The 57,671-nt window shown below is 51.7% G+C and carries 50 protein-coding genes and 1 pseudogene (2 of these 51 running past the window's edge); 30 read left to right on the forward strand and 21 right to left on the reverse strand.

The genetic code is table 11. From position 1 onward, the window contains the following. The 7 genes from AC6I8K_RS19525 to AC6I8K_RS19555 form a co-directional block, all read left to right on the forward strand. Positions 1–5,491: the end of a hemagglutinin repeat-containing protein gene (locus AC6I8K_RS19525; RefSeq protein WP_497827346.1), read on the forward strand. Its footprint begins 5,786 nt before the window's first position; 5,491 of the gene's 11,277 nt are visible here — the last part of the coding sequence; its start codon lies beyond the left edge, outside the window; it ends in the stop codon at positions 5,489–5,491. Beyond that, on the forward strand, positions 5,488–5,856 hold the full coding sequence (locus AC6I8K_RS19530; RefSeq protein ID WP_497827347.1) for a DUF596 domain-containing protein: 369 nt from the start codon (positions 5,488–5,490) through the stop codon (positions 5,854–5,856). Before AC6I8K_RS19525 ends, AC6I8K_RS19530 begins: the two co-directional genes overlap by 4 nt. Positions 5,857–6,052: 196 nt before the next feature. Next, entirely contained in the window at positions 6,053–6,370 is a 318-nt protein-coding gene (locus AC6I8K_RS19535) for a hypothetical protein (RefSeq protein ID WP_483818052.1), read from the forward strand. A 176-nt stretch (positions 6,371–6,546) separates the two neighbouring features. Continuing rightward, the gene (locus AC6I8K_RS19540; RefSeq protein ID WP_497827348.1) at positions 6,547–6,999 is read left to right on the forward strand and encodes a GNAT family N-acetyltransferase; all 453 of its coding nucleotides are present in this window, start codon (positions 6,547–6,549) and stop codon (positions 6,997–6,999) included. 62 nt (positions 7,000–7,061) lie between these two features. Continuing rightward, on the forward strand, positions 7,062–7,655 hold the full coding sequence (locus tag AC6I8K_RS19545; RefSeq protein WP_497827349.1) for an NAD(P)H-dependent oxidoreductase: 594 nt from the start codon (positions 7,062–7,064) through the stop codon (positions 7,653–7,655). Beyond that, a complete protein-coding gene (locus AC6I8K_RS19550; RefSeq protein ID WP_497827350.1) occupies positions 7,652–8,227 on the forward strand; it encodes a TetR/AcrR family transcriptional regulator in 576 nt (191 codons plus the stop codon). Before AC6I8K_RS19545 ends, AC6I8K_RS19550 begins: the two co-directional genes overlap by 4 nt. A 28-nt stretch (positions 8,228–8,255) precedes the next feature. After that, positions 8,256–8,804, forward strand: coding sequence for a pyridoxamine 5'-phosphate oxidase family protein (locus tag AC6I8K_RS19555; protein ID WP_497827351.1), 549 nt, complete (start codon positions 8,256–8,258; stop codon positions 8,802–8,804). Here the strand turns inward: AC6I8K_RS19555 and AC6I8K_RS19560 are convergent, their stop codons facing one another. Further along, positions 8,805–10,271 carry an MFS transporter gene (locus tag AC6I8K_RS19560; protein ID WP_497827352.1) on the reverse strand — a complete coding sequence of 489 codons (1,467 nt, stop codon included), beginning with the start codon at positions 10,269–10,271 and terminating at the stop codon, positions 8,805–8,807. 116 nt (positions 10,272–10,387) lie between these two features. Between AC6I8K_RS19560 and AC6I8K_RS19565 the strand changes: the two genes are divergently transcribed. After that, entirely contained in the window at positions 10,388–11,407 is a 1,020-nt protein-coding gene (locus AC6I8K_RS19565) for a helix-turn-helix domain-containing protein (RefSeq protein WP_497827353.1), read from the forward strand. Here AC6I8K_RS19565 and AC6I8K_RS19570 read toward each other — a convergent pair. Beyond that, positions 11,400–12,212, reverse strand: coding sequence for an OBAP family protein (locus AC6I8K_RS19570; RefSeq protein WP_064740226.1), 813 nt, complete (start codon positions 12,210–12,212; stop codon positions 11,400–11,402). The two genes, AC6I8K_RS19565 and AC6I8K_RS19570, sit on opposite strands and share 8 nt — an antisense overlap. A gap of 278 nt (positions 12,213–12,490) precedes the next feature. On the opposite strand from AC6I8K_RS19570, the pseudogene AC6I8K_RS19575 reads away from it, so the two are divergent. Next, positions 12,491–13,575 (forward strand): annotated as a pseudogene (locus tag AC6I8K_RS19575) (aldo/keto reductase). 87 nt (positions 13,576–13,662) lie between these two features. Here the strand turns inward: AC6I8K_RS19575 and uraH are convergent. Beyond that, complete coding sequence (gene uraH / locus AC6I8K_RS19580; RefSeq protein ID WP_483818522.1) at positions 13,663–14,085, reverse strand: hydroxyisourate hydrolase; 423 nt, start codon at positions 14,083–14,085, stop codon at positions 13,663–13,665. Between the two features lie 659 nt (positions 14,086–14,744). Further along, positions 14,745–14,948: a con-10 family general stress protein gene (locus AC6I8K_RS19585; RefSeq protein WP_064740224.1), complete on the reverse strand. Its 204-nt coding sequence runs from the start codon at positions 14,946–14,948 to the stop codon at positions 14,745–14,747. Between the two features lie 451 nt (positions 14,949–15,399). Between AC6I8K_RS19585 and AC6I8K_RS19590 the strand changes: the two genes are divergently transcribed. Both AC6I8K_RS19590 and AC6I8K_RS19595 read left to right on the forward strand, forming a co-directional pair. Further along, positions 15,400–15,894 (forward strand): DUF892 family protein, encoded by a 495-nt coding sequence (locus AC6I8K_RS19590; protein ID WP_497827354.1) that lies wholly within the window; start codon positions 15,400–15,402, stop codon positions 15,892–15,894. Between the two features lie 429 nt (positions 15,895–16,323). Further along, on the forward strand, positions 16,324–17,889 hold the full coding sequence (locus tag AC6I8K_RS19595) for a methyl-accepting chemotaxis protein (protein WP_064740222.1): 1,566 nt from the start codon (positions 16,324–16,326) through the stop codon (positions 17,887–17,889). Positions 17,890–17,932: 43 nt separating this feature from the next. Here AC6I8K_RS19595 and map read toward each other — a convergent pair whose 3' ends face one another. After that, positions 17,933–18,715 (reverse strand): type I methionyl aminopeptidase, encoded by a 783-nt coding sequence (gene map / locus AC6I8K_RS19600; RefSeq protein ID WP_064740221.1) that lies wholly within the window; start codon positions 18,713–18,715, stop codon positions 17,933–17,935. After that, positions 18,715–18,957, reverse strand: a complete 243-nt coding sequence (locus AC6I8K_RS19605; RefSeq protein ID WP_497827355.1) for a ParD-like family protein — start codon at positions 18,955–18,957, stop codon at positions 18,715–18,717. The genes map and AC6I8K_RS19605 overlap by 1 nt, the downstream gene beginning before the upstream one ends. A 77-nt stretch (positions 18,958–19,034) precedes the next feature. Here AC6I8K_RS19605 and AC6I8K_RS19610 point away from each other — a divergent pair, with 77 nt between their 5' ends. Next, complete coding sequence (locus tag AC6I8K_RS19610; RefSeq protein WP_497827356.1) at positions 19,035–19,328, forward strand: hypothetical protein; 294 nt, start codon at positions 19,035–19,037, stop codon at positions 19,326–19,328. Between the two features lie 41 nt (positions 19,329–19,369). On the opposite strand, the gene AC6I8K_RS19615 is transcribed toward AC6I8K_RS19610, so the two are convergent. Further along, entirely contained in the window at positions 19,370–19,555 is a 186-nt protein-coding gene (locus tag AC6I8K_RS19615; RefSeq protein WP_073991688.1) for a con-10 family general stress protein, read from the reverse strand. A 243-nt stretch (positions 19,556–19,798) separates the two neighbouring features. Between AC6I8K_RS19615 and AC6I8K_RS19620 the strand changes: the two genes are divergently transcribed. The 4 genes from AC6I8K_RS19620 to AC6I8K_RS19635 all read left to right on the forward strand — a co-directional run bounded on the left by AC6I8K_RS19620 (position 19,799) and on the right by AC6I8K_RS19635 (position 25,508). After that, complete coding sequence (locus AC6I8K_RS19620) at positions 19,799–21,247, forward strand: sugar porter family MFS transporter (protein ID WP_497827357.1); 1,449 nt, start codon at positions 19,799–19,801, stop codon at positions 21,245–21,247. Between the two features lie 64 nt (positions 21,248–21,311). Then, a complete protein-coding gene (locus AC6I8K_RS19625; RefSeq protein WP_064740217.1) occupies positions 21,312–22,016 on the forward strand; it encodes a YoaK family protein in 705 nt (234 codons plus the stop codon). A gap of 213 nt (positions 22,017–22,229) precedes the next feature. Continuing rightward, positions 22,230–24,098, forward strand: coding sequence for a PTS beta-glucoside transporter subunit IIABC (gene bglF, locus AC6I8K_RS19630; RefSeq protein ID WP_483818038.1), 1,869 nt, complete (start codon positions 22,230–22,232; stop codon positions 24,096–24,098). A 15-nt stretch (positions 24,099–24,113) separates the two neighbouring features. Next, complete coding sequence (locus AC6I8K_RS19635) at positions 24,114–25,508, forward strand: glycoside hydrolase family 1 protein (RefSeq protein WP_483818037.1); 1,395 nt, start codon at positions 24,114–24,116, stop codon at positions 25,506–25,508. A 73-nt stretch (positions 25,509–25,581) separates the two neighbouring features. Here the strand turns inward: AC6I8K_RS19635 and licT are convergent, their stop codons facing one another. Further along, on the reverse strand, positions 25,582–26,445 hold the full coding sequence (gene licT, locus AC6I8K_RS19640) for a BglG family transcription antiterminator LicT (protein ID WP_497827358.1): 864 nt from the start codon (positions 26,443–26,445) through the stop codon (positions 25,582–25,584). Between the two features lie 306 nt (positions 26,446–26,751). Between licT and fliD the strand changes: the two genes are divergently transcribed. After that, positions 26,752–28,164 carry a flagellar filament capping protein FliD gene (fliD, locus tag AC6I8K_RS19645; RefSeq protein ID WP_483818035.1) on the forward strand — a complete coding sequence of 471 codons (1,413 nt, stop codon included), beginning with the start codon at positions 26,752–26,754 and terminating at the stop codon, positions 28,162–28,164. Between the two features lie 48 nt (positions 28,165–28,212). On the opposite strand, the gene yajD is transcribed toward fliD, so the two are convergent. Further along, entirely contained in the window at positions 28,213–28,560 is a 348-nt protein-coding gene (yajD, locus tag AC6I8K_RS19650; protein ID WP_034460453.1) for an HNH nuclease YajD, read from the reverse strand. 173 nt (positions 28,561–28,733) lie between these two features. Here yajD and AC6I8K_RS19655 point away from each other — a divergent pair, with 173 nt between their 5' ends. Further along, a complete protein-coding gene (locus tag AC6I8K_RS19655; protein WP_497827359.1) occupies positions 28,734–29,321 on the forward strand; it encodes a glucosyltransferase domain-containing protein in 588 nt (195 codons plus the stop codon). Positions 29,322–29,348: 27 nt separating this feature from the next. After that, a complete protein-coding gene (locus tag AC6I8K_RS19660) occupies positions 29,349–30,239 on the forward strand; it encodes a hypothetical protein (protein ID WP_497827360.1) in 891 nt (296 codons plus the stop codon). 75 nt (positions 30,240–30,314) lie between these two features. On the opposite strand, the gene AC6I8K_RS19665 is transcribed toward AC6I8K_RS19660, so the two are convergent. Next, positions 30,315–31,346: a methionine synthase gene (locus AC6I8K_RS19665; RefSeq protein WP_483818033.1), complete on the reverse strand. Its 1,032-nt coding sequence runs from the start codon at positions 31,344–31,346 to the stop codon at positions 30,315–30,317. A 29-nt stretch (positions 31,347–31,375) separates the two neighbouring features. Then, entirely contained in the window at positions 31,376–32,359 is a 984-nt protein-coding gene (locus AC6I8K_RS19670; RefSeq protein WP_483818032.1) for a DUF1852 domain-containing protein, read from the reverse strand. Positions 32,360–32,740: 381 nt separating this feature from the next. Between AC6I8K_RS19670 and AC6I8K_RS19675 the strand changes: the two genes are divergently transcribed. The 7 genes from AC6I8K_RS19675 (at position 32,741) to AC6I8K_RS19705 (ending at position 39,574) form a co-directional block, all read left to right on the forward strand. Next, the gene (locus AC6I8K_RS19675; RefSeq protein WP_483818521.1) at positions 32,741–33,553 is read left to right on the forward strand and encodes a helix-turn-helix transcriptional regulator; all 813 of its coding nucleotides are present in this window, start codon (positions 32,741–32,743) and stop codon (positions 33,551–33,553) included. A 119-nt stretch (positions 33,554–33,672) separates the two neighbouring features. Next, positions 33,673–35,067, forward strand: coding sequence for an NAD-dependent succinate-semialdehyde dehydrogenase (locus AC6I8K_RS19680; protein ID WP_497827661.1), 1,395 nt, complete (start codon positions 33,673–33,675; stop codon positions 35,065–35,067). A 275-nt stretch (positions 35,068–35,342) separates the two neighbouring features. Next, the gene (locus AC6I8K_RS19685; protein ID WP_483818031.1) at positions 35,343–36,023 is read left to right on the forward strand and encodes a type 1 glutamine amidotransferase domain-containing protein; all 681 of its coding nucleotides are present in this window, start codon (positions 35,343–35,345) and stop codon (positions 36,021–36,023) included. Between the two features lie 35 nt (positions 36,024–36,058). Continuing rightward, positions 36,059–36,814, forward strand: a complete 756-nt coding sequence (locus AC6I8K_RS19690; protein WP_497827361.1) for an alpha/beta fold hydrolase — start codon at positions 36,059–36,061, stop codon at positions 36,812–36,814. A gap of 179 nt (positions 36,815–36,993) precedes the next feature. Next, complete coding sequence (locus tag AC6I8K_RS19695) at positions 36,994–38,124, forward strand: alkene reductase (RefSeq protein WP_064740207.1); 1,131 nt, start codon at positions 36,994–36,996, stop codon at positions 38,122–38,124. Between the two features lie 19 nt (positions 38,125–38,143). After that, positions 38,144–38,884, forward strand: coding sequence for an SDR family oxidoreductase (locus tag AC6I8K_RS19700; RefSeq protein WP_497827362.1), 741 nt, complete (start codon positions 38,144–38,146; stop codon positions 38,882–38,884). 150 nt (positions 38,885–39,034) lie between these two features. Then, the gene (locus AC6I8K_RS19705; RefSeq protein ID WP_483818027.1) at positions 39,035–39,574 is read left to right on the forward strand and encodes a DUF2058 domain-containing protein; all 540 of its coding nucleotides are present in this window, start codon (positions 39,035–39,037) and stop codon (positions 39,572–39,574) included. 47 nt (positions 39,575–39,621) lie between these two features. Here AC6I8K_RS19705 and AC6I8K_RS19710 read toward each other — a convergent pair whose 3' ends face one another. Continuing rightward, the gene (locus tag AC6I8K_RS19710) at positions 39,622–40,320 is read right to left on the reverse strand and encodes an RluA family pseudouridine synthase (RefSeq protein WP_497827363.1); all 699 of its coding nucleotides are present in this window, start codon (positions 40,318–40,320) and stop codon (positions 39,622–39,624) included. A gap of 190 nt (positions 40,321–40,510) precedes the next feature. On the opposite strand from AC6I8K_RS19710, the gene AC6I8K_RS19715 reads away from it, so the two are divergent. Further along, positions 40,511–40,993: a cold-shock protein gene (locus tag AC6I8K_RS19715; RefSeq protein ID WP_497827364.1), complete on the forward strand. Its 483-nt coding sequence runs from the start codon at positions 40,511–40,513 to the stop codon at positions 40,991–40,993. A gap of 56 nt (positions 40,994–41,049) precedes the next feature. Here the strand turns inward: AC6I8K_RS19715 and AC6I8K_RS19720 are convergent, their stop codons facing one another. The 5 genes from AC6I8K_RS19720 to proP form a co-directional block, all read right to left on the reverse strand. Then, entirely contained in the window at positions 41,050–42,693 is a 1,644-nt protein-coding gene (locus tag AC6I8K_RS19720; protein ID WP_497827365.1) for a methyl-accepting chemotaxis protein, read from the reverse strand. Positions 42,694–42,932: 239 nt separating this feature from the next. Beyond that, complete coding sequence (glgX, locus tag AC6I8K_RS19725) at positions 42,933–45,005, reverse strand: glycogen debranching protein GlgX (RefSeq protein ID WP_064740202.1); 2,073 nt, start codon at positions 45,003–45,005, stop codon at positions 42,933–42,935. A gap of 35 nt (positions 45,006–45,040) precedes the next feature. Further along, positions 45,041–47,527, reverse strand: coding sequence for a malto-oligosyltrehalose synthase (treY, locus tag AC6I8K_RS19730; protein WP_497827366.1), 2,487 nt, complete (start codon positions 47,525–47,527; stop codon positions 45,041–45,043). After that, positions 47,524–49,308, reverse strand: coding sequence for a malto-oligosyltrehalose trehalohydrolase (treZ, locus tag AC6I8K_RS19735; RefSeq protein ID WP_483818023.1), 1,785 nt, complete (start codon positions 49,306–49,308; stop codon positions 47,524–47,526). Before treZ ends, treY begins: the two co-directional genes overlap by 4 nt. Before the next feature lie 294 nt (positions 49,309–49,602). Continuing rightward, entirely contained in the window at positions 49,603–51,042 is a 1,440-nt protein-coding gene (gene proP, locus AC6I8K_RS19740; protein WP_064740199.1) for a glycine betaine/L-proline transporter ProP, read from the reverse strand. A gap of 339 nt (positions 51,043–51,381) precedes the next feature. On the opposite strand from proP, the gene AC6I8K_RS19745 reads away from it, so the two are divergent. The 3 genes from AC6I8K_RS19745 (at position 51,382) to AC6I8K_RS19755 (ending at position 54,206) form a co-directional block, all read left to right on the forward strand. Then, a complete protein-coding gene (locus AC6I8K_RS19745; protein ID WP_483818022.1) occupies positions 51,382–52,083 on the forward strand; it encodes a response regulator in 702 nt (233 codons plus the stop codon). Then, positions 52,080–53,348 (forward strand): sensor histidine kinase, encoded by a 1,269-nt coding sequence (locus AC6I8K_RS19750; RefSeq protein WP_497827367.1) that lies wholly within the window; start codon positions 52,080–52,082, stop codon positions 53,346–53,348. The genes AC6I8K_RS19745 and AC6I8K_RS19750 overlap by 4 nt, the downstream gene beginning before the upstream one ends. A gap of 78 nt (positions 53,349–53,426) precedes the next feature. Further along, entirely contained in the window at positions 53,427–54,206 is a 780-nt protein-coding gene (locus AC6I8K_RS19755; RefSeq protein WP_497827368.1) for a MipA/OmpV family protein, read from the forward strand. A 1-nt stretch (position 54,207) separates the two neighbouring features. On the opposite strand, the gene AC6I8K_RS19760 is transcribed toward AC6I8K_RS19755, so the two are convergent. From AC6I8K_RS19760 to AC6I8K_RS19775, 4 genes are all read right to left on the reverse strand, one after another. After that, the gene (locus tag AC6I8K_RS19760) at positions 54,208–55,098 is read right to left on the reverse strand and encodes an oxidoreductase (protein WP_497827369.1); all 891 of its coding nucleotides are present in this window, start codon (positions 55,096–55,098) and stop codon (positions 54,208–54,210) included. Positions 55,099–55,360: 262 nt separating this feature from the next. After that, positions 55,361–56,140 (reverse strand): SDR family oxidoreductase, encoded by a 780-nt coding sequence (locus tag AC6I8K_RS19765; RefSeq protein WP_497827370.1) that lies wholly within the window; start codon positions 56,138–56,140, stop codon positions 55,361–55,363. A gap of 10 nt (positions 56,141–56,150) precedes the next feature. Next, positions 56,151–57,230 carry a M24 family metallopeptidase gene (locus AC6I8K_RS19770; protein WP_497827371.1) on the reverse strand — a complete coding sequence of 360 codons (1,080 nt, stop codon included), beginning with the start codon at positions 57,228–57,230 and terminating at the stop codon, positions 56,151–56,153. Next, a protein-coding gene (locus AC6I8K_RS19775) for a GMC family oxidoreductase (protein ID WP_497827372.1) crosses the window boundary here: on the reverse strand, positions 57,223–57,671 show its end. 1,195 nt of this gene lie beyond the right edge of the window; only the last 449 of its 1,644 coding nucleotides appear in the window; its start codon lies off the right edge, out of view — the gene reads right to left on this strand; the stop codon is at positions 57,223–57,225. The genes AC6I8K_RS19770 and AC6I8K_RS19775 overlap by 8 nt, the downstream gene beginning before the upstream one ends.

Raw genomic sequence — 57,671 nt, forward strand, 5'->3', positions numbered from 1 at the left:
ACAAGGAAGCACTATACGCGGTGTAATTCAGTCCAATGGAAATCTTCAAACAAATTTTACAAACATTCTTAACAACAGTGATTCATCTGATGTACGTGGCACGATTACGCCATTGCTCAAGAACCCACGCATTGACTTATTATCGACGCAATCCGTTAGCAAAGGTTTAGAAAGCCTTGCATTAATTGACGCAGGTAGTGTCGTACCCGGTAGTCCATCATGGACTGATCAGCTTACAGACGCATTACAAGCGGTAAATGGCGGTAACTCTCTATATACTCAGAGCCAAAAAGCAACAGGGTTACAAAGTCTGGCTGGAATCGGTGAAAAATTTAAAGAAATACAAGTTACTAAAAAGTTAGAGGATAGCCCCTATAGCACCATTGCTCAGAAAGAGAATTTAACTAACAGAACGTCAGTTGATATTCAGGCCTATCCGATACCTCAGAGCACTAATGGATATTTCAACGTCTCTGCTGATCCTAAAAGCCCCTATCTCATTGTTGTAAACCCTAAATTAGCCGGACTAGGGGAACTCGATAAGGGGATTTTCAGTGAGTTGAATCAACTACTCGGTAAACAGCCCCAACAAAGTCCATTAGAGACGTCTCCAATATATACTGACAAACAAACTTTTCTGGGGTCAACATATCTTCTGGACAGACTGGGTATGAAACCTGAGTCTGACTACCGATTGCTGGGAGATGCTGCTTTCGATACCCGCTATGTCAGTAATGCCGTACTGAGTCAGACCGGTAAGCAATATATTGACGGGCTGGGTTCAGATCTCGAACAAATGACATATCTGATGGATAATGCCGCAGAGGCAGGGCAGTCCCTCGGTCTGAAAGCGGGCGTTTCACTCAGCGCGGAGCAGATAGGCTCACTTCATAAAAGCATTCTCTGGTGGGAAGCCGCTACTGTTAATGGTGAAACGGTTCTGGTACCTAAACTCTATCTTGTGGCATCAGACACTGAAGTAAACAATGGAAGCGTGATTGCCGGTAATACCGTAAGCATCGTGGGCCAAAACATTGAAAATAATTCAAGTACATTATCAGCCACCAATAAATTGTATGTTAGTAGCAAAACTAAAATCGGTAACCAAAACAGTTCATTAATTAAGTCAGGCGGAGAATTGAATCTGAGTGCTTTGGGCGATATAAATAATATCGGCTCATCCATTTCAGGGAAAAAAGTTACTCTCGAAAGCATTGAGGGAAATGTCAATAACATCACTCTGATGAAAGATATTGATTACAGTTCTCAATTCGTGTTATCCCGCTTCACTGAGCAGGAAGAACGAGCAAATATTTACTCGAGTGGCGATCTACTTATAAACGCCGGAAACAACATCAATATCAAGGGAGCTTCAGTTCGCGCTGATGAGAACGCGTCACTCAATGCCGCGAAAAACTTGAATATTATGGCAAACCACAATATGGCTGTCTTGAAAGACAGCTGGCAAAATTTCAGCCTGAAATCTGGCTCAGGTAGCAATGTGGATGTTTCAGGAGAAATCCATTTACAGGCTGGGAAAGATCTCACGATAGAAGCCAGTACTCTCAGTGCAGAACAAGATGCTACGCTCATCGCAGGTGGTAATGTCAACCTGCTTTCCGGCCAGGAGGAAACTCATACAAGCCGCACATCACGAAATTCATATTCAACGGGTACCCGTCAGGACACGCTAAGTAGCAGTAACAATCTGAATGTTTTTGCAGGTAATGACATCACAAGCCAGGCAGCTATTCTGGCTGCCGGAAAAAATATAACTCTCAGCGCAGGCCGCGATATAGATCTTAATGCAAATTCGCAAAGTGAAGGCACTGAAAGCCATTACAGAAGACAGACTGTTATCAGTGATACGGTACGCCAAAGCGGTACGACGCTTTCAGCAGGAGAGAACATCAGCTTAAACGCAAAACGAGATATCAACATTGTTGCTGGTGATGTAAGCGCTAAACGCGATATTGCCCTTAATGCTGGAGCTGACGTCAACCTGACAACTGCAGGGGAATCTGATTATTTCTACAAGGAGCAAACAAAAACACGTTACGATCATCTGAGCCGGATTAAAACGAAAACGATTCAGGAGGACAGCGCCACCAATGAAAAAGGGACTTTACTCAGTGGTCTAAATGTCTCGGTTTCTGCAGATAAAGATTTGCTGGTTAAAGGCTCTCAAATAGTAGCGGACGACAAATTAACTCTTGATGCAGGTGACAGCGTCAGTATCCTGGCGGCGACCAATACCGATACCGCATGGCGTTACTCTGAGTCGAAGAAGATTGGTATCTCAGGTTCTGGTGGGCTGGGTATTACTTTGGGCAGCAGCCACTCAATGAATGAGATGCGGGAGAAAGGGGCTACTCAGAGCCAGAGTATCAGCACGATAGGCAGTATCGGTGGCGACGTCTTAATCAGAGCCGGCGATAAATTACAAATAGCTGGCGCGGATGTAGTTGCCGGAAACAATATTACCCTGCAGGGAGACAGTGTTTCAATTCTGCCAGGTCATGATATTCGCCAGATTGATGAACGTTCTGAACAGCGCTCTAGCGGGCTGACGCTGGCACTGTCAGGCGCGGTAGCCGAAGCTGCGAACAGTGCTATTGCAGCAACACAGTCAGCCAGGCAGGAAAGCGATGGCCGTCTGGCCGCCCTACAAGCCACGAAAGCGGTTCTTTCAGGAGTGCAAGCCAGCCAGGCAAATCAGCTTTCACAGGAACAGGGTAATCCTGCTAACGGGATAGGCATAAGCCTGTCGTATTCAACTCAGCATTCAAAATCTGAGCAACAACAAAAAACCGATACGATAACCGGAACGACCATTAATGCCGGCAATAATCTGGTCATAAATGCAACAGGCGAAAGGAACCATTCTGGCAGTGGTGATTTGCTGATTGCAGGAGGGCAATTGAAGGCCGCAGGTGATACGACGTTACAGGCCGCTAACGATATCCAACTTATTGCTGCCGAAAATACGCAACAGACCACCGGTAAAAACAGCAGTAGCGGCGGAGGGGTCGGTGTAAGTATTGGTGTAGGTTCAGGAAGTGCCGGGATCAGTATTTTTGCCAGTGTGAATGGTGCAAAAGGCAGTGAAAAGGGTAGCGGTACTTTCTGGAGTGAAACTACGCTGGACAGCGGAGGAGACGTATCAATTATTAGCGGCCGGGATACCCTGCTCAGTGGTGCGCAGGTGAATGGTAATAGTGTCAACGCAAATATTGGTCGCGATCTGACGATAACAAGCCTACAGGACAGCGATAAGTATGATTCGAAACAAGCCAGCTTTGGCGCAGGAGGAAGCTTTACCTTCGGATCTATGACGGGGTCAGGTTACATCAACGCCAGCCAGGATAATATGCACAGCAATTATGACAGCGTGCTGGAGCAGAGCGGTATCTATGCAGGTACAGGCGGTTTTAATATTACTGTGGGGAACCACACGCAACTGAATGGCGCGGTAATTGCCAGTCAGGCAGATGCTGCTAAAAACCTTCTCGATACGGGAACGCTGGGCTTTTCCGACATACAGAATAAAGCGAATTATAAGACTGAGCACCAGGGTGCAGGCATCAGTTCAGGCGGGAGTATGGGAGGGCAGTTTGCCGGTAATATGGCAAATACACTGCTTGCCGGCGCTGGCGGTAAGGGGGATGCCGAAGGCACTACGCAATCTGCTGTGGCTGAAGGTACGATTGTAGTTCGCGATCAGGCTAACCAGCAGCAGAGTATGAGTGACCTGAGTCGTGATACTGAGCATGCCAACGACAGCATCAGTCCAATCCTTAATAAAGAGAAAGAGCAAAAGCGCCTGCAAACCGCGCAGATGATTGGCGAAATTGGCGTGCAGGTGGGTGATATAGCGCGTACACAGGGCCAAATCATCGCTACGCGGGAGGCCAATGAGAAAATGTCTTCCCTGAGCGCGTCGGATCTTGCTAAGGCGAAGTCCGACTGGGAAAAAGCCAATCTAGGAAAGACAGCAGGTAACGATGACATCGCTAAGCAGGCCTGGCAGAACAATTATGATGCCGCGTTTAATGCAACAAAACTGGGAACGGGCAGTGCTGTGCAGCAGGGCATTCAGGCCGTAACGGCTGCAATGCAAGGGCTGGCAGGCAATAACATTGGTCAGGCTATCAGTGGCGCATCCGCTCCCTATCTGGCAGAACAGATTCACAAATATACCAGCGGCAATCCTGAAGCGCAGGCAATGGCGCATGCCGTAGTCGGAGCCATTGCCTCTTATGCCTCCGGGCATGACGCAATGGCCGGAGCTGCAGGTGCCGTCAGCGGTGAACTGATGGCACAAATTGTGATGGGTCAGTTATACCCGGGAAAAACGGTCGACAGCCTAACCGAAACAGAGAAGCAGACCATCAGTGCGCTGAGCACACTCGCATCAGGACTTGTTGGTGCCACAATCGGCGGTAATACTTCACAAGCGGTTAATGCTGCTCAGTTAGGAAAAAATTCTGCAGAAAATAACGCACTGTATGCGGCGGACGATAAAGTACGACAAGATGCAAAATGGTCGCTACCTTATCTGGAGGGAGAGAAAAAGCAGCAAGCAGAAAAGTTAATTATTGACCTCAACGCGAAGGATAAGGCATTTGATGCTGCACTGGATTCGGCGTGTAAGAATCTGACTTCGTCAGCCTGTCATGGGATGCGGCAGGAACTGGCCGTGATGGGTCGCAGCTATGACGAGAAACTCGACGGCCAGTATATTGGTAACATGGGTACCGTCTACAAAGATGGTAAAGTTCAGGTAGATACTCTGATCTGGCAATACGCCAGCGCTGATGCGAAAGCAGAGCGCGAGGCAGATGTTAATCGAATCGCTAAAAACTGGGGCATCAGTAAAGAAATAGCGGACGGCCTCTATACTGCAATGGCAGGCGTTCATACTGTTGCGGCGATAGGCGGCGCAGCCTATGGATTGAAAGGTGCGAAGGAATCTTCAGTTGCAGCTAAAGATACGGCATCGCTGGTTGAAGCTGAAAAAACTGCTTTGGACAAGATCGGGCAGAATAGTAAGAACGCTGTCGACCTGAGCGGTAAGCCGCAAGGCAGTATCTTGCAACAGCAAGCCAAAAATAAGATAAATGACTTAGCACTTCAGTTCAATAACCTGTCTGTGCAGCCCAAAGACTTTAAAATAACAGTTAATGGAAAAACAATGTCTGCAGATCCTGAAACAAGTATCGGTGCTCCAGTATTCAAAGGTGCGTCTGATGCAGATGTAATGACATACTTTAAGCAGATTACTGAGTCAGGAAATATGCCTGATGGAAAAATCATCGCTGGCAAAGGAACTGTCTACTCCATTAAAATAACTGAAGGTCCTAATGCTGGCAGCACTATGACATTAAGAGACTTTTCAAATTCGTCGCAACAAACAGGTGCCAAATGGACTATAGATATTTTAACTCCATCTATTAACAATGGCAGAAGAGTTGAGGTTAAGTTTAAATGACAGATTCCATTGATAAAGTATGTGATGATGTTAGTGTTACTTCGTATGGGCTGTCGATGGGGACAATGTGGCAACACATAAGCGTTGAGTGCGCAAATAAACCTGAAAACTATAATTTGAGGAAAAAAATATTTTTTATTCTTTTAGAAAAATTATTGAATGAAGGAAAAATAAAATTAGCTAAAGATGGTTTATTTTTAGAAGGGGAAATTGAGCAGCAATTAAGAGAATTGGAATCTTCCTGGCCTCCATATCCATCAGAAGATGAAGATGATGATTTAGATGAGTTTGGTATGTGGTTTTTTGTCAAAGCGCCAGCCGGCATCGTTTGGATTACTTCTGAAGGTGAAGAAATCTGGACGTAATGACATGTAATCCTTAGCCCTCACCAGCAAAGAGCTCCTTGAGTAGTGTGCGCCACTCCACGAGCCGTTACCTGCAAAAGGATAGTGAAAAAAGGCAGGTGATGAGCGGATGACGTACAGCTGATGCTGAAGGACAGAAATTGCCTAAATGATTAAATAAATTGATTTTGATGAATTAAAAGAAATTTATCTTCAGTTGTCGAAGGTTTTGCCAAAAAAACCAATAGATAAAGATGAACTTTTGATTGATTATAAAGCTCAACAATGCGCCTCATTTCATCGTGGACTTGAATTTCTTGGGCATGCAAAGGAGCTTCTAGAAAAGGCCTGGTTGAATGATGATAAGGTTACAATACAAGCGGCGCTGGTTTATATCCGGGTATACTCAATGAATTTATCAGGTTTTTTTGATGCATTTAAAGAAGATGCTGATGCTTTATTAAAATCTTCTGATTGGCCTGGTATACCTGAAGATTATAAAATACCTTCGCATTACAATTACCCCATTAAGTAACAATAATCCTACCCACAGTTGAACGGTACCCAAAAAATTGGGTGCCGTCAGAGTAGATGAAAGCATCGCGCGGTGACGGGTGTGACTCCTGACACAATATTTAACATAATTATGATATTCATTAATTGACGTGTCGTTCAATGTCCCAGCCCTTAAATCAGGAACGCCTATTCTTCATGAACATCAAAATCCAGCAAGCCGATCCCCTCTCATCTGAATCCCAGTTATTGGTAGAGAAACTATCGGCCGAACTCGCGGTGATCACCGGCGATAACGGCAAAAGTCATTTCAGCGCCCAGGAGCTAAACACCGACCGTTCGTTGTGGCTGCTGGCCAGAGATGAAGCAGGCAACGCCGTGGGTTGTGGGGCGTTGAGACCGCTTGCAAAGCATACCGCTGAAGTGAAGCGCATGTACTCTGATCGTAGCGTGCCGGGCGTTGGCGCCACGCTGTTGGAGTATCTGGAAACGCGGGCCAAAAACATGAAATATCGCGAAATCCGGCTTTCAACCCGCGTAATTAATCGCCGTGCCGTGGCCTTTTATCACCGTTCCGGCTACACCCAGATCGAGAACTACGGACCATACATCGACCGAAACGAATCGATCTGCTTTGCTAAAACGCTGTGAGTTTGACAACCTACTAATGGTAAGTTACTACTAGTAGCTTACTCATTGCGGAGGTTGTTGCCATGCATGCTCTGATCGTTACTGCTCATCCGGACCAAAATTCACACACGCACCACATGGTCACGCAGGTGGCACAAGGTATTGCTGCGGGTGGCCACAGTTATGAAATCGCCGATCTGGCGGCGGAGCAGTTTGATCCGCGCTTCAACCAGGCCGATTTTGACCAGTTCAAAAGTGCTGCACCTTCGCCCGCCGATGTCGTAGCCGAGCAGCAGCGGCTGGATCGTGCGGATGCGCTGGTGCTGGTCTACCCGATTTACTGGTGGTCGTTCCCGGCGCAACTGAAAGGCTGGATCGATCGCGTTTTCACCCAAGGCTGGGCCTATGAGGATGACGGCCAAACCGTGGTTAAAAAGTTAGGCCACTTAAACGTCCATCTGCTGGCGTTGGGCGCCGCCAGCCAGCGTACGTATGTGCGTCGCGGCTATTTCAGCAGCATGCGCACGCAGATCGATGAGGGGATTTTTGGCTATTGCGGCGCGCCGGTAGTGACCAGCGAATTGCTGCTGCCAACCGATGAAAACTATCCCGACGCACACTTTGCGCTGGCAGATCAGCTTGGACAGCGACTTTTTCACATTAAGGAACCGGCATGAATCAACCCACTCGCCAGCGCATGACACATCAGGCACGTCGTCAGCAGCTGATTGGCGTGGCGTGGAATCTGGTGCGCGCGCAAGGCAGCGATGCGCTGACGTTAGGACGCGTGGCGGAAGAGGCTGGCGTCAGTAAACCGGTGGTCTACGATCATTTTGGCACGCGCCACGGTCTGCTCGCGGCGCTGTATGAGGATTTCGATCTGCGCCAGAACGCGATTATCGAGGCGGCAATGAATGCCGCCGGTGCCAGTCTTGCCGAGCGGGCTAAGGTGGTGGCGTCGAGTTACGTCGATTGCGTGTTGACGCAGGGACGTGAAATTCCGGATGTGCTGTCGGCGCTTGATAGCTCGCCGGAACTGGCTCAAGTGAAGCGAAAATACCAGCTCGATTTCATTGAAAAATTCCGAGGCTGGTTTGCTGAAGCATCGCTGCCGCAAGCCAGCATGTGGGGAATGTTAGGCGCTGCCGATGCGATTTCCAATGCGGTGGTGTGCGGCGATATCAGCCAGCAGCAAGGATTAGCGGAAGTTCAGGCGCTGATTCTGTCGCTGATGGAACGTCACCAGTAACCGTTAATTCAGCCAACAGGAGCAACAGATGTCATTGCGCGAGATTGATAACGCTTGCTGGCAACAACTGGAAACCAGCGCACGCGAGCCTGATGCAGGATTTCACTTCTTAACGCTCGCTTCCGTTGATCTACAGGGCAAGCCGCAGGCAAGGACATTGGTGCTGCGCGCGGTTGACCACGTACATCGCACGCTGGAGTTTCATACCGATATGCGCAGCCCTAAGTGGCAGGCGCTGGCGGTTAATCCTGACGTGACGGTTTTAGGTTACTGCACTAAAACCCAGCTGCGGCTGCAGGGAACCGTCAAGCTGCACGCCGCGCACAGCGAAGTGGCTAAAGCGGCGTGGCAACGATTAACGTCCCGGACGCAGCAAACCTATGCTGGTGCTGCGCCGGGAAGTGACCTTGATTCCCCAGCCAACGATGCCGGCAATGCGGAGGATAATTTCGGCGTCTTGCAGATCCGCATTACCCAACTGGATTGGTGTTTGCTGGCGCGGGAAAACAATCAAAGAGCGTTGCTCAATTACAGCTCAGACGGAGCGCTCACCAACAGCAAATGGGTGCATCCGTAACTAAGGCGTACATTGTTCCTGCGCCTTGCGCCGGACGTTAAACAGCAGATAACTGGCCAGCGCCAATCCCCACACACCTGCCGCGCCATACAACAGCACGCTGGAAAAACCGTCTGCCAGCACCTGCGTGGCAATGTTGGGGGGCAGTGAAACCTCGCCGCCGCCGGCGATGCGCTCGGCCAGCGTATGCACATCACTTTGTCCCGGCAGGAGGCGTTGCAGACTCGCTGCGATGCCTGCCACCAGCAAGCTGCCCATCAGCGCGATATTAATAGCAAGCGTAATCAGGCGCGCGCTGATATCGATCCCAGAAGCCATACCCACGCGATTACCTGGCACCGATCCGGTTGTGGTGTTGGTGACAGGCGTGTTGGTCAGCCCGAGCGCGATGCCAGCGAGCAGCGCGCCCGGCAGTAAACTCATCTGCTGCGCGGCGGCGAACTTCATCAGCATAAAGCCGGCGCCGATGGTGAATAATCCCAGCGGAATCATGCGCGCCGCGCCAAAGCGCGCCACCCATTTTTCGCCAAGCGGCGGCATGAGTAAGGTCGGCAAGGTGTAAGCCAGCAGCGCCAAACCGGTTGCCATGCTGCTGTAGCCTAGTCCGCTCTGATAATACACCGGGAGATAAATCATCAGTGGCCAGAAACTGAAGTTCATGCCAATCGATCCCATCAGCGCACCGGAAAAGGCACGGATGCGGAACACCGAGAAATCAAACATCGGGTGTGGATGGCGTTTCTCAATCCATACAAACAGCAGCGCGCTCAGCAACGTAACCAGTAAAATCAGCTGTGCCGTAAGGCTGCGCCAACCCAGACTGCCGCCCTGCGTGATGAGGTAGGTTGTGCCGACCACGCTGAACGATAAGGTGATCAGGCCGCTGAGATCGAGCTTTTTGGCTTCAGCATCGCGCGATTCCACCACATTTTTTAAAGCGAGGATCAGCGTCAGCAACGCGATAAATCCATGCACCAAAAACACCCATTGCCAGCTAAACCAGGCGACCAGCACGCCGCCGATGATCGGGCCGAATCCCAGTCCAAAGCCAAAAGTAATGCCCCACGCAGCGAAGGCACGACTGCGCGCTTTTCCCTGGGGAAACTGGAACGACAAAATGGCAATCAGGCAAGTTAGCATCGCGCCACCGCTGAGTCCTTGCAGCAAACGCCCGACGATCAGCCACTGCGCATTTCCCGCCAATCCGCACATCACCGATGTCACGCCGAAGGCGATAATGCTGATGATAAAAACGCGCTTGCGTCCATAGGTGTCTGCCAGCGTGCCGGTTGCCATTAACAAGGCGGTGCAGGCGAGCGTGTAGGCATTCATGATCCACTGCAGCTCGCGGAAACTGGCGTGCATCTCTTTTTCCAGCACCGGCAAAATCACCGGCACGCTCGATATCTCCAATCCCGACATCAACGCGGCCAGACAAACCGCCAACAGCGCCAACATGTTCTTCATACTCAATCCCTGCGATACGTTAAGAGCGTGCCAGCATGAAAGATTGGCGTGGCAGTGGAAATCTGCCCGCATGCCATATATCGTCAAGATCGTGCCAATTTCTCCGGTGACCTGTAATGCAAATGATTGCTCCGCTTCATGCCCGTTCGCCTGCACCGTTCAACCGCCGACTGGTTCTGTTGGCCTATGAATGTCTGTGTACCTTTGAATTCGGCATCGCCGTTGAGGCCTTCGGACGCGCCGACGAGGTGTTCGGTCAGCCTTTGTATGATTTGAGCGTGGCGTCGGTAGAAGAGGGCGTTTTCGGCGCGCAAGGCGGCGTGCGGCTGGTGGTTGACGGCGGACTTGAGCTGCTGGAAGAGGCGGGCACCATCCTGATTCCCGGCTGGCGCAGCGTGCATGAACCGGCATCGGATCAGCTGATTGCGGCGTTACAAAAAGCCCACCGCAACGGCACGCGTATTGTTTCGATCTGCGCAGGCAGTTTCGTACTCGGCGCCGCCGGATTGCTGGATGGGAAGCGTGCTACCGCGCACTGGAACAGCACCGAGATTCTGGCGCAACGCTTCCCGCAAGTGCAGGTTGAGCACGGCATGATTTATGTTGATGAAGGCAGCATCATTACCTCCGCGGGTGGCGCGGCGGGTGTGGATTTGTGCCTGCATCTGATTCGCCGCGATTATGGCATCGAAGTGGCAAACCGCACCGCGCGCCGCATGGTCACGCCGCCGCTGCGTGAAGGAAATCAGGCGCAGCTGATCCAGCAACCGGTGCCGATACGCGCGGCAAAAAATCTTTCACCGCTGCTCGATGATTTACGCAATCACCTCAACACGCCGTTGGTGATTGATCAGCTCGCCAGGCAAGCCGGCATGAGCCGCCGCACCTTTTTGCGACGCTTTCATGACGCCACGGGAACCACGCCGGGAGAGTGGATGCTAAACGTGCGGCTGGAAAAAGCCTGTGCTCTGCTGGAGAGCGGCAAACTGAGTGTGGATCAGGTTGCCGAACAGGCTGGATTTGGATCGCCGGAAGCGCTGCGTCATCACTTCCGCCAGCGACTCAATACCACGCCGACCAATTGGCGTAAGACATTCAATGAACGAGCGTCATTAGACGAAACAAGCATTATCTAGCAGGTTTGTCCGGTTTGATTTTTCGTTCGGTTTGCTCAGAGGTGCCAAAATGGTCCGTGTCATTGTGGCCATGATCGCCTGACCCTGTTATCAGTTTAAGTTGTACGACATTACCTTGCTGCCAGGCATCTGCACCCGCGGCTACAGGGCGAGCCACAATGTCTTGCCGTTGTGCTTTGATGTCTCGGGTGTTGACACCAAAACGACGATCCCGGTCTGCAAGCAGTGCCGGATCAAGTTGCCCTTCACCGGTAAAGCCCATCATCAGCGCCGGACTGCCCAGCGGCAACGTTTTATCTCGATCAGTGTGCCAGGTGTGCCAGGTTTTACCGTAGGTGTTAACGATGTTACTCATCAACGCCTTCTCTGCAACTGCTGGCAGACCGGGTGCAATTAAACTGCCGGATTTCACCTCATACTGATGACTGTGCCAGAGTTTTTTTTCATCGGGTGGCAGCGTTTTGAACAGACGCTCACTGATGATGTATTCAACGCCCATTAGCCGCGCATCTTTAGTATTTCCATCATAAATAACGGCTTGCATAACATCATCATTAAGCACCGTGACATAGTGATGCGCTTCCATCTGTCCGTTTTTGTCGCCATTGTAAAAATGAAAACCGTCAAGATATGCGCTGATGGCCTCCACGGGCGGGCGCGACTGCATCACCTGTGCTCCCGATTCTAGCGTACGCATTTTTGCAGACGTTTCCTTTCCAGGCAGGGGCGTATGCGGTGGCGTATTTGAGGCACCGCAACCGGCCAATAACAGAACGGGAAAGATAATCAGAGGTAAAGATTTCATAAAGTTTCCATCTTATAAGGAGTATGAAGAAGATAGACCAAATAGTAAATATTGGCTGAAATAACCGCGATTTTGGTCAATGGCTCGGTTTAATCAGCTTAATAAAATAAAAGAATGTAAGCGTATATTAATTACCGCTAATTTTCGTGTTTCCTAATAATGTCCTTTCGCCGTTTGCATATCAGGTAGATGACTTCTATGCTTTCAACGAAATCATTTAATAGTGTGAAATAATTGCGATTACGATCGCCTTTTTAAGTTGTAGAGGAGGAAAGTAAATGCAATATAGAAAACTCGGACATTCCGGCCTGCTTGTTTCCAATGCGTGTTGGGTACGGTTCCCTTTGCGGGTAAAGCTGGCTTTGAAAAAACCGGCAATGTTAATGCAGCAGAAGCCCGCCGATTTATTGATATCGCGCTGGATCACGGTGTAAATATGATCGACACAGCCGACCTGTATTCAATGGGCGGGGCCGAAGAGGTTTTAGGTGAGGCGCTGCGAGAAAAACGCGACCAAATCATCCTGGCAAGTAAAGCAAGAAGCCCGCTGGGCGACGACCCTAACGCAAGTGGAGCAAGTCGGTTCCACTTAATTAACGCCTGTGAAGCAAGCTTAAAGCGCTTAAATACCGATCACATCGATTTGTACCAAATCCACAATTGGGACGGCGTAACGTCGGTGGATGAGACATTGCGTGCATTGGAGGATTTGGTTAAAAGCGGCAAGATTCGTTACTTTGGTACCTCAAATTATACCGCCTGGCAAATGATGAAAACGCTGGGGCGAGCTGAAGCACAGCAGTTATTTAAACCTGTGAGTCAGCAGATTTATTACACGCCGGAATCACGCGAAGCTGAATACGAGTTATTGCCGATGGCATTAGATCAGGATATTGGCACGCTGGTTTGGGGGCCGCTGGGTGAGGGTCTGTTAACCGGCGCGGTGGGACGCAATAAGAAGGCGCCGGCCTCGACGCGTCAAGGTAGCGGATGGCCAGAGCCGTATGTGCACGATATGGAGCATGCTTATAAAGTCATTGAAGTTCTGGAAGAAGTGGGTGCTGAACTGAATGCTTCCATCCCCCAAATTTGTCTGGCATGGTTAGCCGACCGACCGGGCATTACGTCACTGATTGTGGGAAACAGAACTGAAGCGCACTTACGTGAGAATCTTAACGCTTTCGAGCTGCAATTAAGTGATGAGCAGCGTCAGCGTATTGAGCAGGTAACGCGTCCGGCACCTAATTATCCTTATTGGCACCGTTTTACCAGCGGCATGGATCGTATTGATCCTGCGGAACAGCCTTTTCTTAATGAATATCAGCAAACGCTCGATAGCAGAAAAGATCAGGCAATGAAATAGCGCATTAAGCGGGCCACACCAGATGGCCCGCAGAATAAAACGCGTTGGGTTTATAATAGGCCGCCATCAATAGCGGCCAATAAGAAGTTAGTTACCACGATAGGTCGAATAACCAAACGGGCTCAGCAGCAGAGGAATATGGTAGTGCTCGCCGTTGCTTTCCATGTTGAATTCCACTGGAATTTCCGGGAAGAAGGTTTTTTGATTGTTGGTTTTATAATATTCGCCGGTTTTGAATACCACGCGATAGCTGCCTGCGGTCGCCGTTTGATCAGCTGGAAACAGCGCACTGATTCTGCCATTGCTGTCGGTTTTACCACTCGCTAATTTCACCCAGTTATTATTTTGTTTTTGATCGAGTTCGACTTCAATGCCTGCAGTTGGCGAGCCGGTCTGCAAATTCAATACATGAACGCTAAGCGGATTTTTAGTTGCCGCAGGTTGTGCCGCCACGGCTGAAATGGCTGCGGTTGAAAGTAAAGCGCCAATCAAAGCAAGTTGAGTTTTCATTAAATGTCCATTTTTTACAGGTGAATGTGGGTGAAGAATAGGGCGAAAAATATCGGAAGGATAATCGATCGAATTAAATGTGAAATTTCCTGGAAGATTGCGCACGTAATCGACAAAATCATCTTTTGCCGCAATTTCATACAGCAGTTTCAATCTGGTAACAGAGATTCACCCAGACATGAACTCCTCTACTTTGGCTTCACCATCTTCAAGTAAGCGGGCGTAACCCCGCTTATCTAAATCAGATTGTGGGTCTGTAAACAGCATGTAAGGCGCTCAACAAAATCAACTGTGCTTGTTTTGGCTCATTTTCACTTTTCGTTAATGTCTGGCTAATTAGTACCTACGATCATTCAGAATACACTGGCTAAGTGTGTAACATCCTGTAAGCGGAGCCGGAAATATCTTAATAAACACGCAATTTATTATTAGCCTGCAAATGTAATTTTCCTGGGAATAAGCGAAGGGTAAAGCCAGGTTAAGCGAAGCGGTAAATAAGTGGAGATTGATCAAGAAATAATCGATTGCATCGTATTATTAACAAAAATTACTCCCCTGACAGCATTTTGTCTGTATTTAAGCGAAGCGTAAATGCAGGGTCAGGAGAGTGTGGGGCAGAAGTTAAACGACGTTAATTGTGTATTCTTGTGATGCTAATGTTATTTGCGCCGGCTGATCTTCCCTCCTTTACGGCCTGCTTCAATGGCGCGTTCAGGATCGTTTTTGAAGTTGCCGCTACTTGCCTGACCACCTTTGCGCCCAGCTTCAGCCGCGCGTTCCTTATTCTCTGCGAAGTTACCTGCGCCCCCACGACGTTGCGGTTTTTTTTCTTCCTCATCGGGTAGCTTCTTAGCGTCCGTCATTGGTTCTCCTCTTTGTTAGTGCCAATGTGATGCAAAATAAATGTAGTGATGTTTTTACCAGATTCAAGCCAGGGTTAATCTTAAGACTTAATTCAACAATCTTGATTGCCTAACTATCAGTCGATTTTCATTGATGTCTTCATGAAATTACCATGAATCTTTATTATTATTTTTTTAACGCGAAGAGGGAAGCTTTCCTGCCAGAAATAATAAGCGAAGCGGTAGGTGGTGTTACATTTTATCTCAGTCGCAATTCTGGGTTTCAATACTTGCGCCGCAGCGAACCGTTGCTACGTTTAATTAATCTGCTCGTTAAGTCTTAATTAACGCTTCGCTTATTTTCAATTTATTAGCCTAAATGAGCCGATATTTATCCCTTCAGGCAGCTATCAGGCGGTGCGCGATCACCAAGCCGTTCGGTAGCAGAAATTCCCACTTTCGGAGCGAATTGATGACCAAGGAATTTGTGTACCTGGACTGGCTGCGCGATGCGCATGCCATGGAGAAACATGCTGAGTCACTGCTGCAAGCCGCCGCGTTGCGTCTGGATGACTTCCCGCTGCTACAGGCGCGCATTAAGCAATACATGCAGCAAACACGTGAACAACAGCAGCAGGTTAAAGATGTGCTTAAACGTTACGACAGCAATTGGTCGGCAATGAAAGATGCGTTAGGACGTATGTCCGTGGTTGGGCAGGCAGCAAGCGATATGCTACGTGATGAAGAGGGCGTGCGCATCGCGGTGAGCAGCTATGTTTTCTGCAACTACAAAGTGGCAACCTACACTGCATTGTTAGCAGCCGCACGGCAGGCGGCAGATGATAAAGGCGTAATGGTTTTTCAGCGTATCGTGCAGCATGAAATGCAGATGGCGGATTGGTTGCTTCATCAGCTTCCTGATGTCGCGAATGAAGCGATTTTGCAGCGTGCTGAAGTAGCATTTTGACGGATGACGGCGGTCGGTCAGCAGGATAGCTTTGCTGACCGCTGCTTCGTGTGCTAAATCCCAAACTATGCAGATCAGTAATCAGTTTTCTCTGAGTCAAATTGCTGCAAATGATAAAAATAAGATCAATTCTTCCATATTCTGAGGGTTAACGGAATTCTTTATTATAAAATAAGCAAAATAACCAGGCGGATAATATCATTTGTTTCGTTTTTATTAACTGAAACTGATCAATGAAATCGATTTCAAGAAATATTCATTCATGCCTGTTTTTTACCAATCACCTCAATTAACGTTCAACGCTAATGTTAATGAAATAGATGACGATAACAGCAAAGATGATGCCGATTCACTCTCGGAGCATTTTCTATTTTTAAAATAACACCGTTCTCTTCACTACTTTTCAATCAAAATCATTGAGGTTTCTAAATGGACGTAGTTCAAAGATTTTCGCGTAATGTAAAGTTGCGGACCAAACTAACAATATCATCTGTGCTCAATATCGCGATGCTACTGTTAGTGGCATTGCTCGGATTAAACTCGCTATTTTTAGCCGAGACCGGCGTCAATGGCATGATGAAAGAGGATTACCCCACCATAGCGTTAGGTAACCAATTGATTGATGAAATCAACGTGACGGTGCAGCAGCAGGCACTGCTGATGAGCCCAATCGATACGTCGCGTCGGGCAACCATTCAGAGCAATCTTCAGGAGGCATCGAAGAAGATCACTGCAACCTATAAGCGATTAGGTGAGTTGGCAACGGATGAACAGTCACTGGCCTTTCTTAAGCGCGTTGAAGTGAAGCGAGCGGACTTCCTTAAAGAGAGAAACGCCTTCTTTGATTTAGTGAACAATGATGTGTCTAAAGCAGTGGATTTCTATTTTTCTACGCTTGCTTCAGCACAACGTAATTATATCAATGAAGTAGAAGGGTTTATTACTTTGCAAGAGCAGCAAATAAATGACTCTTATAATAACTTTATGGCCTCTTACAGCAAAACGAAAATTTCAATGCTGATTATTTTTGTTGCGGCTATTATGGTATCAGCGTTAATTGGCTGGATAATTATCCGCTCGATTACTGTGCCATTACGAAAGGTCGTTGCGTTTCTTGGCAGAGTGGCGGATGGCGATCTCAGCTCTGACTTTTATGAGCAGCGTAAAGATGAAATGGGCCAGTTAATTAATGCCATTCAGCAAATGCAGGAGAAAATGTCGCATATCGTTAGCCATATTCGTATGAGCGCTGAACAAATATCGGGTGGTGCCAGCGAAATAATGTCGGGCACCAACGATCTCGCTGCACGCACGGAAGAGCAGGCGAGTTCAGTTGAACAAACGGCGGCCTCAGTGGAAGAGTTCAGTGCCACCATCAACAATACGCGTAATAACACGCATGTTGCCGCTGATCTTTCCGCCAAGGCTGAAACCACGGTGGGGCGTAACGCCAGCATGATGGATAACGTTGCCACCAAAATGGCCGAGATCAATGATTCTGCCAGCCGTATGGCGGACATCATTAACCTGATCGATTCCATCGCCTTCCAAACCAATATTCTGGCGTTGAATGCGGCAGTTGAAGCCGCGCGTGCCGGTGAACATGGTCGCGGTTTTGCCGTTGTCGCGCAGGAAGTGCGCGCCCTGGCGCAGAAGACCGCGACTTCGTCGCATGAAATTCGTAATTTGATTGAGGAGTCTTCCACGCGTATTGCGGATGGGCGCGATATGGTGACGGACGCCAATAAGCTGATGAACGGCATGATGTCCAACGTGGCTGAAATGAAAGAGCTGCTGGTGCAGATCAATCAGGCCAGTAGCGAGCAGGCCGACGGCATCAGCCAGATCAATACCGCTATCAGCCAGATTGATATCACTACCCAGCAGAACGCGTCGCTGGTGGAGCAATCGCTGGCGGCTTCGGCGATGCTGAGCGAACAGGCGGCAAATATGGTGAATAGCGTGAGCGTGTTTACGCTGCGTAGAACGGCATAAGATGATGATGATCCAGAACGGCGTGTGCGTTCTGGATCATTTTTTAGATGGCCTGATATTCGCCGGTGCCTTCTGGCCACGGTGTTAACAAATCAAACCCAGTTTCGGTCACCGCAATGGTGTGTTCCCACTGCGCCGACAGCGAGCGATCTTTAGTCACCACCGTCCAGCCATCAGACAATACGCTGGTGCCCGCTTTGCCCGCATTAATCATCGGTTCAATCGTGAAGATCATGCCGGCTTGCAGCGCTAATCCTTCGCCTGGGGTGCCGTAATGCAGAATCTGAGGATCGCCGTGATACACCTCGCCAACACCGTGACCGCAATACTCGCGCACCACGGAAAAACCCGCTTTTTCCGCCACCTGTTGTATCGCCGCACCAATATCGCCCAAGGTCGCGCCCGGTTTTACCACGTTGATGCCTGCCACCATCGATTCATAGGTGATTTCCACCAGACGTTTCGCGCGTACCGATGGCTGACCGACGTAGTACATGCGACTAGTATCGCCGTACCATCCGTCCTTAATGATGGCGACGTCAATGTTGACGATGTCGCCATCCTTGAGTTTTTTCTCACCCGGGATGCCGTGACACACCACGTGATTCACCGAGGTGCAGGTGGTGCGTGTATAGCCGTGATAGCCGATATTGGCCGGCACAACTTTCAATTCGTTGACGATGTATTGGTGGCAAATTGCGTCCAGCTCATCGGTGGTCACGCCCGGTTTGACGTACGGTGTGATCATCTCCAGCACTTTAGCGGCGGCGTGTCCGGCGGCACGCGCCAGTTCGATCTCTTCAGCGGTGTGCAGTTTGATGCTCATTACGCGATTCCCTGCGAGGTGAAAGAAGGATGGTCGAGCAGTTGCGCTAAATCAGCGCCGCTGTCGCGTTCGACGCACATCAATAAACGCGTCAATTCCTGATGATTGAGTGACGGATAGATCTCGGCTAGCATGCCGATTTTCATCCAGTGTTCTGCCTGCGCATTGATTGAACGGCTCATCGCCGTGCTAGCGATGCGCAGATTCTCATGCATTAACTCAGAGATTTTCACGATGCCCATGCGATAACCTGTATATGAAACGTATGCGTTATGTATATAGGCTACAATTTTAAGGTGAGATATGCAAAGGAGAAATAATGAGAGGAATAATTATCACCAGTTTGCTGCTGGTACTGACAGCCTATTCCAGTTCGGTGGGGCGTAATTTTGATACCGCCAGTATTCAGAACATACACACAGGCCAGACAACCCGCGCAGAATTGATCGCCATGTTTGGCCCGCCTGATAAGGAATCCGCTTATCCGGATGGCCAAAGACTGATGATGTGGAACTACAGTGAAGCCCGAACGATGGATACTACGGCTGGAAAGACACTGACTGTTCAAACCAAAAATGGCCGGGTGTTCAATTATACGTTCAGTAAAAGCTGAAGGGTGAAGCCAATCCATGGCATAAAAAATCCTAAGGCGCCTTACTCAGACTTCGTTGGAGGACGACGGCTTATTTTGCCTCCCTTCCGGCCCGCTTCAACGGCTCTTTCAGGGTCGTTTCTGAAGTTGCCACCACTGGCTTTGCCTCCCGCACTACCAGCTTCTTTTGCACGTTCCGGATTGTTGGCAAAATTCCCTGCGCCGCCTCTGTAGCTCTGTTGTTTCATAGGAAGACCTCTTATCAATGTTCCATTAGATTTAAGGACTAGCTAGTCACGCTGCTATTTTAGTCCGTAGCAACAGTTAAGCCAGAGATAAAAGCGCAATCGTTTTAAACAGATCAAAAAAAGTTCATGTATCTGGCTATTTAACAGTGACCTCCGTCACATTTTGAAATTCCTGTCTATACTTCTGCCTTTTGGGTTTCAACCTTTGCGCCTGATGGCGCGTTCAATATGCAGGGAACAGGAATGGACACATCGCAGCAAAATAGTGAAGACGATTCGCCGCTAAGTAACCTTACCGTCAAACAGCGAATCTTCTTTGTGGTGTTAGTGGCCACCATGGGCGCACTGGCATTTGGTTATGACACCGGTATTATCTCCGGAGCCTTGCCGTTTATGACTTTACCGCTCGATCAGGGCGGCCTCGATCTCACCCCGTTCACCGAGGGTTTAGTGACGTCATCACTGATTTTCGGTGCCGCAATGGGCGCTTTTATCAGTGGCTACGTCTCCGACCGCTTTGGTCGTCGTATTACGCTGCGTACGTTGGCGCTGATCTTTGTCGCCGGCGCAATTGGTACCGCATTAGCACCAAACCTACATGTGATGGTGGCGATGCGTTTTCTGCTTGGGATTGCCGTCGGCGGGGGTTCCTCAACCGTACCGGTGTTTATTGCAGAAATTGCGGGACCAAAGCGTCGTGCGCCATTGGTCAGCCGCAACGAGCTGATGATCGTTTCCGGACAGCTGCTGGCTTATGTTGTCAGCGCAGTGATGAGTTTTACGCTTAACGATCCGCACCTTTGGCGCTACATGCTGGCGATGGCTATGATTCCTGGCGCCTTGTTGTTCATCGGCACCTTTTTTGTCCCGGCGTCACCACACTGGATGGTGGCAGAAGGGCGCATCAAAGAAGCGAGCCGTATCCTGCACAAACTGCGTGAAACACCGCGTGAAGTGAAAAAGGAGATGGCAGAGATGCGTCAGCACGCCAAGGCGGCGCGTCAGGGGCCTTCAGCGAAAGAACTGCTGAAAGAGAAGTGGATCCTGCGGTTGCTGTTGGTGGGCGCGGGGCTGGGCATTGTTATTCAATTTACCGGCGTGAACGCCTTTATGTATTACACGCCAGTAATTCTGAAAACCACCGGCATGGGCACCAACGCGTCGATTGCGGCGACCATTGGTAACGGCATTGTGTCGGTGCTGGCTACCATGGTGGGCATCAAAGCGGTAGGACGTTTTGGACGCCGTACCATGCTGATGACCGGTTTGACGGTGGTGATCGCCATGCAGCTGGTCCTCGGCTGCGTGCTGCTGTTGATGCCACAAGATATGACGCAAAGTATCTTCGCGCTGGCGGCGATTCTGGTGTTCCTGTTCTTCATGCAGATGTGTATTTCGCCGGTTTACTGGTTGTTAATGTCGGAACTGTTCCCGATGAAAGTGCGCGGCGTGCTGACCGGCGCTGCAGTTTCATTCCAGTGGATCTGTAATGCGGCGGTGGCGTTTGCCTTCCCGCCGTTGTTGGCCGCTACCGGCAATGCGGCATTCTTTATCTTTGCGGCCATTAATGTCGGTTCGCTGATTTTCGTCATTACTATGTTGCCTGAGACTAAGGGCAAATCACTCGAGCAGATCGAAAACGAAATGCGCGAGCGGTTTAGCGAGCAAGAGCAGGATCAGCAAACCGCATAGCGATGCTTGAGAATTCCTGGTCGCGGGAGGAAGATACGTTTCTTTCACCGGGCCAGGATTTCCCATGCTAATCACCGCCGAGAACACGCGCACCTTCAATACCGATATCCGACTGGCCTGCACGTTGGCCGCCGTTGCAGGCGCACTCAACACCGCGGCATTTGAAACCGTCGGCTTCTTCTCGGCGAACATGACCGGCAATGTCTCCTCTCTCTCCGACCATCTGGCAAAAGCCAATCTGCACGTTGGCCTGTTTTTTCTGCTCATCGTATTGCTGTTTATCGCCGGATCATCGGTCTCAACGCTGATCATTAATTCCGGCAGACGACGTCAGATACGCGGCATTTACGCCATCAATATCCTGATTGAAGGCATCGCTTTACTGATGCTGGGCATGGTTGAAAGCTGGTTCCGTTTTAGCGGTTCCGGCGTGCTGCTGGTGCTGAGCCTGAGTTTTTTGATGGGATTGCAGAATGCGGTGGTGACGCGCATCTCCAACGCTCGCGTTCGTACTACGCACGTTTCCGGCACCGCGACCGATATTGGCATTGAGCTGGCGATGCTTTTTGATGTGCTGCGGCGCAAAGAATCGCCGAAAGATGCGCCGCTCTACATTGAACGGCTTAAGTTGCATTTTTACACCGTTGTAGCGTTTTTGGGCGGCGGCGTGCTGGGGATTTGGTTGCTGCAGTGGATGAGCTATCTGTTGCTGATGGTGATTGGCGCACTGCTCAGCGTGCTGGCACTGGCGGCACTGAAACGAATTTAATCGGTGACCGGCTTCACACTTCTCCACGGCATTCACTAAAACTGCTTGCCACTTTTATCGCCCTGTAAGCAAGATAGCGTCCGTTGAGGATTGTTACTGTTCGGCAGGCAAAACCTGAGACGCGCCCTTTTTCAGTTGAAGAGGGCGCGTCTCAGGTTTTTTTTTGCGCGAAATTTGGGGCATGAGTTTAAGGCAGGTTCAGGAGAAAAAGTGATGCAATATCAGGAACTGGCGGATGACATCGTTAATGGTGTTGGCGGCAAAGAGAACATCATCAGCGTGATGCACTGCGCCACGCGCTTGCGCTTCAAACTGAAAAACAGTCAAAAAGCGCAAACCGCCGCGTTAAAGGATAACCCTGGCGTGATCATGGTGGTGGAGAGCGGCGGCCAATATCAGGTGGTGATTGGTAATCAAGTGGCGGAAGTGTATCGCGAACTGACGGCACGTCACGTGCTGGATAATCAGAGCGAGGCCGCAGACACCGATGCGCCACAAGGCCTGTTTGCCCGCTTTATCGATCTGGTTTCCGGTATCTTTACCCCGTTTATCGGTGTGATGATCGCCACCGGCATCATCAAAGGGTTGCTGGCGCTGGCTTTGGTGGTGGGTGTAATGCGTGCCGATAGCGGCAGTTATAAAGTGCTGTTCGTCGCCAGCGACGGTTTGTTCTACTTCCTGCCGATTTTGCTTGGCTACAGCGCCGGTAAAAAATTTGGCGGCAATCCGTTTGTCAGCATGGCCATCGCCGCTGCGCTGGTGCATCCGATGATTCTCGAGGTGCTGCAACAGCAACAGCAGGGCCATCCGCTGACCTTCATCGGCATTCCGCTCGAAGTGCTGAACTATAGTTCGTCAGTCATTCCGATTATCTTTGCGGCCTGGGTTTCCAGCCTGATTGAGCGCTGGGTACATCCGCGTTCACCCAGCGCGGTACGTAATTTCACTACGCCGTTGTGCTGTTTGCTGATCACCGTGCCGCTGACGTTCCTGGCGATTGGTCCGGCCGCGACCTGGCTGAGCCGCATGCTGGCCGAAGGCTATTTGTGGATTTACAGTCTCAGCCCGATGATCGCGGGTGCAGTGATGGGCGCAATTTGGCAAGTGTGCGTGATTTTTGGTCTGCACTGGGGATTGGTGCCGATCATGCTGAACAACCTCGCCAACTTTGGTCATGACACGCTGCTGCCATTGCTGATGCCTGCGGTATTGGGCCAGGCGGGCGCAACGCTGGGTGTTTTTCTGCGTACCCGCGAAGTCAAACTCAAAGCGATAGCGGGATCGGCCTTTACCGCCAGCATCTTCGGTATCACTGAACCGGCAGTGTATGGCGTGACGCTACCACGTCGTCGTCCGTTTATCTTCGGCTGCGTCGGTGGCGCATTGGGTGCGGCGATTCTCGGCTTTTGGCACACCACCATTTACTCCTTTGGTTTCCCAAGCGTATTCACCTTTATTCAGGTGGTGCCGAACAGCGGCATTGATGCCAGCGTGCTGGCGGCATTCGCTGGCGCGGCGGTAGCGCTGTTATTTGCCTGCGTAACCACCTATCTGTTCGGCCTGAGTGAACCCGCAGCCGACGTGGTGGCGCCACCCGCACCGGTTTCTCAGCCCACCAGCCTGACGCGCCGCGAAAGCGTGGTCAGCCCGATAGCGGGCAACGTGATCCCGCTCGATCAGGTTAACGATGAAACCTTTGCCAGCGGATTGCTTGGCAAAGGCGCGGCGATTATTCCGCAGCAGGGCCGCGTGGTTTCCCCGATTGATGGCGTAGTGTCGTCAATGTTCCGTACTGGCCATGCGATAGGGCTGACGTCGGCGCAGGGCGCGGAGGTACTGATCCACGTCGGCCTCGATACCGTGAAGCTGGATGGACAATATTTCTCGGCCAAAGTAGTGAACGATCAGCCGGTAAAAGTGGGCGATCTGCTGCTGGAGTTCGATCTCGATGCCATTAAAGCCGCAGGTTATGACCTCACCACGCCGGTTTTGGTGAGTAACAGTGATGACTTTGTGGATGTGTTAACCCTGAGCCGCACGGCCGTGAGCGAAGGCGCTCCGTTGTTGGCGGTGCTGAAATAATAGAGGAGCAAGCAAATGACTAAACGTTTCCCGGACGGATTTTTATGGGGCGGCGCGGTGGCCGCTAACCAGGTTGAAGGTGCTTATCAGGAAGGTGGTAAAGGCTTATCAACCTCGGATTTGCAGCCGAAAGGTATTTTTGGTGCGCGCGTGGAGCGCGGCGGTGATGACTTTGGTATTAAAGATACCGCTATCGATTTCTATAACCGTTTTCCGGAGGATATCAAACTGTTCGCCGAAATGGGCTTTACCGTGCTGCGCACCTCGATTGCCTGGACGCGCATCTTCCCGCAGGGCGATGAAGCGGAACCCAATGAAGCAGGATTAGCCTATTACGATCGCCTGTTCGATGAGATGGCCAAATACAACATCACACCGCTGGTGACACTGTCACATTACGAAATGCCTTACGGCTTGATCAAAAAGTATGGCGGCTGGGGCAATCGCATCACCATTGATTGCTTCGAGCGCTATGCGCGCGCAGTGTTCACCCGCTTCCAGCATAAGGTGAAACTGTGGCTGACCTTCAATGAGATCAACATGTCGCTGCATGCGCCGTTCACTGGCGTGGGACTAGCGGAAGAGAGCGATCAGCAGGCGATCTATCAAGCCATTCATCATCAGCTGGTGGCGAGCGGACGCGCGGTGAAAGCCTGCCATGACATCGTTAAGGACGGCAAAATCGGCAACATGCTGCTGGGCGCGCTGCTCTATCCGCTGAGCTGCCGCCCGGCAGATGTGCTGGAAACCTTGCAGCAAAACCGTGAATGGCTGTTTTTTGGCGATGTACAGGTGCGCGGCGCGTATCCCGCCTATATGAAACGCTTCTTCGCCGATCGTGGCATCAGCATTGCGATCACCGAAGCCGATAAGCGCGACCTGCAAAATACCGTCGATTATATCTCCTTCAGCTACTACATGACCGGCTGCGTCACCACCAATGAAGAGGAGAATCAAAAAGCGCGTGGCAATATCCTCTCAATGGTGCCAAACCCGCATCTACCGAGTTCCGATTGGGGCTGGCAGATTGACCCCGAAGGGCTGCGCATTCTGCTTAACATCCTGTATGACCGCTATCAAAAGCCGCTGTTTATCGTGGAAAATGGGCTCGGCGCCAAAGATGTGGTGGAAGCTGACGGGCGCATTAACGATGATTACCGCATCCAGTATCTCAATGATCATCTGGTACAAGTGCGTGAAGCGATTGAAGATGGCGTGGACGTGATGGGTTATACCTGTTGGGGACCGATCGATTTGGTTAGCGCGTCAAAGGCCGAGTTCTCCAAGCGTTACGGCTTTATCTATGTTGATCGCGATGATGCGGGCAACGGCACGCTAACGCGCTCACGCAAAAAGAGTTTCTTCTGGTATCAGGATGTGATTCGCAGTCACGGTGAAGCATTGAAGTAACCATCCAATCAATCCTGCGCCGCAAAAACCGTAGCGGCGCAATTTATTGCGCATTGCCGCATAAACCGTAGCGTTATGCCTCATCCGCGTCATCCTGCAATGCCAGCGTCTCTTTACGTACCCGCTCGATATGAATAGTGAGAAACATGCGCTCCTCACTGGAGAGTTCATACAGATATTTTTGTTGAATATGCTGGTCGATTTTCACCGCACATTGATAGGCCAGCGGATACTTGTCGCGCACCACATCATGCAGAGATTCATCCTCGCTCCACACGCCCCGTTTGCCCAACATGCGCTGCGCAAAGAACTTCAGATGGTTAACAAAACGGTTGTAGCTCAGGCTGTCGGTGCGGTAATCCAGTTGCAGGCGATACTTCACGATATGCAAGATTTCCTGCATAAAATGCGTAATGTGCGAAACATCCGCGAAGTCACTGCCGAGCTGCGCGTTCACCAGATGCAGGGCGATAAATCCAGCCTCATCCTCCGGTAGCTCGACGCCCAGCCGCTTGTTAATCAGTTCAAGCGCTTCAACACCGAGTGAAAACTCTTTCGGATAAAGCGTTTTGATCTCCCACTTCAATACGTTACGAATCGGGATGCCTTGCTGATGGCGTTCGATCGCAAAATGGCAGTGATCGCACAGCGCGATAGAGAGACTTTCATGCAGCGGTTGGCCAAGCTGCTGGCGCGCATTGACAATAATCAGTTCGCTGGTGGTGATCACCTCGAGCGGAATATCTGACAACAATTCGCTCAGTCGGCCGGTTAAGGCATCACTTTGCAGCGCAAATACTTTTTCGATCTGCTGCGCATCCAGTTCGTCGCCAACGCGCTTCTGAAACGCTAAACCGCGTCCCATCACTACTTGTTCTTTGCCGTTGTCGCCCAGTACCACCGCGACATTATTGTTGAGGATTTTGGCGATTTTCATTTTTTGTCTGCCCTGAAAAATAAAAAACCTGACCCACCGGGAGGACGGCGTGTCAGGTTTTGCCTGCGCTGAACGCAGTAACAATCTCGCAAGATCATAATCGGCTGAACTTTTCCGACAAGCAGAGCGACAGGTAAATGTGAAACGCATCATATTTCCAGCGCGATTAATCCGATGCTGCGAGAGGAGACGATGACGCCATTTTAATGAGTGTAAAGATAGCGTAAAGAAATGATCAGGATTCCATAAAGTTTGCGTTAAGGCTGCCGATAGTACCGTAAGGTTAATTTAACAGGAGTTGCGTACATGACTGGGATTTCAACATTAGGCGTGGGTTCAGGGCTGGGTTTAAGCACCATTCTCGACAAACTGACCGCGGCAGAGAAACAATCGCTGGCACCGATTTCCAAACAACAATCCGCCGCAACCGCGAAGTTGTCCGCTTACGGCACGCTTAAAACCGCGATTCAGACCTTCCAGACGGCAAACAATAAATTAAACGATGCCGCGCTTTATACATCGACTACCACAGCATCCAGCTCGAGCGCGTTTAGCGCCGATTCCAACGGCAATGCGCTGGCGGGAAAATACACCATCAGCGTGCAGAAACTGGCGCAATCGCAGACGCTAACCAGCGAGACCAAAACCGATATCAAAGCGGCGATGGGTAGCGATGCGGCGTCCAGAACCTTAAAATTTGTTAACGCCGAAGGTAAAGAGAAGAGCATCACGCTGACCAAAGATCAGACTTCGCTTTCGGCCATGCGTGACACCATCAACAAATCCGACGTTGGCGTTACCGCCAGCCTGATCAAGGTGTCAGCCACTGAATACCGTTTATCACTGACTTCATCTGCGTCCGGCACCGCCAATGCGCTGAAATCGCTGAGCGTGACCGGCGATGATACCTTGCAGGACTTTATCGGCTTTGATGCGTCAGATGCTGCCAGCAGCGGTATGGCGCAAAGCGTCGAGGCGCAGAATGCCAGGTTGACCGTGAATAATGTGGCGATTGAGAGCAGCAGCAATGTGATCGCCGACGCGGTGGAAGGCATCACGCTGAAGCTCAACGATGAAACCAGCGGCAACCAAACGCTGACGGTCAGCAGCGATACAAATAAAGCCAAAACCGCCATTACCGATTGGGTGAATGCCTATAACTCGCTGCAGGATACGATGGCGAGTTTGACCAAATACACGCCGGTGGACGCGGGTAAAGATCCGGATGGGAAGAATGGGGCGCTGCTTGGCGACGGCACGCTGCGTAACATCCAGGTGCAATTGAAGAGTATTCTGGCGAACAGTTCGGGTTCGAACGTCTACAAAACCTTATCGCAGGCGGGCATTACCACCGATCCAACCAGCGGTAAGCTTAATCTGGATGCCGCCAAATTGACCACCAGCCTGCAGGTAAAACCGGAAGCGATTCGTGACATGTTCACCGGTGATGGCAAGAAAACCGGCGTGTCGACGGTGCTGAACACGACGTTCACCGCATTCCTCAGCAGCAAAGGCGTATTGCAGGGCGCAACGGATGGCATCAGTAAAAAACTGAATACGTTGACCGATCAGTACAATACCGCCAGCAAACGTATCGATGACACCATCGCGCGTTATAAAAAGCAGTTTACCAATCTGGATAAGATGGTCAGCGTGTTGAACAACACCAGCAACTATCTCACCGAACAGTTCAGTAATAGCACTAAGACGAATAAGTAAGGGCATAGCGGTCGCCATGCATGGTGACCGCTATTTCTGACCGTAACCTTATTTCTTTTTATTCAACATAGACTTCAAATCGGCAAAAGGATTGTAGGTCGCTTCACCGACATCTTTTTGCGCATCTTCTCCCGCCACAACCGTTGTGCCGTACTGATCAGCTTCGGTGTATTTCGAGTGTTCGTGGTCGTGACAATACAGGCACAACAACTCCCAGTTACTGCCATCTTCCGGGTTATTGGTGTGGTCGTGATCAATATGATGGACAGTTAATTCGCGCAGGTTGGAATAAACAAATTCGCGCGAGCAGCGGCCGCATACCCACGGATAGATTTTTAATGCTTTCTCGCGATAGCCGCTTTCCAGCCGCGTGTAGTTTTTAGGGATCAGAGCCATTGCCGACGTTGCCTGTTAAAGAGGTAAAACGACATGTTATCTGCGAACCCCGAGCCTGCCAATAATGTTTATCATCCCTGACCCTCCCTTCGAAAAAAACCGCCTACACTAGGCTGTAACTACGCGGAGATGAAAAGCCGCCTGCGCTAATTCGCTGGGAATTTGGTGAGAACATGATGCCCGTAAATGATCCTCCGTCAGTAAGCCGGATGCCGCGTATCGCTTTGACCATGATGGTGGCAATGCTGGCCACGCTTCCTGTGTGGACCAACAAAATTTATTATCGGGATGATCTTTACAGAGTACTGGATGGGGCGAGTTCGACGTGGCTAAGTAACGGCAGGCCGGGCACCTGGTTATTACAGTCCCTCATCTCATTTGGTAATACGGTCAGCGATGTTTCTCCGCTTAATTTACTTCTTGGACTGCTGGCGTTAAGTATTGCTAGTGTGTTTTACACAGAAAAATTGAGAAGTCCGCTTACGGGTTTCTGGTCATTTGTACCGCCACTTTTTGTCGTCCTTAATCCCTTTCTGACGCAGGGCATGCTCTATACCTATGACAGTCTAACCATACTTTTGTCATTCACTGGCGCCATGCTGGCAAGCCTGGTCAACCGAGTTAACCTGTTTCAGGCGGTCATTTACACTGCCCTGGTGTTATTGCTCATTCAGACGCTCTATCAGCCAGGACTTAATGTCTATATTGCCTGCGTAGCCTTGCTTCTCGTCTCCCGGCTCAATCACGATCAATTCAGCTGAAAGTGGCTATTCGGGAAACTCATTGCGTTGGGTATTGCTATTCTGGTTTATAAATTCGCGATGAATTATTTATTGCCGGTGAAGATCGATTGGTACAGCATGAAACACAGTCAGCTGTTATCACCGGACGCAGATTCACTGTTAGTGTTCATCGATACGATTAAAGCGTTCAGTCACCTTATTCTCAGCGCCTATCCGCGTGGCATGATGATATTTGTCTTGCTGCCTCTGCTTATGTTGTTTTCCGGCCTTATTTTGATGGCTCGAAACCTTAAACAGCAGCGGAAATTGACGCTAAGTGCGGGGATATTGATGTTCACTGCGGGAGTCGTTGTCATCGCGGCAATTCCCGGACTTTCTTTGGCATTAGCTACACCGTTAATTGCTCCACGCATGCTCGGCGCATGCAGCATTGCTTTCCTGTTCTGTTTCTACGTATCGGTGCAATCTCTACCTGCAATGAGAAACTGGCTAGCGGGCGCCAGCGTAATTTTGCTGTTTTACCATCTGGTGGTGATGTTGATAAGTTTCAATACGGTGGTGAACGATCAACGTTATCAAATGCAGGTGATGAATCAGATTAAAATCACGCTGTCAGCTCCCACTGCACAATCGATCGATTCCCTCGCTTTTATTGGGCAGTTAAATGATGCCCCGGAAGTACAAATCAATATTCGTAATTTCCCCATCATTGATCATATCCGGATGAAAATGCTGGGTGAGTCTGAGCCGTGGATTTGGCTGGCTCTTATCAAACATGCAGGCTTGAGGTTAAAAGCGGTGAAAGCAACGGACGAAATGAGAGTGATGAAACCGCGTCAGTATTTCTCGCAGGGAACGGATTTTGACGCCTTTCAGGATGGGAATACGATGGTGATTGATTTCAGAAAATCGGGTGGGCAGATTACCCAACCCTAATTCAGCTGCTCAGTCCGGTTAGTGTTTGGCAACAATTCCGGACTGAGTTTTAATTAGCGCTACTGTTTGCTGGAGTTATTTATTCAGCAGCTCTTTGCGAACAATTTCTGCACCTGCGCTCAACGCATCTAACTTGCCCCTTGCCACGCCACGAGGCAGCGGAATCATGCCGCAGTTGGTGCACGGATAGAGCTTGTCGGCATCGACAAACTGCAGTGCTTTACGCAGCGTTGCGGCAACTTCTTCTGGGGTTTCAATGGTATTGCTTGCCACGTCAATGGCGCCAACCATCACTTTTTTGCCACGAATCAGTTCCATCAATTCCATCGGCACATGCGAGTTTTGACACTCCAGTGAGATGATATCGATATTCGACTTCTGCAGTTTAGGGAAAATCTCTTCATATTGACGCCACTCGGTGCCCAGCGTCTTTTTCCAGTCGGTATTGGCTTTGATGCCATAGCCATAGCAAATATGCACAGCAGTTTCGCATTTCAGCCCTTCAATGGCTCTTTCTAAGGTCGCGATACCCCAATCATTCACTTCGTCGAAGAAGACATTAAATGCAGGCTCATCAAACTGGATAATATCGACGCCCACCGCCTCTAATTCTTTCGCTTCTTCATTGAGAATTTTAGCGAACTCCCAGGCAAGTTTTTCGCGGCTTTTATAGTGGTTGTCATAAAGCGTATCGATCATGGTCATTGGACCTGGCAGCGCCCACTTAATTGGACGATCAGTTTGTTGACGCAAAAACTTCGCATCTTCTACAAACACAGATTTTTGACGACTCACAGGACCAACGACGGTCGGTACACTTGCATCATAACGATCGCGAATTTTAACGATCTCGCGCTTCTCAAAATCCACGCCATTGAGGTGTTCAATAAAGGTGGTAACAAAGTGCTGGCGCGTTTGCTCGCCATCACTAACGATATCAATTCCTGCCTGCTGTTGATCGTCCAGGCACAAGCGCAGCGCATCGTGTTTGCCGTCGTTTAATTCCTGATCTTGCAATTTCCACGGTGACCAAAGTACCTCAGGCTGAGCAAGCCAGGACGGTTTCGGTAAACTACCAGCAGTGGAAGTCGGTAATAATTTTTTCATAGCAGGTGACCTTATATTTTTATGGGTAATCAAAGAACGGAATTAGCAAACCATTGCTCAAGAACAGTTTGGTAAGGCTTGATGAAGCACTCTTCCGTGAACTTCCCTTGTTCAACAGCCAGATGGCTACGTTCTTCGCGATCATAAACAATTTGGGTTAATGAGTAGTCCAGATGGTTCAGGCTTGGCTGATACAGTTTACCGGCAGCAGAATTCGCATTGTAAATCTCAGGGCGGTAAATCTTCTGGAAAGTTTCCATGGTGCTGATGGTGCTGATCAGCTCAAGGTTGGTGTAATCACTCAGCAAATCGCCATGGAAATAAAAGGCCAATGGCGCAACACTGTTTGCCGGCATGAAATAGCGCGCCCGCAAGCCCATTTTGCCGAAGTATTCATCAGTCAGGGAGAGTTCATCCTGTTGGTATTCAATACCTAACACCGGGTGCTCATTACCGGTGCGGTAATAGGTGTTCTTACTTGACACACTCAAACAAATAACCGGTGCTTTAGTGAAGTTCTTTTTGTAAGCATCAGAGTTAACAAAGTGCTTGAATATATTCCCATGCAGATCGCCAAAGTTATCTGGCGTGCGGAATTCGGGGTGATTCTTGTTGTGTTCAGACAGCAGTACGCTGAAGTCATAATCACGGACATAAGAGGAGAAGTTATTACCCACAATCCCTTCAATGCGCTCGTTGGTTTTTTTATCAACGATATTGGTCTTCAATATTTCAATCACCGGGAAGGTGGTGGCGTTGCCTTCGGCACTAAGATTCAGCTCGGCAGAAATAATTTCCAGCTCAACAGCGTAACGATCGCTTTTAGGGTTGTCCCAATTCGCCAGTGAATTGAAGCGGTTATCAATCATCACAAGCGCGTTGCGCAGATTCTCCTGACGTTTCTCGCCTCTGGCCAAATTCGCAAAGTTGGTGGTGATGCGAGTATTTCCAGAAGGATTATAATTTTCGTCGAAGCGAAGGCTCTTAACAGTAAAAGTAAACGCGTTATTCATTTTAGTTTTGCTTCCCGGTTACGAATATAAAGCCTTGTGAAATGCTCGATTGCAAAATTTTCCAATGTCGCTCTGGAACGCTTGATCAGCAGGCTTCATATTATCTTAAGTTATTAACAATACATCTTTTATGCCTGAGTCACCGGTTGAAAAAAAGTGATTTAATTTCATCGAACATGAAGGAATTTCATGATGACGTGAGCCGTCCGCACTGGGTGATCAACTCTGTTGCATCCACAGAGATGATCACCCAGGTGTAGCATTGGCTTTTTTTCGATAATCGCTGACCCTATTCATTGCCCAGCCTGTTCAAAAAGCTTTCATGTGATTGAGATCGCGTGTATTAAAAACGGATGTACAACCGATAAGATTGAACGCCAAATGGTAAAAAAGACTTCTCCAGAGCAACGTCGGGAACTGGGTGCTTTCCTGGTCAGCCGACGTGCGAGATTGGATCCTCAGGACTTCGGCATGCAAAAGGGTGCACGCCGTACGCCGGGTTTACGCCGTGAGGAAGTCGCCGTGCTGGCCGGTGTCAGCGTCAGTTGGTATACGTGGCTGGAGCAAGGAAGGGAGATCAAACCCTCGGCTGATGCTTTACAGCGTATCGCGAAAGTTCTCCGGCTTGACCGAATTGAGTCATCCCATCTTTTTGCGCTTTCACCGCGCGAAGAACCGACGCCACGCACGATTGAGGATGGGGTGAGTGACGGTCTGGAAAGTTTAGTGCGAGCAATCGATCCCATTCCGGCGTACGTGAGGAATGCCCGGCTGGATATTCTTGCCTGGAATAGTGCTATCGCTGATTTGTTTATCGATTATGGTTCGCTGCAACCACATGAACGTAATACGTTGCGGCTCCTGTTTCTTTATCGGCCTTACCGCACGCAAATCCTCGATTGGGAGCAGATGGCGCGAGGAATGATCTCTGTTTTTCGCGCGTCACGCGCGCATGCTCAGGACAAAAGGCCTTTCGACCTTATCATTGACGAACTCGCCCAAAAGAGTCCTGAATTTAAGACGTGGTGGCAGGATACCGAGGTGAAAGGCATGGGCGAGGGAAGCAAGCGACTTTTGCACCCCATTTCGGGGCATATTGAATTTACCTATGTCGCGCTTACGCCAGAGGGAAGACCCGATCTCTCACTGGTGACCTACATCCCCCGACATGTTGCGTGTGACTCACAGTCATAGGATAACAAGACGCCTTCCTGAGATGATGGGGTCTGCTTACACTGGATTTACCAGCAGCACACAACGTGCTTCTCTTAATCCACCTGGAGGCCATCACAATGTCATCTCAACCTAATACGCTGAATACACCCTCTCTCAACGTCGCGACTTCGCGAAATCCTGCGACCGACGCGTTAATTGCAACCTATCCCTTCCAGACGGCTGATGAAGTCGAACATATGCTGGCAGACAATAGCGCGGCTTTTCGTTTGTGGCGTGCGACGCCGATGACAGAGCGCGTAGTAGCCTATCGCCGTTTATCGGCTATATTGCGTGAGCGTTCAGAAAGTTTGGCGGGGATTATTACCGCGGAAATGGGGAAAACCCTGTCAGCCTCCCGCGCAGAAGTTGAGAAATGTGCGGCCACCATTGATTGGATTGCCGACAATGGTCCTGCCATTCTCGCTGATGACCCTGTCCGTGTTGAAAACGATGATGCGGTATATGTTTCTTATCTGCCGATTGGCGCCATTTTGGCCGTCATGCCATGGAACTTCCCGTTATGGCAGGTCATTCGAGCCTCCGGGCCGATTATGCTGTCGGGTAACGGCTTTATCCTGAAGCATGCGCCAAATGTGATGGGCTCTGCGTATGCTTTGCAGGATGCCTATGAACATGCAGGTTTCCCTAAAGGCTTATTCACCAATCTCATTGCGGATAACGAAACCGTTGCAAAAGTGATTGAGGATGAGCGCGTTGCCGCGGTGACGCTGACCGGAAGTATGCGGGCGGGTTCTGCCGTTGCGGCCATTGCGGGCAAAGCGCTGAAAAAAAGCTTGCTTGAACTCGGGGGCTCGGATGCTTTTATCGTGCTTGCTGATGCCAATATTGATTTGGCGGTTAAAGCAGGTGTGGAAGCGCGGTTCCAAAATGCGGGTCAGGTGTGCTTAGCCGCGAAACGATTTATTCTGGAAAAACCTATCGCAGAGGAATTCACCCAAAAATTCATTGCTGCCGTTCGTGAGTTGAAAGTCGGCGATCCGCTGGATTTGCAGAACAGAGTAGGCCCAATGGCGCGAAAAGATTTGCGGGATGAGTTGCATAATCAAGTGGAACGAACGCTGGCAGCAGGCGCGACGCTCCTTTTGGGCGGTAAAAAAATTGCGGGAAGCGGCAATTTTTATGAGCCTACCGTATTAGGCAAAGTCGTCCCAGGAATGGCCGCATTTGATGAGGAGACGTTTGGTCCAGTTGCTGCGATTTCTATTGCGGATGACGTTGAACACGCCATTGAGCTGGCGAATACCAGCGATTACGGCTTAGGCGGCAACCTCTGGACCGGCGATATTTCCCGTGCTCAGCGAATCGCGCGACGCTTAGAAACAGGTGGTGTGTTTATCAACGGATTTTCCGCCACTAACGCCCGCATCCCGGTTGGCGGCGTGAAAAAGAGTGGTTATGGCCGCGAACTTTCACACTTCGGGCTGCGTGAATTCACCAACGCGCAGGCTGTTTGGGCGAAAAAGGTGGATTGAAAGCCTTGTTCACCGGTGAAGATAAGCCGCGGATAAAGAGCGTGATCACCTTAACTCTTTCTGCTCATGCTTAGCGCTGTTATCAGCAGGTGACTCATAAAGGCACAATGAATTATTTTACTATTACCTATAGACGACCGGTCTAATTGTTGTTAGTTTACATCCATGGCAACGAAGGCTCGACAGACCAAGCCGATAAGCGCCTTAATGTTTACGCAGTTTATAGACGACCGGTCTAATCAATGCTTTCTACTCTATGACGCAGGAGATGAATAATGAAGATTCTTATGGTTTTAACCTCACACGACACACTGGGCGACACTGGCCGTAAAACCGGCTTTTGGCTGGAAGAGCTAGCCGCCCCTTACTACGCATTTAAAGAGGCCGGCGCTGAGATTACGTTAGCCTCACCGAAGGGCGGTAACCCGCCTTTAGACCCAAAAAGTAATGAACCGGACTTTCAGACAGAGCAGACTCACCGCTTTGAGGCCGACGCTGAAGCTACAGCGCAACTCGCAGCGACGGTTCGCCTCGATACCGTTTCACAAGCTGACTATGACGCCGTGTTTTATCCGGGTGGCCACGGCCCGCTGTGGGATCTTGCCGAAGACAAAAACTCCATTGCACTTATCGAAGCATTCCTCGCGGCCAACAAGCATGTCGCTCTCGTTTGTCATGCGCCTGGCGTGCTGCGGCATGTGAAAACACCCGCAGGAAAACCTCTGGTTGAAGGCCGTAAGGTCACCGGTTTTACCAATAGCGAAGAGGAAGCGGTAGGTCTGACGCAGATAGTGCCTTTCCTGGTGGAAGATGAACTGATTGCCAAAGGCGGAATTTATTCCAAGGGTGCGGACTGGAGTTCGTATGTGGTCAGCGATGGTCTGCTGATTACCGGACAAAACCCAACGTCCTCAGCAGCGACGGCGGCAGAGCTGATTACCCAGCTCAATGCATAATTAGTTATTTAATCAAAAATTTAAGGAAATTAATCATGTTTAAAAAATCAATTACTGCTGCGGCATTAAGCTTGGTGATGTCATTCTATGCACAATCATCACTGGCTGAGCCAGTAAAAAACATTGTTCTGGTACACGGGGCGTTTGTTGATGGCTCAGGTTGGAACCCAGTGGCGCGTATTCTGGATAAAGCGGGCTATAAAGTGTCGATTGTTCAGGAGCCGCAAACATCGCTGGCGGATGATGCCGCAGCCACGCGACGTGTGCTGGCGTTACAACAGGGCAAATCCCTGCTGGTCGGTCATAGCTACGGCGGCATGATTATCAGTGATGCAGGAAATGATCCTTCAGTTGCGGGCCTGGTTTACATCGCAGCGTTTCAACCAGAGGAAGGTGACTCTTTACTGAGCCTGGCGAAAAAATATCCGTCTGCCGCCAAATCGATTACGGAAACACCTGATCACTTCCTTTATATCAAGCCGGAAAATTTCCACGCTGACTTTGCGGCTGATCTGCCGGTGAAAGAGACAGACTTGCTGGCGCGTTCACAGGTGATGCCTGCAGTCGCAGCGTTCGCTGCGCCCGCTGGCGCGCCTGCATGGAAAACGAAGCCAAGCTGGGCGGTTGTGGCCACTCAGGATCGTGCTATCAATCCAGAACTGGAGCGCTTTATGGCCAAACGCGCGCGCAGCACCGTGACTGAACTGAAAGGCAACCATGCCATTTACGCATCACAACCGGAAAAAATTGCGGCTGTCATTGAACAGGCAGCAAAGAGCTTATCTCAGTAAGCGTTTCTGCGTCAGGCACATTTTAACTTACCCAGCCGTTAGACGACTGGTCTAATTTAAGTGCTCTCGACAGCCAGGACGGCGCAGCTGATTTATCCGCTAAGCATGCCGTTGATGGAGTGAAGGTGGCAGGACGCTCATCTGCCACCGCTCATCGTTATCACCTATGGAAAATCCTTATGAATAATAAAGCCTTGTTCGATTCAGCCACGCTCGGACCGTACACCCTGAAAAATCGCATCGTATTTCCCCCACTTACACGCCAAAGAAGTGCACAGCCGGGTAATGTAGCCACCGATCTGATGGCCGAATACTACCGTCAACGCGCGGGTGCAGGTTTCATGGTCACTGAAGGCACGCAGATTGAACCCCGTGGGCAAGGTTATGCCTGGACACCGGGAATTTATACCGAGCAACACGTTGAGGGTTGGAAAAAAGTCACCCGCGCGGTTCATGCCGATGGAGGGATTATTTTTGCTCAACTCTGGCATGTGGGGCGCGTCTCTCATTCTGCACTTCAACCCGGTGAACATGCCCCGGTTGCGCCTTCAGCGCTCCAGGCTGAACAAGCAAAGGCGTTTATTGAGACTGCGCCAGGTAAAGGCACGCTGGTGACCCCTTCAATCCCGCGTGAACTGACGCGTGATGAGATTAAAGAACTCGTGAATATGTATGCTCAGGCGGCAAAAAATGCCATCCGTGCAGGGTTTGATGGCGTTGAGATACATGCGGCGAATGGTTATCTGGTCAATCAGTTCATTTCGGAGCATGCAAACCAGCGTAAAGATGAATACGGCGGTTCTATTGAAAATCGACTGCGCTTTCTGAATGAAATTGTTCAGGCTATCAGTAAGGCGGTCGGGGCAGATCGTCTGGGTGTTCGCTTTACGCCTTTATTTACCAGCACCGATGAGGATCGCGTCTATATCGGTCTGGTGGAGAAAGATCCGCATAAAACCTATATCGAAGCGGTAAAAATCCTGGAAAAGGCGGGTGTCGCCTATGTCTCTATAGCGGAGGCCGACTGGGAAAATGCCCCCGACTTACCGGAAACCTTCCGTCGTGAGATCCGCGCGGTATTTAGTGGTCGCATCATCTACGCCGGTCGCTACACAGCAGAGCGCGGTGCCCGAATGATTGAGGAAAAGCTGGCGGATCTCATCGCGTTTGGTCGTCCATTTATCGCCAATCCTGATCTGCCCGAACGCATCGCCAATGGCTGGGCATTTAACCAACTTAACGCCGCCACCCTGTATGGCGGAGGCGAAGAAGGTTTTACGGATTATCCGGTGCACCACGCGCAGCGTTAATTATCTAAGAGGACATACCATGAATAACGGAATTGAAAATAAAGTTGTATTGATCACCGGCGGTAATACCGGAATAGGGGCTGAAGTTGCCCGACTGCTCGCCAGTCGTGGTGCCAAAGTGGCGATTGCAGCCCGCAGACAAGCGAAAACAGACGACGTTTTGCAGGACATCATCCGCAGCGGCGGCGATGCCCGAGGGTACACGCTTGATGTGACTGATAAGCAGCAGGTTGAATCAGTAGTTTCATCCGTAATTAGTGATTTTGGCAGACTTGACGTGCTGATAAACAATGCCGGTTTGATGCCAATCCGCCCCATGTCAGAGGTCAATACTGACGAATGGGACGCGATGATTGATGTTAATTTGAAAGGAACGCTTTATGGTATTGCTGCCGCGTTGCCACGTTTTCTGGCACAGGAAAGCGGTCATATTATTAACCTCAGTTCGGTGGCGGGCATAAAAGTTTTTGCGCCTGGCGGTACGGTCTATTCGGGCACCAAATTCGCCGTGAGAGCCATTTCTGAAGGGTTACGGCAAGAAGTGGGGGATAAAGTCCGCGTGACCTCAATTGAACCTGGCGCCGTCGAGAGCGATCTTAAATACTCGACATCAGGTACGGCAGCAGAAAATGTTCTGGAATTTTATAAACAGGCTATACCTGCCGCCTCTGTTGCGCGGGCCATCGCTTTTGCTATTGAACAACCTGCGGATGTTGATATCAATGAGATAGTTCTCCGCCCGACACGTCAGGAGTTCTGATCTCCGCGGGTGCCAAAATTTCATCAGGCCCGCTTCTTGTAGGGGGACCGGGCCTGATTTTCCACAATGAAATAAGGCTTCTCAACCTGGTAAAGTCGGCAAAAATCCAGCTATAATTCCCCCAAATTTTTCAACTGACTTAGAAACAAAATGACAAAGCTCACCTTACAAGAACAGATGCTGAAAGCGGGATTGGTCAGCAGCAAAAAAATGGACAAAGTCCAGAGAACGGCTAAAAAATCACGCGTTCAGGCTCGTGAAGCAAGAGAGGCGGTAGAAGAGAACAAAAAAGCCCAGCTTGAGCGCGATAAACAACTGAGTGAACAGCAAAAGCAAGCGACCTTATCTAAAGAGCATAAAGCCCAGGTTAAGCAGCTTATCGAAATGAACAAAATTGATATTTCGAAAGGCAATATTGGTTTTAATTTCACCGACAATAATTTAATCAAAAAAATGATGGTGGATAAGATCACTCAGGCTCAGCTGATTAGCGGTCGTCTCGCCATTGCGCGATTAGCCGTGGATAGCAATGGGGAGAGCCAGTACGCGATCATTCCCGCTAGCGTGGCGGATAAAATTGCGCAGCGCGATGCGAACAGTATTGTGCTGAATAGCGCACTGAGTCAGGAAGAGCAGGACGAAGAAGATCCGTACGCTGATTTTAAAGTGCCTGATGATTTGATGTGGTAATACATGATTTAAACGCCGGACGCCCGTTCGGCGGCAATACGACGTCTTCAGAACGGGCTGGCATGGCGGGCAGCAATGCATTCCCCGCTAATGGGATGCACAAAATGCAACTCACTGGCATGTAACATCAGACGAGACGTCTGTTCGGTACCTGCTAACACAAGTCCACCATACAGATCGCAACCTAAAATAGGATGACCCAACAGCTGACAATGTATGCGCAGCTGGTGAGTGCGTCCGGTTTCTGGCGTAAGTTGCACTCGCGTTAATGGCAGTATTGTTCCGTCTGCCAGCAATTGATCAATACGTTCAATTACCCGATAGCGTGAGCGCGCTGGCTTGCCATTGATGGGGCAGATTGACATGCGTGGGAAGCGTGCCGGATCTTTGGCAATCGCTGCATCAATCACACCTTCATCGTCTTCCAAATGCCCACACAGTAGCGCGCTGTAAATCTTGGTCACGCTACGCTGGCTGAACTGTTGGCAAAGTGCAGCATTAATAGCCTTATTACGGGCAATCACCATCAATCCTGATGTCCCGAAATCCAGGCGATGCACCAGCGTGCAGCCGGGAAACTGCTTAACCAGCCGATGATGCACAGAATCAAAATTTAACGGGTTTTTCCCCGACAGGCTGAGCAGCCCAGCGGGTTTATTGATCACCGCCAGATGATCATCGTGAGAGAGAATCTCTATCTCTTCAGCGCATGGCGGGGCAATAAAGGTATCGATAATCGTCGTCATCAGGCTGCCCGGCTAGAGTGTGGGCGCGGATAATAGCGAATTTTTCACTTACTGGCGAATCTGACCAATCATCCATTCGCCGAGCCGAAATTTATCGTCCAGACTTAAACCAAAGACGTGGTCTGCGCAGGCAATGTGCTTTACACTGCGCGCTGAAAAAACTGAGTAGATAACGATTAGGTAGGCGGCAATGGCGATGAACGGAACGATCACGACCTGGTTTCAGGACAAAGGTTTTGGATTTATCAAAGATGAAAATGGCGATAACCGCTATTTTCATGTGATTAAGGTCGCTAACCCAGAGTTAATTAAAAAAGATGCAGCGGTCACTTTTGAACCCACCACCAATAACAAGGGGTTATCAGCTTATGCTGTAAAAGTGTCACCCGAAAGCAAATACATCTATATCGCAGGCGAGCGCCTCAAACTTACGGCGATCAAAAACTTCGTGGTCTACAGCGAAGAAGTGCCTGTCGAGACCCGCATCGATAAGGAAAATCCGGTGCTGTCTGTGGGTTTATTGATGAACAGTATTAAGCCGAAAAAAGATGTTAAACCTGATGAAATGCGCTCGTTAAAAAAACTGGCGATCACCACCTTTCAGGGTACAACCTTAATATTTTCGGCAGAAGAGATAGACGTGGAAGCCACGGTGAAAATGCTCAAGATGTGATATTTTCAAAGCCTGGATAATGCAGGTGCGCGTTTTACGCACCTGCGAATCACTGTTTAAAAACTTTGCCAATCCGCGTCATTGACTACCGCAACGCGCGATGGCTTGACCAGCGATGGCGAACGCACCACCGCCTGCGATTGACGAATTTCTACCGCTGCAGCAACACGAAATTTGCCCACCAAATGATCAAGATTCCCGGCTTGTTCCTGCAGTGACTGGGAAGCGGCTGACGCTTCTTCCACCAGCGCGGCGTTCTGCTGCGTGACATCGTCCATCTGATTTACCGCTTGCTGAACCTGCAGAATGCCCTGGCTCTGTTCAACGGCGGCAGCGGCGATTTCGCTCACTAGCTGACTAACTTGATGAATGGCATCGTTCATGACGTTCATGTTACGACCAACATCGCTGGCCTGAGCCGCACCCGCTTCCGTTAGACGATGTGACTCTTCAATCAGCATCTTAATTTCGCGCGCGGCGGTGGTTGAACGCTGCGATAAATTACGCACTTCACCCGCCACCACCGCAAAACCTTTACCGTGTTCGCCCGCGCGCGCAGCTTCTACCGCGGCGTTCAGGGCCAGAATATTGGTCTGAAAAGCGATGCCTTCAATAATAGAGACAATCTCCGTTACTTTGCGTGAGCTGCCACGAATGCTGTCCATGGTTGAAAGCATGGTGGTAAGTGAAGAGCCACTCTTCTCTGACAATGTACTGGCATTAGCGGCAAGTTGGCTGGCTTGATGCGTGTTCTCGGCGGTTTGACGCACGGTTTCACTTAATTCGGTCATACTGGCGGCCGTTTCTTCCAGCGATGCCGCCTGCTGCTCGGTGCGAGAAGAGAGATCTTCGTTACCCGCTGAAATCTGCACTGATGCGCTGCTCACTGATTGCGAAGCCTGGCGCACCGAAGATAACGCTTCGGCAACGCGTACCATCAAGATATTGAACGAATGCGCCATGTTGCCGACTTCATCGCGGCGACTTTCATCCGCCTTCAATGTCAGATCAAGGTTTTCGCTGGCATCCATCATCACTTTGCCTGCCGCAGACAAACTACGACGAATACGGAGGACGGTGAACAGCGACAGCACACCAAAAATCACTACCGTCGCAATCACGCCCACGATGGTTGTCCACAGGACGCTGTGGAAGGTGCTGCGGTTAGTGGCGCGCAGCTCTTCGCCAATAGCAATATTGAGCGCCAGTTGCTTCTGATAATCAGCAATCAGCTGACGTATTGCAGCACCGATGCCGTTGGGACCGTCAATCAAATCCATGCTGAGATCGTTTTGATGCGCTTGCGAAGCGGCTAAAAAGGCCGGAAGCGTTGCGTTAATCTGCTGAATATTGGCATAAGCAACGTCTGTTAAGCGCTTATCCTCATCGCTTGAGATATCGTGCGCCATGTAGTAATCCGTCTGCGACTTCAACTCCGCTAATTTTTTTTGGATTTCACTCTCAACGGCGGGCATTTTACTGTTGTCAATCTGGCTTTTGTGCTTATACAGTGTCAAAGCCAGTCCATTACTTTCATCGATCATTTTGCCGAGATCCTTGATCGAGGGAATCGCATTGGCCTGCACATATTCAAAGCGATCCTGAAACCCGGAAAGCAAATAAATAGCCAGCACGGCTTGCAGGATGATGGCACCAAACAGAATAGAAAAAGTAGCGAACAGACGTTGCGAGATAGTCATCTTATTATCCTTGATCTAAAAAACGCCCCACAGAAAAACGCATGCAGCAGGGCAGATGAATAAACATCGGCAGATGAGGATTTTTAGTTAATTTATTTTTATCAGCGGTTACACATCACGTTGCGGAGACATTGCGTATGCGGAGGGAATTTCAACAGAGCGCGATAAATCGCGCCGCTACGGATACCAATACTCACTCTGTAGCGGCGCAATTTAGGGCGTATCACAAGAAGGAATAATTACGGTCTACGGAACAGTGCCATGCTGCGGCCTTCCAGTTCGAAATCCTTCTCTTTGGTAATCACTAATCCCTTTTCAACGCCGTCAGACGTGGAGAGCTCCAGCACCCAACCGCCTTCTCCAAACTGCGGGATGCGGAACGGCACGTTGCCTTCGTACGGGTTAAACAGCATCAGCACGTCATGCCAGATGCCTTCTTCCGGTTGCAGATCCGGGCGGCCGAGATAAACCCCAAGCGTGGTGCCATCATCCCATTGATCGTCCTGCTGGAAGCCGCCACCCGCGTTGAACCATTTGATATCCATCCCATCGCGCCAGCTTTCGCGGCGCAATAACGGTTGCGCGGCTCTCAACGCCAATACCTGGCGCGTGAAATCACGCAGCGCATCGGCGGAGGGCGGCAGGTTTTCCCAATGCAGCCAGGAAATCTCGCTGTCCTGACAATAGCCGTTATTGTTACCGAGTTGGCTACGCCCAAACTCATCGCCCGCCAGTAACATCGGCGTGCCGTGCGAGAAAAGCAGCGTGGCGAGGAAGTTGCGTTTCTGCCGCTCACGCACGGCGTTGATGCCTTCATCGTCCGTCGGGCCTTCGGCGCCGTAATTGTACGAACGGTTATCGTTGTGGCCGTCGTTGTTGTCTTCGCCGTTGGCTTCGTTGTGTTTCTCGTTATACGAAACCAAATCGTTCAACGTGAAGCCATCATGCGCGGTAAGGAAGTTGATGCTGGACCACGGACGACGACCGCGCTGATCGTAGAGATCGCCGGAACCCAGCAAGCGGGCGGCAAAATCATTGGTGACCATGTCACCTTTCCAGTATTCGCGCACCGTATCACGATACTTGTCGTTCCACTCCGCCCAGCCCGGCGGGAAGCCACCGACCTGATAGCCACCCGGTCCGATATCCCAGGGTTCACCAATCAGCTTCAGTTTGGACAGCACTGGATCCTGCATGATGGCATCGAAGAAGCCACTACGTTCGTCAAAGCCTTCTGGCTCGCGGCCCAGCACGGTGCCGAGATCGAAACGGAAGCCATCAACGTGCATTGACTCGGCCCAATAGCGCAGCGAGTCCAGAATCATCTGCAGTACGCGCGGATGTGAGGTGTTAACGGTGTTGCCGGTGCCGGTATCGTTGATGTAGTAACGATGCTGATCCGGCAGCGTGCGGTAGTAGGAGTAGTTATCGATGCCCTTAAACGACAAGGTTGGACCGAGTTCGTTGCCTTCGGCGGTGTGGTTGTAGACCACATCCAGAATCACTTCGAGGCCGGCATCGTGGAAGGCGCGCACCATATCGCGGAAGCCCTGAATGCCGCGCGGGCCAAAGTAGCGCGTTGCCGGTGCGAAGAAGGCCAGCGTGTTATAGCCCCAGAAGTTTTTCAAACCACGATCGAGCAGATGCTGATCGTCCGGGAAGCCATGCACTGGCAGCAGTTCAACCGTCGTCACACCCAGACTTTTAATGTAATCGATTGAAGCCTGATTGCTTAAACCGTCGTAAGTGCCACGCATTTCAGCCGGCACCGCCGGATTAAGCTGGCTGAAACCTTTGACGTGGGCTTCATAAATCACGGTTTTCGACCACGGAATATTTGGACGATTGGCATCTTGCCAGTCAAATTCGTTGGGATCGATCACCCGACATTTCGGGGTAAACGGTGCGCTATCGCGGGTATCGAAACTTAAATCTTTATCTTCATGCAGGAGATCGTACGCAAAGTGCGACTCATCCCAATGGAGTTCGCCCGCGAGCTCGCGCGCGTACGGATCCAGCAACAGCTTATTAGGGTTAAAGCGATGTCCATTTTCCGGCTCGTAAGGGCCATGCACGCGATAACCATAGAGTGCGCCGGGCTGCAAACCGGGAATATAACCGTGCCACACTTCGTGGGTATACTCTGGCAGATCGAAGCGGGCAATTTCATTTTCGCCGCTCTCATCATACAAACACAACTCCACACGCTCAGCGCAGGCGGAAAACAGCGCAAAATTCACGCCTTCGCCATCAAAGTTAGCGCCAAGTACTTGTCCCGAACCTGCTGTAATTTCTGAAGGCTTACTTGTCATCAATTATTCTCCATACAGATTAATCGGGTAATGCATCAGCTGCTCAGCAGCACTAACGGCGCACTTGAGGCCGCCTCATCCAGCGCAATGTAATCGCCAATCGCCACCGTTTCGCCGGTCCATAAGTTGCGATAGTGTCGATGGGCGAGTGATTCGGTCAGCACCACTTCGGTTTGCGTCCACTGCGCGTTGTTGAAGCTCAGGCGTGGCAAGATCACCAGCAGCGCGTGATCGCTGTCCTGACGCGCAAAGGCGATGATTTTCTCCTGATGTTCTCCGCTGGCATTCAGCGGCTGATAATCCCCCATGCGGAACAACTGCGGATAATCACGGCGCAGATGCAGTAAACGCGCGATCACTTGCTGTTTAAGCTTGCCGCTCAGCCAGTGCTGCGCATCGTTAAAATCGGGCGGGGTCGATTCTTCCAGCTGCTGTTCCAGCAGCGCAAAGTCCGGCGTACGGCGGTTATCGGGATCGACCAGGCTGAAATCCAGCGCTTCGCTGCCCTGATAGATATCCGGCACGCCTGGCGCGGTCAGTTTAATCACCGTTTGTGTCAGGCTGTTGATCAGCCCGGCCTGAATAAACGGTTGCAAGGCGTGGCTAAAATCACTGAGGAAGAGCTGGTTTGCCGGTGACAGCAGATGACGCGCATAATCCAGCACCGCTTTTTCGTATGCTTCGTTGCTCTCTGCCCAGTCGGTGCGCAGCTTGGCTTCGCGTAATGCCTTTTCAACAAAGGGAATAAAGCGTTCTTCAAGTTCGCTGGCATCCTGCGGCTGCAGCGTGGTGGGCCACATGCCGGCTAACGCCTGATACAGCATCCATTCCACTGCCGGTTCAGGGGCGGGTCCATCTTCCAGCGCCACCACCTGCGACTGATTGATCTGCCGCCAGCGTGTAACGTGTTCGGCCCACAGCGCGGGCGCTTCACTCAGCGTGTAGAGTCGCGCACGCGCATCCTCGCCACGCTTGGTGTCGTGTGTTGAGGTCGAGGATATGCCATCAGGTTGCTGCTGCAGGCGCGTTTGCATCTCGCTGTGAAAATGTGCGAGCGAGAAGGGGTGCGGCAGCGGTTCTGCGCCCACTTCATTGATGGCTAATGCCACGTGGTTGCGGAAGAACAACGTATCTTCCACCGATTTCGCCATCAGCGGTCCGCTCAACTGCTGGAAGCGTACGCGGAATTCGTGCGCATCCCTTACGCTCTCTTCGGAGACCGCGCCCAGCAGAATCGCCTGCAGCAAACTCAACACCGTTGGCGATGCGCTGTTTTTTACGCGTTCCAGCACCTGTTGCAGCAGCTCTTCGCCTTCTAGCGGCATGCCATCGTGCTGGCCGTAAGTGCGATACACCGGGAAGGCGATCAGTATTTCCCGCAATGCGACATGCAGCTCCGCTTCGCCGAGGTTGCGATGTTCTGTACCGGCGATTTGTGTTGCCAGCTTGAGTAAACGCGCAAACTCACCGGCGAAATTGCGATCGACCATCAATTCGCGTGCCACGCGCAGTCCGCCTTCAACGTCGTTGCGTTGTCCGGTGGTGGCTTCATACGCCAGATGCAGGGTATCAATCTGCGAATCATCGACCAGCGCATGCGACAGCGCGGCAATAAATTCGTAGCCGGTGGTGCCGGAAATCGGCCAGTCGGCAGGAATCTGTTCACCCTCGGCAAGAATTTTCTCCACCGTGATGTAGCAATCCGGGCCAGTTGCCTGGCGCAACTGACGCAAATAGCCTTGCGGATCGGCAAGCCCATCGACGTGATCGACGCGCAGGCCGCTGACCGCGCCAGATCGCACCAGCTCGAGAATCAGCTGGTGGGACTCAGCGAACACCGCTTCATCCTCAACGCGCACGCCGACCAGACCGGTGATCTCAAAAAAGCGGCGATAGGAGAGCTCGCTGCGCGCAGCACGCCAGCTGATTAAGCGCCACGGCTGCTGCTCATGCAGTTCAGCAATCGCCTTCACATCGGTGATTGCCAATACCTCGTCGACACGATCCTGCCAGCTGGCGGGCGTCAGCGGATAAAAGCTGTCGTAATAAGCCAGCGCGGGATGGCCGGATTCCGGATGCGCTTTAGTGCTCAATTCACCGTTTTCCAGCACGTTCTCAAAGCTGTCACCAAGAAACGGCAGCGTCAGGCGGCGCGTCCAGTCAATATCGAAATGATTGGCATAGCGGCTGCTCTCGCCATATTCGATCACATCGCGCCACCAGGCGTTCTCCAGCGAGGCCGCCATGTGATTCGGTACGATGTCGAGAATCAGACCCATTTCTGCGTCCTGCAACGCTTCAACCAGGCGATTAAAACCGTCACGACCGCCAATCGCCGGTTCGATCTCATTGGCATCCGTCACATCGTAACCGTGGGTGGATTCGGCGGTGGCGCTGAAAATCGGCGACGCGTACAAATGGCTAATGCCGAGGCGTTGCAGATAGGGCACCAGCGCAGCGGCGCGATCAAAGGTCATGCCATTACGGAACTGAATGCGGTACGTCGCAGTTGGAATACTCATGTTGTTGCTCCCTGGTCCAAACGCACCACGATGGCGTGTTGTGGCAATGCTTCAGTTTCTTGCGGCCAGGCGAAAATCGTTCGGCCCGGCATCGTCGGCAACGGTTGCGTTTGCTTGCCGATGTTCAGTGCTAGTGACAGCTCGCCCTGCGGGAAACGCCAGCTGACGGCCACGAAGCCTTCAGCGGTGGTGAGCACTTTGCCGCAGTTGCCGCCGGCATCGGCCAGTAGCGGCACGATGTATTGCTGACGCAGCGCCAGCAGTTCGCGCGTTAACGCCAGCCAGCGTTGGCCTGCAGGCGTTTGCAGCTTATTCCAGTCGAGTTTCGAGCGAGTAAAGGTTTGCTCAGCATTCGGATCGGGCACCTCTTCGTCATGCCCGGCGTGGCCGGTAAACTCTTTCGCGCGACCCTCACGCACCGCTTTGGCCAAATCGCCGTGGAAATCAGTAAAGAACAGGAATGGATTGGTTTCACCGTACTCTTCGCCCATAAACAGCAGCGGAATGTGCGGCGACAGCAGCAGCGTGGCCAGCAACACTTTGGTACGATCGCTGCCGGCAAGGCTGATCAAGCGGTCACCCTGCGCGCGGTTCCCCACCTGGTCGTGGTTCTGGATGAAATCAACGAACGCCACCGGCGGCTGGCTGGCGCTCGGCACGCCGCGGCGTTGACCGCTCTGCGGCGACAGTTCGCCCTGATAAGCAAAGCCTTCCGTCAACACACGCGCGACCAACTTCTCCGGCACGTCGGCAAAATCTTCGTAGTAAGCGTGGGTTTCGCCAGTGGCGAAAACATGCACCGCGTTGTGAAAATCATCGTTCCATTCGCCGGTAAACAGTGGCGCGTTGCCCTGTTTATCGCGGGGATGCAGGAAGATGACGTTACGGCAATCTTCGGTGGTGAGATGCACAGGGCGATCGGGAATTTCCTGACGTATGCGCTCGGCGATCTCGATTAACGCGTGTTTGCTGGAGCTGTCTTCAATTTGGTCGATGGCATCGAAGCGCAAACCATCCAGGTTGAACTCCTGCAACCAGTAAAGTGGCGCTTCCACGATGTAGCGACGCACCGCATCGACATCATAAGCAATACCGGCGCCCCACGGCGTCATACGTTCCTGATGGAAAAATTCCGGCGCCAGCAGCGGCAGATAGTTGCCTTCCGGGCCAAAGTGGTTGAGCACGATATCCAGCACCACGGAGATACCGTGGGCATGCGCGGCATCGATAAAGGCTTTGAAATCATCCGGTGAACCGTAAGCCGCATGCGGAGCATAGAGCAGCACGCCGTCGTAGCCCCAACCGCGATTGCCGCCAAACTGCGACACCGGCAGCACCTCCAGCTGCGTGATGCCCAACTCGGCCAGCCACGGCAATTTGTCGATGGCCGCCAGGAAAGTGCCTTCCGGCGTGAAAGTACCGATATGCAGTTCGTACACCACGGTCTCGTGCCACGGCCGACCTTGCCACGCGGTCTGCTGCCAGCGATAGTGTTGCGGATCGATCACCAGAGAAGGGCCGTTAACATCGGCCTTTTGCGCGCGCGCGGCGGGATCGGGCACGACCGTGCCATCGGCCAATACAAAGTTATACTCCGCACCCGGCGCAACGCCGCTGACGTGCAGTTCAAACCAACCGTCACCCCCTTGCAGCATCGCCGAATCATTGTCGGCGAGTCGCAAGCTAACTTGCTGTTGCCCAGGTGCCCAAACACGAAAACGGACGCTGTCATCAGCAAGAATTTCTGCGCCCCAGGATTTTTCAAATGATCTGAATTCCATTCAATTGCCTCGTTTAGCCCACGCAGGGGCAATGGACGACATCAAGCGATTCGCTACTGGCTGAAAACGATAAATAAATTGGGACTAACGTTGGATCGGACTACAAATCATAGTCGATATTTTGGGCTTTTCTGGCGCGAAGCGATGGATTTCAGGCGGGTTTCAGAAATTATCGAATAAGAGGGGGATTTTCACGCTTCGGTTAACGCTTGAGATGGTCGCCATCAATGGCGACCTTACAGAAATGGCGTAGGGTCACCATTGATGGCGACCACAGATTACACAAGTAGCAAATTAAGCCGGTTTGTGCTTTGACTTACGCTTGCGCAGTTTATCGATCAAGCGATGCGCTTCTGCCTCGCTCGCAACCGCAGGCGATGAGCCTTTCAGCGGTTTACGCGCCGTTTCGCTCAGGGTTAATACCGTCAACAAGCCAATGATTCCGGCGCCGATCATGTAATACGCAGGCATCAGATTATTGTGCGTGCTATCCACCAGCCATGCGGTAATCAGTGGCGTGGTGCCACCAAACAGCGAAACCGATAAATTAAAACCAATTGCCAATGCGCTGTAACGAATATCGGTGACAAACAGCGCCGGTAACGTTGCTGGCATGGTGCCGCTGAAGCAGGTATGTAATAAGCCGAGGATTGCCAGACCGGCAAAGACCAGCAGCATATTGCCGGAGCCAATCAGCATATAACTCGGGATCGCGAGCAAAATTAAGCCCAACGCACCTAAACCAATCACCGGGCGACGACCAATGCGGTCAGTCAAATGACCCCACATTAAGGTCAGAGGCATCATGATAAACATAATCACCATCACCAACATCAAGCCGGATAATTCGCTCATCCCCAGCACGCCGGTTAAATAGCTCGGCATATAGGCGGTGAGCATATAATTGGAGACGTTGAACAACAGCACCAAACCAATACATTTCAGCAGCGGTTTACGCTGATCGCGCAGCATCTGCCACACGCTTAAACGCGGCTTGTTGTGCTCCATCTCCTCGCGCTTATCCATGTGATCTTTAAACGCCGGTGTCTCTTCCAGCTTCAAACGGATATACAAGCCGAACAGACCCAACGGGGCAGCGAGGAAGAACGGCACGCGCCAGCCCCAATCCATCATGGTTTGATGCGGTAAGAAGGCAATCATTGCCGTGACCAGGCTGGCACCCAGCAGATAGCCGCCCAGCGTACCGAACTCAAGGAAACTGCCCATAAAGCCGCGGCGCTTATCGGTGGAGTATTCCGCGATAAAGGTGGCTGCGCCGCCATATTCCCCGCCGGTGGAGAAACCCTGCAGCAAGCGCGCGGCAAACAGCAGAATCGGTGCGGCGATACCAATGCTGGCATAGCTTGGAATCAGGCCAATGCAGAAGGTACCAATCGACATCATGATCATGGTGATCGCCAACACTTTCTGGCGACCAATGCGGTCGCCGAGCGGGCCGAAGACCAACCCGCCAATGGGGCGGACTAAAAACGCAGCGGCGAAGGTACCGAACGAGGCAATCAACTGTGCGGCCGCGCTGGCATCGGCAAAAAATACCTGTCCGATGATGACAGCGAGATAGCTGTATACGCCAAAATCAAACCACTCCATGGCATTACCCAATGCAGCGGCACCGACCGCGCGCTTGAGTAACTTATTGTCGATAACGGTGATGTCATCAACGGTTAAACCACTGGATGTGGCGGGTTTGGTTGTATCCGTTCCTGTGCTCATAAATTCCCCAAGTGAAAAAATGGCGCGATCTTATAGCTTTCGCAGCCGTATTTTCATGAATGGAAAAGAAAGCTATAAGAGGCAGAAGAAGCGCAAACCCTAGTAAAGATTTTAGCGCAGCGCAAGTTTGCGACATAAAACACTGCTGCCTGTGGTCATAAATCCCACGATGCACTGGATTCAACGATCGCACATTCCGTAGCGGCGTGATTTATCGCGCAATACATTGCGCCGCTACGATGTTGCCCTCTTTAAGTGTGTGGCAACAGGGCGAAACTAATTACCCTCTAACACTGTCTCTAACCTATCTGCGAAACCTTTCTCTCTGGAAAAAATCTCATGACCTCCGTTCTGTTAATTGAGGATGATCACCGGCTTGCCCACATGATCGTGCCTTATCTGGCGCAGTACGAATTCAGCGTGGTACACAGCGCCAGTGCGCGGGACGCGCAGTGGAAAATGAAGCAGCGTGAATTTGATGTGGTGCTGCTGGATTTGATGCTGGGTGATGCAGATGGATTAGCGTTGTGCCGCGAGATTCGTCTTCAATGTCACAATGAACCGGCGATTATTATGGTAACCGGCCGCGGCGATCCGGCAGATCGCATCATCGGATTAGAGGTGGGGGCGGATGATTATCTGCCAAAGCCATTCGAGCCGCGTGAACTGCTGGCGCGTATGCGTGCGGTGCTGCGGCGCATCAAACCCGGCGGCATGGCAAAAAACGACAACGTTATACGTTCTGGCCCGTTGGAAATTGATACAGCCGCGCGTACCGTGCTGCTCAATCAGCAAGTGTGTTCATTGACCTCATTACAGTTTGATGTGCTGGTCTCGCTGGCACGACACGCCGGACGGGTGCTAAATCGCGAGCAGATCTGGCAATCGGTGCGCGGCGAAACCTACGACAGTTTTGACCGGGCGATTGATGTACATATTGGCCGTATCCGCCAGCTTATTGAGGACGATCCCCGCGCGCCGAAACGCATCATCACGGTGCGCGGCGTGGGTTATCTCTTCTCGGCGTTACCCACCGCATGAAGCGCCTCGCTGACTTCCCTTTACATCTGCAAATTTTTTTCGCCTTCAGCTGCGCGTTGTTAATTGTGGTGATCTGCACCATCTTGCTGTGGCTGTGGAACAATGACGACAATCGTCATCTCAACGCGTTTGCCACCTTTTCTGAACTGGTGGAGCAGAACTTACCGCCTGTCGATGCATCTCGTAGCGTACAAACGGCCGCGATAGATCGTTGGATGGCGCGCGCCCACACACGCTTTGCCCTGTTTGCCGCCAATGGCGAACGGCTTAGCCGTCCGCTTCATCCGCCACTGGAATTTCCCCAACCTGCAGCCTTTGGTCAACTCGAAGATGACTGGTACGGCATGCGCTTTGTCTGGCAGCTCAAGGATAAGCGTGTGCTGGTCATGCAATTGAGTAGCGATCAACAGAAGCGCCCGTGGCTGTTTATTTTGCTGATGCTGGGATTGGCGGCCAGCGTGGCGCTCATTTCCTTCCCGGTGATTCGACGTTTAACCGCGCGGCTCGAGTCGCTGCAGCAGAGCGTGGAATCGCTTGGCAGCGGCAATCTTAGCGCCCGCGTCAGGGTCGGCGGGCGTGATGAGGTGGCGCAACTGGCCGCCAGCTTTAATCGCTCCGCCACGCAGATTGAGCAGTTAGTGCAGTCGCAAAAAACCATGCTGGCCAATGCCTCACACGAACTTCGATCACCGCTAATGCGCATCCAGATGGCGGCGGCATTACTGGCGCCAGACGACTCGCCAACGCGGCGTGAGCTACAACGCAGCGTTGGCGAGCTGGATGCGCTGGTGGAAGAGATCCTGACGTTGAGTCGGCTGGAAATGGCGACCAGCGCCATCAGCGGCGACTTTCACGTCGCTGATATCACGGCGATCGCGGCGGAAGAGTGCGCTGCAGTGCACATTGCGTTACAGGCTGAGCATGTGGTGGCGCAGGTCGACGCGCGGCTTATTCGGCGCTTGTTGCGTAATCTGATTGAGAACGCGCTGCGCTACGCCGGGCCAGAGATTTGTGTGGTGCTGAAGCATGCGGCAGATCGTCACTTTACGCTGGCGGTGCAGGATCGTGGGCCTGGCATTCCGCCGGATGAGATAGATCGTATTTTCCAGCCGTTTTATCGCCTCGCGCACGGCACTCACGGATCGGGCTTAGGATTGGCTTTAGTCCGTTCGATTACTGAACATCATGGTGGCAGCATTGAGGTGCAAAACCGAGCGGGCGGCGGCGCCCGGTTTTGCGTGCGTTTACCGCTGGCTGTTACATAACTTTACCCGAGGTAAAAACAGGCGTTACACAAGGCTGGTGCAATGGAATCATCACTGTGTTCATAAAGGAAGATGTCGATGCGTTCCAACCTGGCTCAACCTCTCGCGCTATTTTTATTGTTATCGCCTGCCACGTTCCCAGTTATCGCTGACGACGCCCAAAATGCATTCTCCGGCTTTATCGGCGGCGGCGTAGGTGTGAAACCGAAGTATTCCGGTGCTAAAGACAGCAAAACTGATGTTGTGCCGGCGCTTAAACTACAATACGGTCCGCTGTTTGTTGGCGGCGTGGATGATTTGGTCGCTTTCGGTTGGGATGTGGCCAAAACCGGTGGCTGGGCTTTTTCGCTGGGTGTGGGAACCAACATTTCACCACGCCAGGAATCCGACGATCCCCTTCTTCATGGGCTGGGCGACATTGATGTCACGCCACGCGCCTTCACTTCAGCAATTTATGAAAATGCCTTTTTCAAAGGCGGCATGATTATAACGCAGGATGTGGGCGGCAATAAGCAGGGCTTTAAACTCGCCTCATACGCGCATGTGCAATGGCGTCCGACCGAAAGCCTGCGTTTGTATACCGGCCCGAACCTGAGTTGGGCCGACAGCGATTATATGCAGACGCAATACGGCATTACGGCAAGGCAATCGGCACGCAGCGGTTTGGCGCGCTACGCTGCCGGGGCCGGTTTGGAAAAGGTTGGTTGGGAAGCAGGATTGGAGTATACGCTGACGCCAGCGTGGCTGATCGGTGCACGCATAAATGCGCAGCATCTGGAAAACCACGCCGCCGACAGCCCGATCACCGAAGAAAAAAGCCAGATGAGCGGCGCGCTGTACGCGGCGTGGCGTTTTTAATTCAACCCGGACCTTCGCTGCCCGCCGCCAGCAGCGGCACGATCACATCGCTAATCGGTGTAGGAATGCCGCGCGCCCGACCATAACGCTGCACCACGCCGTTACGAATGTCCCACTCCAGCGGGCGATCGGCCTGGCGATCGGCAAGAATTGAAGTGCCTAAATCGGCGGGTGCGCGGTGAAAACGATCGATAATCTCCTGCGGCACGTCATCGCTCAGCGCGGCACCTTCGGCGCGCGCTACCGTCAGGCATTCCTGCAAATAGGCCAGTGCCAGTGCGGTAATATCGTCGCGCTGAAACATACCCGCGCGACGATTCGCCAGCACCATCAAACCGGCTACTGCGTTTTGCAGCAGCTTGCGCCAGGCGATAGTGAGAAAATCGGCGGAGAGATCGACCGCGCAGCGCGTGTCGCGCAGGGCGTTAACTACCCGTGCGGCGTGCGGCGTATCGGGCAACGTCAGGCGCGGTTTTTCGCGTAGCCACACCGATGCATCCGGTTCACGCTGGGCTGGGAACCACACCACCGAAGGCAGCACGCTGGCCCCGTTCACATAGGGCGCAAGTTGGGTTTTCTGCTCCACGCCATTCTGCAATGCGCACACCACAGTATTCTCATCACACAACGCGGCCAGCCAGGGCGCGGTGTCCTCAACCTGGGTGGTTTTCACCGCCACAAACACCAGATCAAACGGCTTTGCGATCTCGGCAGGATTGGTCAGCACCGGGCCGGGAACAATGATAGTGCCGCTGTCATGGCGCAACGCCAGCTGCGGATGCGCGGTACGACCACAAATGATCGGCGTGCGTCCAACTTCATGCAGGGCTGCGGCGATGGTGGTGCCAATCGCGCCCGGGCCAATTAGAGCGATGGTGGGATTCTCAGACATCTTTAGTAAGCTCCTGATTATCAAGTGGCGCATCTGTTGTGACGGCGCAATTTATTACGTTATGCTCGTCAGTTAAGCGCGAATCGGTCACCATAGATGGCGACCCTACGTTTACAGAGCTGGGTTTTCGTAGGGTGCGCATTCATGCGCACCTGTACAAATAAGCAATTTATTGCGCGATGAATCGCGCCGCTACACAATCTGCGTAAAAGAAATCTCGCGCTCAACTGTATGGCATTCCAGCACCATGCTGTCCACTTTATTAATCGTGATAAACCTGGCTGCGCCCCCCATCGACCAGAATATCGGTGGCATTGATAAATCGCGCTTCATCGGAGGCGAGAAACAGCGCAGTGTAGGCCACTTCAGCCGGTTCACCGATGCGTTTGCAGGGCAGCAACGCCGCCTGGCGTTCGCGCTCGACTTGTGGGTCCGCGCAGCTTGCCAGCCAGGCTTCTGCGGCGGGCGTCATGATCAATCCCGGTGAAATGCTATTAATGCGAATGCCCTGGCTGGCGTATTCCACGCCCAGCGAGCGCGTCATACCGATCAAACCATGCTTAGCCACCGGATAGGGGAACGCGCCGGGAATGATTTTATGGCCATGCACCGAGGCCACATTAACAATGTTGCCATACTGGCGCGCCAGCATCCCCGGCAGCACGCTACGGATCAGGTTGTACGGCCCCTTGAGATTCACCTCCATGCAGCGCTGCCACTCGTCATCTTCCAGCGCCAGCGGATCGCGAAACACATTAACACCCGCGCAGTTAATCAGAATATCAATTGGGCCAAGTGCGTCTTGTGCCGCGATGACCGCACGTTGTACCTGATCAGGCTGCGTGACGTCGGCGGCGCAAGCGAGGCAGCGCTGCCCGCTTTGCTGCTGTAATGCCTCTGCCAGTGCGCCAGTGGTTTCACTCGCCAGGTCGAACAGCGCGACCCGCGCACCTTGCTGCGTAAAGAGTTGGGCAATCGCGCGGCCAATGCCGCTGCCTGCGCCGGTGATAATCGCGGTTTTATTGTGCAGTCGTAATGACATGTTCGCTTCCTTATGAAGATGCCGGCAACACCAGCCAGTCGGGGAAATGCAGCGTACGCTCGCCACGCTGCACGCTAATCAGCGGCCATTCGTCACTGCGCGTTAGCGCTTCGCATCCCGCCGGGCTGAGCAAATAGGTGTCTTCACTTTTTACGCCGCGCAACGTGGGATTCCACGCCACGGCAATGTCGCTGCGTACCTCGCCCGGGGTTTCCGGCGTGACGATCCAGTCCCGGCAGCCGTAACCGGCTGGACCACCCTGGTGGTGATCGCGCCACGCATCCGCCTCGCCGTGTTGCTGATACGCATGGGTAATTTGCTGGAAAACCGCAGACCAGCTCTGGCCCGGCTGCGTAGCAATCAACATATCGGCATGGATTTGGCACAACCTGTGATGTCGTTGGCGCAGTGTGGGATGCATTTCACCGAGATGCACCAGGCGCGTCAGGCTGACGTGCAATCCATGCCGTTCCGCGCCCAGCGTAATCAGCATCTGCTGGTGCAGTTTTTTCGGCGTCGGCACCGGATGCTTAAAAGCGGCGATGCGCTCGTCGGCGGCCACTAAGGTGCACATTGGACGAATGCCGCGCGCCAGGCAGGCGGCGACGATCTCCGCCTCCACTTGCCATTCGGTTATGCCCGCTTTTAACTGGCGCGCCACACCTTCGACAATCTGTGCGGCTTCACGGCCCAGGACTTTATAGCGCAGCTGTTCATGAGCATTTAAGCCCTGTCGTAGCGCCACCAGCCGTTGCTGAATATCTGCCGTTTCGCCAGGCGGCATATCGCTGCCGAACTGGCCCTGTGGCAACACGCTATTTAGCGATCGAAACCACGGATAGCGTTGCGTTTCGCAGGCAAACGGCAGCGGCTCTTCAGCAAGAATGCGCGGCAGCTCATTTTCTGGCGCGAGCAGCAACACCTTGTCCGCGGTAATAAGCAAGCTGGCCACGCCGGTTTCGGCGCGCTCGACCACATAATAACTGGCACCTTCGGTCAGCCAGGCAACGTTATCGCGCCGCGTGAGTAGCACACCGTCAAGCTGCCAGTCGGCGAGGGCAGCTTGCAGTCGCATTAATTTTTCACTCATAAACCGGCTCCTTCTGTTCGGCAACCTGGGTCTGCAAAAGCAGCTCAGCAGCGCGATGCGCCACCGCCATTACGATGGCGTTGGTGTTGCCGCTAATAATGTTGGGCATCATGGAAGCATCTACCACGCGCAGCCGGTTGACACCGCGCACGCGCAAATCATCATGCAGCACCGCCAAAGGATCGTCATCGTGACCCATGCGGCAGGTGCCGACCGGGTGGTAGCCGGTTTTCACCATGCGTTTGCAGTGCTCAGCGATAGTCGCATCCGAGGTGATTTCCGCGCCGGGGAAGATCTCATGTTGCACCATAGCGCTAATCGGCGCGGCGGCAATCACCTTGCGCGCAAAACGGAAACCGGCGATGGTGCGAGCGAGGTCGTCAGGATGACCAAAGATTTGCGTATCCACCCGCGGCAAGCTGCTGGCACTGGCGTCGCGCA

The organism is Pantoea sp. X-Soil-ISGK-421 (assembly GCF_059730785.1).

Coding starts and splice junctions, on each gene's coding strand:
- AC6I8K_RS19625 (WP_064740217.1), top strand. CDS start 21,312: ATGCTAATCACCGCCGAGAACACGCGCACCTTCAATACCGATATCCGA.
- AC6I8K_RS19610 (WP_497827356.1), top strand. CDS start 19,035: ATGAGAGGAATAATTATCACCAGTTTGCTGCTGGTACTGACAGCCTAT.
- proP (WP_064740199.1), bottom strand. CDS start 51,042: ATGAGCACAGGAACGGATACAACCAAACCCGCCACATCCAGTGGTTTA.
- AC6I8K_RS19620 (WP_497827357.1), top strand. CDS start 19,799: ATGGACACATCGCAGCAAAATAGTGAAGACGATTCGCCGCTAAGTAAC.
- AC6I8K_RS19765 (WP_497827370.1), bottom strand. CDS start 56,140: ATGTCATTACGACTGCACAATAAAACCGCGATTATCACCGGCGCAGGC.
- treY (WP_497827366.1), bottom strand. CDS start 47,527: ATGAGTATTCCAACTGCGACGTACCGCATTCAGTTCCGTAATGGCATG.
- AC6I8K_RS19550 (WP_497827350.1), top strand. CDS start 7,652: ATGAATCAACCCACTCGCCAGCGCATGACACATCAGGCACGTCGTCAG.
- treZ (WP_483818023.1), bottom strand. CDS start 49,308: ATGGAATTCAGATCATTTGAAAAATCCTGGGGCGCAGAAATTCTTGCT.
- AC6I8K_RS19695 (WP_064740207.1), top strand. CDS start 36,994: ATGAATAATAAAGCCTTGTTCGATTCAGCCACGCTCGGACCGTACACC.
- AC6I8K_RS19530 (WP_497827347.1), top strand. CDS start 5,488: ATGACAGATTCCATTGATAAAGTATGTGATGATGTTAGTGTTACTTCG.
- AC6I8K_RS19715 (WP_497827364.1), top strand. CDS start 40,511: ATGGCGATGAACGGAACGATCACGACCTGGTTTCAGGACAAAGGTTTT.
- AC6I8K_RS19705 (WP_483818027.1), top strand. CDS start 39,035: ATGACAAAGCTCACCTTACAAGAACAGATGCTGAAAGCGGGATTGGTC.
- glgX (WP_064740202.1), bottom strand. CDS start 45,005: ATGACAAGTAAGCCTTCAGAAATTACAGCAGGTTCGGGACAAGTACTT.
- AC6I8K_RS19745 (WP_483818022.1), top strand. CDS start 51,382: ATGACCTCCGTTCTGTTAATTGAGGATGATCACCGGCTTGCCCACATG.
- AC6I8K_RS19675 (WP_483818521.1), top strand. CDS start 32,741: ATGGTAAAAAAGACTTCTCCAGAGCAACGTCGGGAACTGGGTGCTTTC.
- AC6I8K_RS19655 (WP_497827359.1), top strand. CDS start 28,734: ATGATGCCCGTAAATGATCCTCCGTCAGTAAGCCGGATGCCGCGTATC.
- AC6I8K_RS19670 (WP_483818032.1), bottom strand. CDS start 32,359: ATGAATAACGCGTTTACTTTTACTGTTAAGAGCCTTCGCTTCGACGAA.
- licT (WP_497827358.1), bottom strand. CDS start 26,445: ATGAAAATCGCCAAAATCCTCAACAATAATGTCGCGGTGGTACTGGGC.
- bglF (WP_483818038.1), top strand. CDS start 22,230: ATGCAATATCAGGAACTGGCGGATGACATCGTTAATGGTGTTGGCGGC.
- AC6I8K_RS19685 (WP_483818031.1), top strand. CDS start 35,343: ATGAAGATTCTTATGGTTTTAACCTCACACGACACACTGGGCGACACT.
- yajD (WP_034460453.1), bottom strand. CDS start 28,560: ATGGCTCTGATCCCTAAAAACTACACGCGGCTGGAAAGCGGCTATCGC.
- fliD (WP_483818035.1), top strand. CDS start 26,752: ATGACTGGGATTTCAACATTAGGCGTGGGTTCAGGGCTGGGTTTAAGC.
- AC6I8K_RS19755 (WP_497827368.1), top strand. CDS start 53,427: ATGCGTTCCAACCTGGCTCAACCTCTCGCGCTATTTTTATTGTTATCG.
- AC6I8K_RS19615 (WP_073991688.1), bottom strand. CDS start 19,555: ATGAAACAACAGAGCTACAGAGGCGGCGCAGGGAATTTTGCCAACAAT.
- AC6I8K_RS19665 (WP_483818033.1), bottom strand. CDS start 31,346: ATGAAAAAATTATTACCGACTTCCACTGCTGGTAGTTTACCGAAACCG.
- AC6I8K_RS19570 (WP_064740226.1), bottom strand. CDS start 12,212: ATGAAATCTTTACCTCTGATTATCTTTCCCGTTCTGTTATTGGCCGGT.
- AC6I8K_RS19605 (WP_497827355.1), bottom strand. CDS start 18,957: ATGGGCATCGTGAAAATCTCTGAGTTAATGCATGAGAATCTGCGCATC.
- AC6I8K_RS19590 (WP_497827354.1), top strand. CDS start 15,400: ATGACCAAGGAATTTGTGTACCTGGACTGGCTGCGCGATGCGCATGCC.
- AC6I8K_RS19560 (WP_497827352.1), bottom strand. CDS start 10,271: ATGAAGAACATGTTGGCGCTGTTGGCGGTTTGTCTGGCCGCGTTGATG.
- AC6I8K_RS19760 (WP_497827369.1), bottom strand. CDS start 55,098: ATGTCTGAGAATCCCACCATCGCTCTAATTGGCCCGGGCGCGATTGGC.
- AC6I8K_RS19565 (WP_497827353.1), top strand. CDS start 10,388: ATGCAAATGATTGCTCCGCTTCATGCCCGTTCGCCTGCACCGTTCAAC.
- AC6I8K_RS19545 (WP_497827349.1), top strand. CDS start 7,062: ATGCATGCTCTGATCGTTACTGCTCATCCGGACCAAAATTCACACACG.
- map (WP_064740221.1), bottom strand. CDS start 18,715: ATGAGCATCAAACTGCACACCGCTGAAGAGATCGAACTGGCGCGTGCC.
- AC6I8K_RS19635 (WP_483818037.1), top strand. CDS start 24,114: ATGACTAAACGTTTCCCGGACGGATTTTTATGGGGCGGCGCGGTGGCC.
- AC6I8K_RS19540 (WP_497827348.1), top strand. CDS start 6,547: ATGAACATCAAAATCCAGCAAGCCGATCCCCTCTCATCTGAATCCCAG.
- AC6I8K_RS19700 (WP_497827362.1), top strand. CDS start 38,144: ATGAATAACGGAATTGAAAATAAAGTTGTATTGATCACCGGCGGTAAT.
- AC6I8K_RS19690 (WP_497827361.1), top strand. CDS start 36,059: ATGTTTAAAAAATCAATTACTGCTGCGGCATTAAGCTTGGTGATGTCA.
- AC6I8K_RS19585 (WP_064740224.1), bottom strand. CDS start 14,948: ATGACGGACGCTAAGAAGCTACCCGATGAGGAAGAAAAAAAACCGCAA.
- AC6I8K_RS19595 (WP_064740222.1), top strand. CDS start 16,324: ATGGACGTAGTTCAAAGATTTTCGCGTAATGTAAAGTTGCGGACCAAA.
- AC6I8K_RS19710 (WP_497827363.1), bottom strand. CDS start 40,320: ATGACGACGATTATCGATACCTTTATTGCCCCGCCATGCGCTGAAGAG.
- AC6I8K_RS19720 (WP_497827365.1), bottom strand. CDS start 42,693: ATGACTATCTCGCAACGTCTGTTCGCTACTTTTTCTATTCTGTTTGGT.
- uraH (WP_483818522.1), bottom strand. CDS start 14,085: ATGAAAACTCAACTTGCTTTGATTGGCGCTTTACTTTCAACCGCAGCC.
- AC6I8K_RS19770 (WP_497827371.1), bottom strand. CDS start 57,230: ATGAGTGAAAAATTAATGCGACTGCAAGCTGCCCTCGCCGACTGGCAG.
- AC6I8K_RS19555 (WP_497827351.1), top strand. CDS start 8,256: ATGTCATTGCGCGAGATTGATAACGCTTGCTGGCAACAACTGGAAACC.
- AC6I8K_RS19750 (WP_497827367.1), top strand. CDS start 52,080: ATGAAGCGCCTCGCTGACTTCCCTTTACATCTGCAAATTTTTTTCGCC.